The organism is Streptomyces sp. NPDC058663, assembly GCF_042716745.1.
Lineage (GTDB): Bacteria > Actinomycetota > Actinomycetes > Streptomycetales > Streptomycetaceae > Streptomyces.
Genome location: NZ_JBHXRV010000040.1, coordinates 1 through 56,762 on the forward strand (window position 1 = coordinate 1; position 56,762 = coordinate 56,762).

Annotated in this window: 46 protein-coding genes, 1 tRNA gene, 1 other RNA gene and 1 pseudogene (1 of these 49 running past the window's edge); 11 read left to right on the forward strand and 38 right to left on the reverse strand. The window is 72.5% G+C overall.

Going from position 1 to position 56,762, the window contains the following annotated elements; genetic code table 11:
* Positions 1-140: 140 nt before the first annotated feature.
* On the reverse strand, positions 141-839 hold the full coding sequence (locus ACFWVV_RS26650; RefSeq protein WP_384355142.1) for an RDD family protein: 699 nt from the start codon (positions 837-839) through the stop codon (positions 141-143).
* Positions 840-1,279: 440 nt separating this feature from the next.
* Positions 1,280-3,217 (reverse strand): RDD family protein, encoded by a 1,938-nt coding sequence (locus tag ACFWVV_RS26655; RefSeq protein WP_384355140.1) that lies wholly within the window; start codon positions 3,215-3,217, stop codon positions 1,280-1,282.
* A gap of 232 nt (positions 3,218-3,449) precedes the next feature.
* Here ACFWVV_RS26655 and ACFWVV_RS26660 point away from each other — a divergent pair, with 232 nt between their 5' ends.
* Positions 3,450-3,881 carry an SsgA family sporulation/cell division regulator gene (locus ACFWVV_RS26660; protein ID WP_384355138.1) on the forward strand — a complete coding sequence of 144 codons (432 nt, stop codon included), beginning with the start codon at positions 3,450-3,452 and terminating at the stop codon, positions 3,879-3,881.
* 177 nt (positions 3,882-4,058) lie between these two features.
* Here ACFWVV_RS26660 and ACFWVV_RS26665 read toward each other — a convergent pair whose 3' ends face one another.
* A complete protein-coding gene (locus tag ACFWVV_RS26665; protein ID WP_384355136.1) occupies positions 4,059-5,447 on the reverse strand; it encodes an FAD-binding oxidoreductase in 1,389 nt (462 codons plus the stop codon).
* Positions 5,448-5,807: 360 nt separating this feature from the next.
* On the opposite strand from ACFWVV_RS26665, the gene ACFWVV_RS26670 reads away from it, so the two are divergent.
* Positions 5,808-7,325 carry a tetratricopeptide repeat protein gene (locus ACFWVV_RS26670; protein WP_384355134.1) on the forward strand — a complete coding sequence of 506 codons (1,518 nt, stop codon included), beginning with the start codon at positions 5,808-5,810 and terminating at the stop codon, positions 7,323-7,325.
* Here the strand turns inward: ACFWVV_RS26670 and ACFWVV_RS26675 are convergent.
* Positions 7,288-9,087: a benzoate/H(+) symporter BenE family transporter gene (locus tag ACFWVV_RS26675; protein ID WP_384355132.1), complete on the reverse strand. Its 1,800-nt coding sequence runs from the start codon at positions 9,085-9,087 to the stop codon at positions 7,288-7,290. The genes ACFWVV_RS26670 and ACFWVV_RS26675 overlap by 38 nt on opposite strands.
* A gap of 90 nt (positions 9,088-9,177) precedes the next feature.
* Between ACFWVV_RS26675 and ACFWVV_RS26680 the strand changes: the two genes are divergently transcribed.
* The gene (locus tag ACFWVV_RS26680; RefSeq protein WP_384355130.1) at positions 9,178-9,738 is read left to right on the forward strand and encodes a helix-turn-helix domain-containing protein; all 561 of its coding nucleotides are present in this window, start codon (positions 9,178-9,180) and stop codon (positions 9,736-9,738) included.
* A 175-nt stretch (positions 9,739-9,913) separates the two neighbouring features.
* On the opposite strand, the gene hppD is transcribed toward ACFWVV_RS26680, so the two are convergent.
* On the reverse strand, positions 9,914-11,062 hold the full coding sequence (gene hppD, locus ACFWVV_RS26685) for a 4-hydroxyphenylpyruvate dioxygenase (RefSeq protein ID WP_384355128.1): 1,149 nt from the start codon (positions 11,060-11,062) through the stop codon (positions 9,914-9,916).
* A 125-nt stretch (positions 11,063-11,187) separates the two neighbouring features.
* Between hppD and ACFWVV_RS26690 the strand changes: the two genes are divergently transcribed.
* The 4 genes from ACFWVV_RS26690 to ACFWVV_RS26705 all read left to right on the forward strand — a co-directional run bounded on the left by ACFWVV_RS26690 (position 11,188) and on the right by ACFWVV_RS26705 (position 14,216).
* Positions 11,188-11,658, forward strand: coding sequence for an Lrp/AsnC family transcriptional regulator (locus tag ACFWVV_RS26690; protein WP_384355149.1), 471 nt, complete (start codon positions 11,188-11,190; stop codon positions 11,656-11,658).
* 101 nt (positions 11,659-11,759) lie between these two features.
* Positions 11,760-12,383, forward strand: coding sequence for an ArsR/SmtB family transcription factor (locus tag ACFWVV_RS26695; RefSeq protein ID WP_384355126.1), 624 nt, complete (start codon positions 11,760-11,762; stop codon positions 12,381-12,383).
* A gap of 214 nt (positions 12,384-12,597) precedes the next feature.
* Complete coding sequence (locus tag ACFWVV_RS26700; RefSeq protein WP_384355124.1) at positions 12,598-12,822, forward strand: hypothetical protein; 225 nt, start codon at positions 12,598-12,600, stop codon at positions 12,820-12,822.
* Entirely contained in the window at positions 12,819-14,216 is a 1,398-nt protein-coding gene (locus tag ACFWVV_RS26705) for an MFS transporter (protein WP_384355122.1), read from the forward strand. The genes ACFWVV_RS26700 and ACFWVV_RS26705 overlap by 4 nt, the downstream gene beginning before the upstream one ends.
* Here ACFWVV_RS26705 and ACFWVV_RS26710 read toward each other — a convergent pair.
* The 6 genes from ACFWVV_RS26710 to ACFWVV_RS26735 form a co-directional block, all read right to left on the reverse strand.
* On the reverse strand, positions 14,167-14,976 hold the full coding sequence (locus tag ACFWVV_RS26710; RefSeq protein ID WP_384355120.1) for a hypothetical protein: 810 nt from the start codon (positions 14,974-14,976) through the stop codon (positions 14,167-14,169). The two genes, ACFWVV_RS26705 and ACFWVV_RS26710, sit on opposite strands and share 50 nt — an antisense overlap.
* Before the next feature lie 177 nt (positions 14,977-15,153).
* The gene (locus tag ACFWVV_RS26715) at positions 15,154-15,795 is read right to left on the reverse strand and encodes an IclR family transcriptional regulator (protein WP_384355118.1); all 642 of its coding nucleotides are present in this window, start codon (positions 15,793-15,795) and stop codon (positions 15,154-15,156) included.
* 442 nt (positions 15,796-16,237) lie between these two features.
* Positions 16,238-18,019 (reverse strand): DEAD/DEAH box helicase, encoded by a 1,782-nt coding sequence (locus tag ACFWVV_RS26720; protein WP_384355116.1) that lies wholly within the window; start codon positions 18,017-18,019, stop codon positions 16,238-16,240.
* A 142-nt stretch (positions 18,020-18,161) separates the two neighbouring features.
* Complete coding sequence (locus ACFWVV_RS26725) at positions 18,162-18,548, reverse strand: type II toxin-antitoxin system death-on-curing family toxin (RefSeq protein ID WP_384355114.1); 387 nt, start codon at positions 18,546-18,548, stop codon at positions 18,162-18,164.
* Entirely contained in the window at positions 18,545-18,745 is a 201-nt protein-coding gene (locus ACFWVV_RS26730; protein ID WP_384355112.1) for a CopG family transcriptional regulator, read from the reverse strand. Before ACFWVV_RS26730 ends, ACFWVV_RS26725 begins: the two co-directional genes overlap by 4 nt.
* Positions 18,746-18,802: 57 nt before the next feature.
* Positions 18,803-20,353: an MFS transporter gene (locus ACFWVV_RS26735; protein ID WP_384355110.1), complete on the reverse strand. Its 1,551-nt coding sequence runs from the start codon at positions 20,351-20,353 to the stop codon at positions 18,803-18,805.
* 380 nt (positions 20,354-20,733) lie between these two features.
* Here ACFWVV_RS26735 and ACFWVV_RS26740 point away from each other — a divergent pair, with 380 nt between their 5' ends.
* Together ACFWVV_RS26740 and ACFWVV_RS26745 are read left to right on the forward strand one after the other, a co-directional pair.
* The gene (locus ACFWVV_RS26740) at positions 20,734-21,600 is read left to right on the forward strand and encodes an alpha/beta fold hydrolase (protein WP_384355147.1); all 867 of its coding nucleotides are present in this window, start codon (positions 20,734-20,736) and stop codon (positions 21,598-21,600) included.
* A 139-nt stretch (positions 21,601-21,739) separates the two neighbouring features.
* Positions 21,740-21,811 (forward strand) — tRNA-Cys (locus tag ACFWVV_RS26745).
* A gap of 46 nt (positions 21,812-21,857) precedes the next feature.
* On the opposite strand, the pseudogene ACFWVV_RS26750 reads toward ACFWVV_RS26745, so the two are convergent.
* The 10 genes and pseudogenes from ACFWVV_RS26750 to ACFWVV_RS26795 all read right to left on the reverse strand — a co-directional run.
* A pseudogene (locus tag ACFWVV_RS26750) lies at positions 21,858-22,079 on the reverse strand (AAA family ATPase); the annotation flags it as partial.
* Between the two features lie 70 nt (positions 22,080-22,149).
* On the reverse strand, positions 22,150-24,453 hold the full coding sequence (locus ACFWVV_RS26755) for a xanthine dehydrogenase family protein molybdopterin-binding subunit (RefSeq protein WP_384355108.1): 2,304 nt from the start codon (positions 24,451-24,453) through the stop codon (positions 22,150-22,152).
* Entirely contained in the window at positions 24,450-26,831 is a 2,382-nt protein-coding gene (locus tag ACFWVV_RS26760) for a 2Fe-2S iron-sulfur cluster-binding protein (protein WP_384355106.1), read from the reverse strand. The genes ACFWVV_RS26755 and ACFWVV_RS26760 overlap by 4 nt, the downstream gene beginning before the upstream one ends.
* Positions 26,828-27,721, reverse strand: a complete 894-nt coding sequence (locus ACFWVV_RS26765) for an FAD binding domain-containing protein (protein WP_384355104.1) — start codon at positions 27,719-27,721, stop codon at positions 26,828-26,830. Before ACFWVV_RS26765 ends, ACFWVV_RS26760 begins: the two co-directional genes overlap by 4 nt.
* A 376-nt stretch (positions 27,722-28,097) precedes the next feature.
* Positions 28,098-29,729, reverse strand: a complete 1,632-nt coding sequence (locus tag ACFWVV_RS26770; protein ID WP_384355102.1) for a beta-N-acetylhexosaminidase — start codon at positions 29,727-29,729, stop codon at positions 28,098-28,100.
* A 134-nt stretch (positions 29,730-29,863) separates the two neighbouring features.
* Positions 29,864-30,724, reverse strand: coding sequence for a carbohydrate ABC transporter permease (locus ACFWVV_RS26775; RefSeq protein WP_384355100.1), 861 nt, complete (start codon positions 30,722-30,724; stop codon positions 29,864-29,866).
* Positions 30,721-31,674 carry a carbohydrate ABC transporter permease gene (locus ACFWVV_RS26780; RefSeq protein WP_384355146.1) on the reverse strand — a complete coding sequence of 318 codons (954 nt, stop codon included), beginning with the start codon at positions 31,672-31,674 and terminating at the stop codon, positions 30,721-30,723. The genes ACFWVV_RS26775 and ACFWVV_RS26780 overlap by 4 nt, the downstream gene beginning before the upstream one ends.
* Before the next feature lie 8 nt (positions 31,675-31,682).
* Positions 31,683-32,993: an extracellular solute-binding protein gene (locus tag ACFWVV_RS26785; RefSeq protein WP_384355098.1), complete on the reverse strand. Its 1,311-nt coding sequence runs from the start codon at positions 32,991-32,993 to the stop codon at positions 31,683-31,685.
* A gap of 257 nt (positions 32,994-33,250) precedes the next feature.
* Positions 33,251-33,550 carry a DUF3039 domain-containing protein gene (locus ACFWVV_RS26790; protein WP_185031735.1) on the reverse strand — a complete coding sequence of 100 codons (300 nt, stop codon included), beginning with the start codon at positions 33,548-33,550 and terminating at the stop codon, positions 33,251-33,253.
* A gap of 125 nt (positions 33,551-33,675) precedes the next feature.
* Positions 33,676-34,305, reverse strand: coding sequence for a YqgE/AlgH family protein (locus ACFWVV_RS26795; RefSeq protein ID WP_384355095.1), 630 nt, complete (start codon positions 34,303-34,305; stop codon positions 33,676-33,678).
* A 255-nt stretch (positions 34,306-34,560) separates the two neighbouring features.
* Between ACFWVV_RS26795 and murA the strand changes: the two genes are divergently transcribed.
* Positions 34,561-35,901 (forward strand): UDP-N-acetylglucosamine 1-carboxyvinyltransferase, encoded by a 1,341-nt coding sequence (gene murA, locus ACFWVV_RS26800; RefSeq protein WP_384355093.1) that lies wholly within the window; start codon positions 34,561-34,563, stop codon positions 35,899-35,901.
* A 116-nt stretch (positions 35,902-36,017) separates the two neighbouring features.
* Here the strand turns inward: murA and ACFWVV_RS26805 are convergent, their stop codons facing one another.
* The 16 genes from ACFWVV_RS26805 to ftsE all read right to left on the reverse strand — a co-directional run bounded on the left by ACFWVV_RS26805 (position 36,018) and on the right by ftsE (position 55,992).
* Complete coding sequence (locus ACFWVV_RS26805; protein ID WP_384355091.1) at positions 36,018-37,496, reverse strand: hypothetical protein; 1,479 nt, start codon at positions 37,494-37,496, stop codon at positions 36,018-36,020.
* A 1,040-nt stretch (positions 37,497-38,536) separates the two neighbouring features.
* Positions 38,537-38,818 carry an HU family DNA-binding protein gene (locus tag ACFWVV_RS26810; protein WP_003954777.1) on the reverse strand — a complete coding sequence of 94 codons (282 nt, stop codon included), beginning with the start codon at positions 38,816-38,818 and terminating at the stop codon, positions 38,537-38,539.
* 366 nt (positions 38,819-39,184) lie between these two features.
* Entirely contained in the window at positions 39,185-40,618 is a 1,434-nt protein-coding gene (locus tag ACFWVV_RS26815) for an NAD-dependent malic enzyme (RefSeq protein ID WP_384355089.1), read from the reverse strand.
* Positions 40,619-41,034: 416 nt separating this feature from the next.
* On the reverse strand, positions 41,035-43,434 hold the full coding sequence (locus tag ACFWVV_RS26820; protein ID WP_384355087.1) for a HelD family protein: 2,400 nt from the start codon (positions 43,432-43,434) through the stop codon (positions 41,035-41,037).
* 61 nt (positions 43,435-43,495) lie between these two features.
* On the reverse strand, positions 43,496-44,284 hold the full coding sequence (locus ACFWVV_RS26825; RefSeq protein ID WP_384355085.1) for an anti-sigma factor family protein: 789 nt from the start codon (positions 44,282-44,284) through the stop codon (positions 43,496-43,498).
* Entirely contained in the window at positions 44,281-44,868 is a 588-nt protein-coding gene (locus ACFWVV_RS26830; RefSeq protein ID WP_384355083.1) for a sigma-70 family RNA polymerase sigma factor, read from the reverse strand. The genes ACFWVV_RS26825 and ACFWVV_RS26830 overlap by 4 nt, the downstream gene beginning before the upstream one ends.
* A 239-nt stretch (positions 44,869-45,107) precedes the next feature.
* Positions 45,108-45,692 carry a CGNR zinc finger domain-containing protein gene (locus ACFWVV_RS26835; protein WP_384355081.1) on the reverse strand — a complete coding sequence of 195 codons (585 nt, stop codon included), beginning with the start codon at positions 45,690-45,692 and terminating at the stop codon, positions 45,108-45,110.
* Between the two features lie 238 nt (positions 45,693-45,930).
* Entirely contained in the window at positions 45,931-46,470 is a 540-nt protein-coding gene (locus ACFWVV_RS26840; RefSeq protein ID WP_384355079.1) for a GNAT family N-acetyltransferase, read from the reverse strand.
* A 97-nt stretch (positions 46,471-46,567) separates the two neighbouring features.
* Positions 46,568-48,526, reverse strand: coding sequence for an acyltransferase family protein (locus ACFWVV_RS26845; protein WP_384355077.1), 1,959 nt, complete (start codon positions 48,524-48,526; stop codon positions 46,568-46,570).
* Positions 48,523-50,742: a bifunctional polysaccharide deacetylase/glycosyltransferase family 2 protein gene (locus ACFWVV_RS26850; RefSeq protein WP_384355075.1), complete on the reverse strand. Its 2,220-nt coding sequence runs from the start codon at positions 50,740-50,742 to the stop codon at positions 48,523-48,525. Before ACFWVV_RS26850 ends, ACFWVV_RS26845 begins: the two co-directional genes overlap by 4 nt.
* A gap of 16 nt (positions 50,743-50,758) precedes the next feature.
* Complete coding sequence (locus ACFWVV_RS26855; protein ID WP_384355073.1) at positions 50,759-51,634, reverse strand: hypothetical protein; 876 nt, start codon at positions 51,632-51,634, stop codon at positions 50,759-50,761.
* Between the two features lie 449 nt (positions 51,635-52,083).
* Positions 52,084-52,453: a transfer-messenger RNA gene (gene ssrA, locus ACFWVV_RS26860) on the reverse strand.
* A 123-nt stretch (positions 52,454-52,576) separates the two neighbouring features.
* Positions 52,577-53,068 (reverse strand): SsrA-binding protein SmpB, encoded by a 492-nt coding sequence (smpB, locus tag ACFWVV_RS26865; protein ID WP_384355071.1) that lies wholly within the window; start codon positions 53,066-53,068, stop codon positions 52,577-52,579.
* Between the two features lie 18 nt (positions 53,069-53,086).
* Entirely contained in the window at positions 53,087-54,274 is a 1,188-nt protein-coding gene (locus ACFWVV_RS26870; protein ID WP_384355069.1) for a S41 family peptidase, read from the reverse strand.
* Between the two features lie 97 nt (positions 54,275-54,371).
* Positions 54,372-55,292 (reverse strand): permease-like cell division protein FtsX, encoded by a 921-nt coding sequence (ftsX, locus tag ACFWVV_RS26875; RefSeq protein ID WP_384355067.1) that lies wholly within the window; start codon positions 55,290-55,292, stop codon positions 54,372-54,374.
* A 10-nt stretch (positions 55,293-55,302) separates the two neighbouring features.
* Positions 55,303-55,992, reverse strand: a complete 690-nt coding sequence (ftsE, locus tag ACFWVV_RS26880) for a cell division ATP-binding protein FtsE (RefSeq protein WP_384355065.1) — start codon at positions 55,990-55,992, stop codon at positions 55,303-55,305.
* 254 nt (positions 55,993-56,246) lie between these two features.
* On the opposite strand from ftsE, the gene ACFWVV_RS26885 reads away from it, so the two are divergent.
* On the forward strand, positions 56,247-56,441 hold the full coding sequence (locus ACFWVV_RS26885) for a hypothetical protein (RefSeq protein ID WP_384355063.1): 195 nt from the start codon (positions 56,247-56,249) through the stop codon (positions 56,439-56,441).
* A 211-nt stretch (positions 56,442-56,652) separates the two neighbouring features.
* Here the strand turns inward: ACFWVV_RS26885 and ACFWVV_RS26890 are convergent, their stop codons facing one another.
* A protein-coding gene (locus ACFWVV_RS26890; protein WP_384355061.1) for a hypothetical protein crosses the window boundary here: on the reverse strand, positions 56,653-56,762 show its 3' portion. The gene runs 706 nt beyond the window's last position; 110 of the gene's 816 nt are visible here — the last part of the coding sequence; the start codon falls outside the window, past its right edge; it ends in the stop codon at positions 56,653-56,655.

A 56,762-nucleotide genomic window follows, 5' to 3' on the forward strand; every position in this document is an offset into this window, starting at 1 on the left:
GTGGCGGAGTCCCCGGCCGCCCCCGCGCCCGCCCCGGGCGGGACGTACGACGCGGTCCGGGTGCCCGGACCGCGCGCACGCTCCTCGGTGGGCGAGCACTCGCTGCCCGGCTAGCCGGGCCCGGGGGCCCGGCCACGAGGTCAGGCCGTGACCACCACGGTCTTGGCCGCCTTGTCGTGGATGCCCTGCTTGTACGGCTTGTCGACGCCGATCATCACCAGGTTGATCAGCCACCACAGGCAGGGGCAGCACAGCAGCGCCGGCAGCATCAGCACCGCCGCCCGTGTCCAGGCCGCACCCGAGGCCGGGACGGTGCCGTCGTTGAGCATCGCCACCCTCAGGCCCATCACGCGCTTGCCAAGCGTCTGACCGTTCTTCTGGGTCAGCAGGGCGTCGTAGGCGAGGTAGGCGGCGAACGAGATCAACTGGAAGACCAGGCCGCTGCCGGAGCTCACCTCGGTGATGGTGTCGCCGAAGTCGTCGGTGGTCTCGGTGATCCGCTTGTACGTTCCGAACGGGATGCCGATGATCGCGAGCGGGATCATCACGATCAGCAGGTCGATGATCCGGGCCACCAGCCGCTTGCCGAACGAGGCCAGCGGCGGCATTCCGGCCAGCGGGTCGTTGCCGCCGTAGCCGCCGTCGAAGCCACCGCCGTAGCCGCCGCCGGAGTTGCCGTCGTACGGGCCACCGCCGTACGGGGGCAGCGGGGCTCCGCCGCTCCCCGGGGGGTTGTCGTAGGGGCTGCCGGCACCTCCCTGCGGAGGAGGGGGCGGCGGGTACTTCTGGAACGGGTCGTTCTCAGGCGGCACGCCGGGCGGCGGCTGGTCGGTGCTCATACGGGGAAGTCGACCGCGCCCCTGCGGGGCCCGCAACGCCTCGCACGCCGTTCGGGGGAAGGGCGCGCGCAGCGGGGGCCGGCCGGGTGACGGGGGCGCACCGGCGGCGTGCTGCACGTCGGCCGGGGCGGGCCGGCGGGGCCGTACCGGCGTGAGGACGCGCGTCGGCCCGGGGCCGGCCGGGACGCGTCGGCTCGGACCGGGCGTCGGTCGGGGCGGGGTGGGAGGCGCCCGCTCAGCCCTCGCGTCTACCGGGACCGGCCGGGAGGCGCCCGCTCAGACCCGGCGTCGGCCGGGGCGGGGTGGGAGGCGCCCGCGCAGACCCGGCGTCGACCGGGACCGGCCGGGAAGCGCCCGCGCAGACCCGGCGTCGACCGGGACCGGCCGGGAAGCGCCCGCGCAGACCCGGCGTCGACCGGGACCGGCCGGGAAGCGCCCGCTCAGCCCTTGGCCACGAAGGTGCGGCCCGCTTTGTCGTGCCAGCACTGCCGCCAGGGCCGGTCGACCAGGCACCACAGGACGCCCAGCACCCCGACGCCCAGCACCCCGAGCACCCCGTACACCAGCCAGCGGCGCAGTGCCCCGCCGAACCGGGGCGGCTCGTGCTCCTCGATGTCGCGGACCTGGAGCCCGCACACCTTCTTGCCGAGCGTGCGCCCCCACTTCGCTGTCGGCACCGCCTCGTAGAGGACGCCGAGGACGAGGAACGCGCCGACGACGGCCGCGAGGATGCCGACCGTGGTCGCGTCGAGCAGATAGACCGTCACCGTCGTGCCCGACAGGCGGGCGGCCCGGATCTTCTCGTCGATGTGGTCGAGGGCCCGCAGCACCAGCGGTACGGCGACGGCCGCGACCGCCGCCCCCAGGACGGCCGTGTCGATCAGCCGGGCCACCAGCCGGCGCCCGAGCCCCGCGGGACGGGCAGCCGCCTGCTCGCGCGCGGCCTTGGTGAAGTGGTCCTCGACGGGCGGCTTCCACGGCACCACGGGCGGGGCCTCGTCCTGACCGGAGGCCGGTCCCTTGCCGGGGGTCCGCCCGGCAGACTGCCCCGCGGCCTGTCCCTGGGCCGCCGGGGCGGCGAGCTCGTGGACCTGCTGGGCCCAGGAGGCCGGGACGGCTGCGGCAGGCTGCCCGCCCTGGGGCTGCGAGGGGCGCGCCGGTTCCTGGGCCTGCGCCCGGGACTGCTGCGCGGGCCTGGCCCGCTGCTGCGGGGGCTGCTGGTGGGGAGCTTGTTGCTGGAGGGCCTGCTGGTGGTGCGGGCTCCGCTGCTGCGCGGCCGGCTGGGCAGGGGCCTGCGAGGTCCTGGGCTGCGGCGGCGTGGTCTGCGGGGATCCGGGCTGCGGGGATCCGGGCTGCTGGGACCCGGGCTGCTGGGATCCGGTCTGCTGGGACGGGGGCTTGACCGTGCGGATGGCCATGGTGCCGTCGGCGACGGAGCCCTCGGCGGGGCGCGGAGTGCGGATCGACACCGTGCGGTCCGCGCGCGACGGGCTCCGGGGCTGCTCACCTTGCTGCTGCGGGAACTGCTGGGGCTGGTGGGGCTGGTGGGACTGGGAGGACTGCGGGTCCTGTGGGTGCGGTTGCCGGGTGTGCGGCTGCTGTTCCGGGCGGGCTTCCAGCGCGGGGCGTTCGGCGCGTGGGGGCAGTGCGGCCGAGTTGCCGGAGGGGCCGGAGGGGCCGGCGGTGCGGGGGTCCCGCGACGGGGCCCGCCCGTGTGCCGGTGCCGGGGTCAGGCCGGGCGGGGTCGCGGCAGGCGCACCGGGCGGACCGGCATGACCTGCCTGCCCGGACGGACCCGCGTGCCCGGAGGACGGCGTGCCGTCAACGGGGCGGGCCGGTACGGGGCTTGCGGCGGAGTCGTTCGGCGACCCCCACGAGACCCTGCGGTCGCGTTCGCCGCCGAAGCCGCTCTGCCGGGAGGTGTCGGCCTGCCAGGCCGGGGCGGGCTCGGCGCTCCGCCGTACCTCCAGCTCACCACCTGCCGGTAGGTAGCCCTCCCTTTCGTTGCCCGCCCGTTCGCCGCTCACCGGCTCGCCGGAGTGCTGCTCCCATTCGCCCGGCTGTTCCTCCTCGTCGAAGAAGAACGGCCCGGTCTCCTCCACAGCGGCGGGCGTGGCGGCGGGAAAGCGCGTCGGGCCTGGAGCGGGCGCGGGTACCGAAGCCAGGTTCGGCAGGCCCGAGTTCGCGGCGTAGGACACCGCCGGTGCGGCGCCCGGCGGCGGCAGCGGCATCGGCTCGCCGGGTGCGGGGGCGGGGCGGCTGGTGCCGGGCACCCAGGCGCTGCCGTTCCAGTACCGGACGTAACCGGGAATGGACGGATCGGGATAGAAGCCGTGGCTGGGGCTGCTGTCTCCGTTGGCCGGTGTGGGGGCGCTCATCACCGTGTCCCGTATCTGTTGGGGGCCGCGTGTGTCTGTCTGAAATTCCGGGGTCCACATCTACCAGACACCCGCCCGCCCACGGGCCCGTCCGCCCGGATGCACCACTTTCCGGTCATTGCCGGACCGCCGCGAAAAACTTTCTGCGGAAGTCGCGTAATGAACTGTGGCCGGTGTGCTCTCTCCAGGTACGGCCCGCCCGTGGGCCCCGTACCGGAAAGGAAGTGCACCCATGCAGCACGACGTCCTGGAGCGCGAGCTGGAGCTCAACCTCGTCCTGTCCCCCGAGCACGCCATCGCCGTCCCGGCACGGCTGGTGTACCGGACGAACGACCCGTTCGCCGTGCACATCACCTTCCACATCGGCTCGGAGTACCCGGTCAGCTGGACGTTCGCGCGGGAACTGCTGATCGACGGGGTGTTCCGTCCGTGTGGGCACGGAGATGTCCGGATCTGGCCGACCAAGCTCGAGGGGCGTTCGGCCGTGTGTGTGGCCCTGACGTCCCCGGAGGGTGACGCGCTGCTGGAGGCGTCGTCGCCGGTGGTCTCGGCGTGGCTGGAGCGGACGCTGACCATGGTGCCGCCGGGCACGGAGAGCAGCCATCTCGGCCTGGACGACGCCCTGGCCGAGCTGATGGCGACCTCGCAGGACGGAGAGAGCTAGCCGGCCCCGTAGGTGTGGGTGAGGAGTTCGAGTTCGAGGACGAGGACGAGGAAGCGGAAGAGGGCGAGGGCGAGGAAGAGGAAGAGGAAGAGGAAGTGGTCGTCCGGGTCGCGGACGCAGGAGCCGCGGCCCCGGTACCCCTGCCCGGGCTCGCGGCATGCCCCCGCCCGCGTCCGGTCAGAAGAGCTTGCCGGGGTTGAGGATGCCGAGCGGGTCGAAGGCGGCCTTGACGGAGCGCTGCATCTCCAGGCCCACCGGGCCGAGTTCGCGGGCGAGCCAGTCCTTCTTGAGCAGGCCGACGCCGTGTTCGCCGGTGATGGTGCCGCCGAGTTCCAGGCCGAGCGCCATGATCTCGTCGAAGGACTCGCGGGCACGCCGCGCCTCGTCCGCGTCGGCGGAGTCGAAGCAGACCACGGGGTGGGTGTTGCCGTCGCCCGCGTGCGCGCAGACGCCGATGGTCAGGTCGTACTTCTCGGCGACGGCGGCCGTTCCCTCGATCATCGCGGCGAGCTGCGAGCGGGGTACGCACACATCGTCGATCATCGTCGCGGACTTGATGGCCTCCAGCGCGGTGAGCGACAACCGCCTTGCCTGGAGCAGCATTTCGGATTCGGCGAAGTCCTCGGCGGGGACGACCTGGGTGGCTCCGTGAGCCGTGCACAGCTCCCCCACCGCGGCCAGGTCACCGGTGGGGTCGGGGGTGTCGAAGGCCGCCAGGAGGAGGGCCTCGGTGGATTCCGGGAGGCCCATCCGCGCCATGGCGTTGACGGCGCGCAGGGTGGTGCGGTCCATGAGTTCGAGCAGTGAGGGGGCGTGGCCGCGCTCCATGATCGCGCACACCGCCGCGCAGGCGGCCGCTGCGGACGGGAACTCGGCGGCCAGCGCGAGCTGCTGGGGCGGGGCGGGCCGCAGGGCGAGCACGGCCCGTACGACGATGCCGAGACTGCCCTCGGAGCCGACGAAGAGCCGGGTGAGGTCGTATCCGGCGACACCCTTGGCGGTGCGCCGACCGGTGCTCATCAGGCGCCCGTCGGCGAGTACGACGTCGAGGCCGAGCACGTACTCCGCCGTGACGCCGTACTTGACGCAGCACAGGCCGCCGGACGCGGTGCCGATGTTGCCGCCGATGGTGCAGGTCTCCCAGCTGGAGGGGTCCGGCGGGTAGAAGAGGCCCTGGTCGGCGACGGCGCGGGACAGGTCGGCGTTGACCACGCCGGGCTCGACCACGGCGATCCGGTCGACCGGGTTGATCTCCAGGATCCGGTCCATCCTCAGCAGGGACAGCACGATGCAGCCTTCGTCGGCGTTCGCGGCGCCGGAAAGACCGGTCCTGGCCCCCTGCGGGACGACCGGGATCCGCAGCTCGGTGGCGGTGCGCATGACGTGCTGGACCTGCTCGACGGTGCGGGGCAGGACGACCGCGGCGGGGGTTCCCGCCGGGCAGAAGCCGGCCATGTCGCGGGCGTAGGAGGCCATGACGTCGGGGTCAGTGATCAGTGCCTCGGCGGGCAGACCGGTGCGCAGGCGGTCGTGCAGGGCGGCACGGGAGGTCGCAAGATCGTCCATGCTCTCAGCGTGGCACTCGGGGCCATCGGTGTGAACCCGTCTGCGTTCCGGAACGCGGCACGCGGGTGTGCTCGTCGTACCGGTGCCGCCTGGCGCACAGTGAGCGCCATGGACGCCATGGATCCAGGATCCGCCCCCCAGCCGGCCGACCGGGCCGCGCCTGCCACGTCTGGCCCTTCCGGAGCTGGCCCTTCCGGAGCTGACTCTTCCGGAGCTGCTGGTTCTTCCGGTGCTGTTGGTTCTTCCGGTGCTGCTGCTTCTTCCGGTGCTGCTGCTTCTTCCGGTGCTGACACTCCCGCCGGAGCCGCCGGACCCGTTGCCGCCACCCGCCCCGTCGGCTCGTACGGCGGGCCGCCCGGCGTGGCGTCCGGCCTCGCAGGGCCGGCGGCGCTCGACGAGAAGCCTTCGTCGTGGGTGCGCCGGGCCGCCGTCGCCTCCGTCGCCGCGGCGCTGGCCGCCGGGGGCTTCGTACTGCTGACGCAGTCCGGGGAGGGTGAGGGGTCCGGGGATGGCCGCCGGTCCGCGGCCAGGCCGGCGGCAGGAGCTCCCGGCGCGGCGGTTTCGCTGGCGTCGCTGACCGCCCGGACGCGGGCGAACCCCCGCGACGACGGGGCGTGGACGGCGCTGGGCACGGCGCTGGTCGAGCGGGGTGCGCGGGTGGCGGACGCCACGTACTACCCGAAGGCGCAGGCGGCGCTCAAGCGGTCGCTGTCCCTGCGCCCTGCGGAACGGGGCAATGTCGCCGCCATGGCGGGCATGGCCCGGCTGAGTCACGCCCGTGAGGACTTCGCGGCGGCGCGGCGGTGGGGCGAGGCGGTTCAGCGGCTGGCTCCTGGGGAGTGGGCGACGTACCCGCTGCTGATCGACACCTATGGGCGGCTCGGGGACGCCAAGGCTGCGGCCCGGACCGCCGAGCAGCTGACGGAGCGGCGCGGCGGGGCGGCGGCGCTGGGCTGGACGGCGCAGACCTACCGGGACAAGGGGTGGCGGGAGGACGCGGCCGTACTGGCTGCCCAGGCGGCGGCGACGGCCGAGGCGGCCCCCGAGAAGGCGGAGCAGCTCCGGCGGGTCGCCGAACTCGCCTGGGAGCGGGGCGAGTTGACGGAGTCGCTGGGATACTTCGACGCCTCTCTGGCACTGGACCGCAGGCGCGGGGCCACGGTCGCCGGCCGGGCCAGGGTGCTGGCGGCGCTGGGCCGCACGACGGAGGCGGTCAAGGGCTACCGGGCGGCCCTGGCGCTGTCTCCGCGCCCCGAGTACTCCTTGGAGCTGGGCGAGCTGGTGGAGGCGACAGGCGGTGAGGGCGCGGGGGCCGCGCAGTTCGGGGTGGTGCGGGCGCAGGTCGCCCACAACCGGGCACAGGGCGTGCTCGGCGACCTCGTGCTGGGCCGCCTGGAGGCCGACCACGGCGACCCGGAGGAAGCCGTGCAGCTGCTGCGCGCGGAGTGGTCGCGGCGGCCGGGGGCCGAGGTGGCGGACGCGCTGGGCTGGGCACTGCACCGTACGGGGGACGACGAGGCGGCACTGGAGTACGCGCGGCGGGCGGTGAAGGAAGGGGTGCGCAGCGCCCTGTTCCTGTACCACCGGGGCGAGATCGAGCGCGGGCTCGGCGACTACGGGGCGGCGCGCCGTCATCTGTCCGAGGCGCTGCGGGTGAACCCGGCGTTCTCGCCGCTGTGGGTGCCGCGCGCCGAGGAGGCGCTGGAGCGGCTGGGCGAGCCGCCGGAGGGCGGCCCGCGCCAGGTGTGGCCGAAGGTGGTCAAGCCCAAGAGCTCCGCCGGAAGTGCGCGTGCGAGCGGCTCACGCGGCGAGTCGCGCAACACGGCGCCGGCACCGCGCGTCAGGAAGCCGGAGCCCGCCGCCCGGAAGCGTCAGTGACCTGCGGGGCGGAGTCGTCGCGGGGTGGCGGGACGGAGTGGTCGTGGGGCGGTGTGGCGGGGTGATCGCGGGGCGGTGAGGCGGGGTGGTCGCCGGGCGGTGAGGATGGATGGTCGCCGGGTGGCGGGACGGAGCGGTCGCCGGGCGGTGTGGCGGGGACGTCTCCGGAGTGCCGGGCGGGAGCGGGCGGCGCGGGAGTGGCCTCGGTGGGCCTGGCTGACGTGGGCGCGGGCGTGGCCGGCTTGGGCGCGGGCGGCGTGGCCGGAGTCACCGGAGCCGGCGCGGGCGTGGCCGGAGCAGTCGGCGTAGATGTGACAGGCGCGGGCGTGTCCGACGTGGGCGTGGTCGGAGCCGACGCAGACATGGCCGGCGTAGGCGCGGTCGACGCGGGCGTGGCCGGAGTGGGCGTGGTCGGTGTGGGCGTGGTCGGAGTCGACGCAGACATGGCCGGCGTAGGCGCGGTCGGCGCGGGCGTGGCCGGAGTGGGCGTGGCCGGAGCCGGTGCGGTCGGAGTCGGTGCGGACGCGGTCGGTGCAGGTGTTTTTCGTACGAGCGTGGGGGCGCGGGTCAGCAGCAGGTGCAGGGCGAGGCCGGCGAGCAGGCCCCAGAGGGCCGCGCCGATGCCGAACGGGGCGATGCCCGACGCGGTCACCACCAGGGTGAGGACGGCGGGCTCCCTGGCGGTGGTGTCCGAGACGGCCGTTTGCAGCGCGGCCGCCAGGGTGGACAGCAGCGCGAGCCCGGCGACGGTCTCGATGAGCAGCGGCGGGGCCCCGGCGATGAGGGAGAGGGTCAGCCCAGTGGTGAGGGCGAGCACGAGGTAGCCGGCGGCACCGGTGACGGAGGCGATCCAGCGGCGGTCCGGGTCGGGGTGTGCGTCGGGCCCCGCGGCGAGCGCGGTGGTGATCGCGGCCAGGTTGACGGCATGGGCGCCGAACGGGGCACCCGCCATCGTGGCGAGCCCGGTGGAGGTCAGGGCCGGGCGCAGGGGTGCCCGGTAGCCGTAGGTGGCGAGCATGCTCATGCCCGCGACGTTCTGGGAGACCATGGTGACGACGTAGAGCGGGATCGCGATGCCGATGAGGGCGCCGACGGTGAACGCAGGCGTGGCGAAGGTGAGGACCGGCAGCAGCGGGGCCCCGTTCCCTTCGCCGGGGTGTGCGAGGAGGATGACGGCCACGGTGACGGCGAGCGCCGCGGGCACGGCCCAGCGCCTGGCCCACCGCAGGAGCACCGCCCATACGGCGACCACGGGCAGTGCCTCGGCGGGGAACTCCACCACCGCGCGGACGGGCGCCAGGCACAGGGGCAGCAGTACGCCCGCCAGCATGGCACTGGCGAGGGGGGCGGGGATCGCCTGGAGCAGCCGTACCAGGTGCGGGGAGAGACCGGTCAGGAAGATCAGCGCACCGGTCACCAGGAAGGCCCCCAGCGCGGCCCGGTAGTCCGGGTGCTGGGTGCCGACCGCCGCGAGCAGCGCGGCACCCGGGGTGGACCAGGCGACGCTCATGGGCAGCCGGTACCGCAGCCCGAGCCAGATGCCGACGACGCCCATCGAGACGCACAGCACCAGAAGCCCGGAGGCGGCCTGCGCCTCGTTGGCGCCCACCGCGCGCAGCCCGGCGAGAACGACGGCGAAGGAGCTGGAGAAGCCGACGACCATGAGGACGATCCCGGCGAGCACGGGTTGCAGAGTGCCGCGCGGAGGGTCGGACCGCGTGCGGGCGGGCCGTGGGCGGGTGGCCCGTGTACGGGTGGTCATGAGGCGCCCCCGAGGTACGTTGTTCCGTTTACGGAACGAGGATAGGCAGGCCCGTTCCGTAAACGGAACCGCGTTTCGGATACTGGACCCATGGAAGACCACCCGGCCCCCGGCACCCCCCGTACGGCACCGCATTCGGCGGCCTTCACCGCGGGCATCGGCCACCGCATCCGCGAGCTGCGCACCGCGCGCGGGCTGACGCTCTCGGAGCTGGCGCTGCGGGCGGGCATCGGCAAGGCCACCCTGTCGGGGCTGGAGGCGGGCACCCGCAACCCGACGCTGGAGACGCTGTACGCGGTGACGGGCCGGCTCGGCGTACCGCTGGCCGAACTGCTGACGGAGGGGCCGCGCGAGCCGCTGCACGGTGACTCGGTGACCGGCGAGCTGCTGGAGGTGTTCGCGGACCCGGCAGCGACCACCGAGCTCTACCGGCTGCGCATCCGCCCCGGCCGCGTCCAGACCTCCCCCGCCCACCCGCCGGGCACGACGGAGTACCTGACGGTGTACGAGGGTGTGGCCAGGGTCGGGCCCAAGGACGCGCCCCTGCGGGTGGCGGCCGGTGAGCACGTGAGGTGGGCGGCGGACGTTCCGCACGTGTACGCGGCGGAGGGGGACACCGAGGTGGTGGCCTCGCTGGTCATCCGGTACTGACCGGGGCCCGTCCGTCCCCGGCGGCATCCCCGGGACGCACTGCGACCCCACGGGGCAGGTCCGTGGGGTCGCAGGGGCCGAGCGGGGTGCGGCAGGGGAAGTTGCCGCACCCGGCCGGACGGGTGGATGGCCGGACAGCCAGACGGCTGGGCGGCTGAACGGCCGGCCTGAAGGACTAGAGGTTGCCGCGCTTCTCCTGCTCGCGCTCGATCGCCTCGAAGAGGGCCTTGAAGTTGCCCTTGCCGAAGCCCATCGAGCCGTGCCGCTCGATCATCTCGAAGAAGACGGTCGGACGGTCCTGGACCGGCTTGGTGAAGATCTGCAGCAGGTAGCCGTCCTCGTCGCGGTCGACGAGGATCTTCAGCTCGCGCAGGGTCTCGACGGGGACGCGGGTCTCGCCCGCCCACTCGCCGAGGGTGTCGTAGTAGGAGTCGGGGGTGTCCAGGAAGGCCACGCCGGCCGCGCGCATGGAACGCACCGTCGCGACGATGTCGTTCGTGGCGAGCGCGATGTGCTGGACGCCGGCGCCGCCGTAGAACTCCAGGTACTCGTCGATCTGCGACTTCTTCTTCGCGATCGCGGGCTCGTTGATCGGGAACTTCACCTTGAGGGTGCCGTCCGCGACGACCTTCGACATGAGGGCGGAGTACTCGGTGGCGATGTCGTCGCCCACGAACTCCTTCATGTTGGTGAAGCCCATGACCTTGTTGTAGAAGCCGACCCAGTCGTTCATCTTGCCGAGCTCGACGTTGCCGACGCAGTGGTCGATGGCCTGGAAGGTGCGCTTGGCCGGGGGCTCGACGATCGGGGACGCCGCGACGAAGCCGGGAAGGTAGGGGCCCTCGTAGTCCTTGCGCTCGACCAGGGTGTGGCGGGTCTTGCCGTACGTGGCGATGGCGGCCAGCACCACGACGCCGTGCTCGTCCTTGACCTCGTGCGGCTCCGTGAGGCCGGTGGCCCCCTGCGCGGTGGCGTAGGCGTAGGCGGCGCGGGCGTCCGGCACCTCGATCGCCAGGTCGATGACTCCGTCGCCGTGCTCGGCGACGTGTGACTCGATGAAACGGCCCTGGTCGGTGGCGGAGCGGATGACGGAGGTGAACACGAAGCGGGCCGCGCCGTTGGTCAGGACGTAACTGGCGGTCTCGCGGCTGCCGTTCTCCGGTCCGGAGTAGGCGACGAGCTTCATGCCGAAGGCGGTCGAGTAGTAGTGGGCGGCCTGCTTGGCGTTGCCCACGGCGAAGACGACCGCGTCCATGCCCTTGACCGGGAAGGGGTCGGCCTCACGCGCGGTGGTGGGGGTGGCGTGCTCAGTGGTCTCAGTCATGTGTGGAGCGTCGCCCCACATCGCAAGGTGCGCAATAGTTCGCACAAATGCTGGTCAATGTGCTCAGTGGCGGGCGAGTATGGGCGGGCTATCTGTACAGGATGACCAGCGACCGGGGAGTGCACATGGCGGTGGACGAGCTGGACGGGCGGCTGATCGTGCTGCTGGCCCGCGAGCCCAGGATCGGGGTGCTGGAGGCATCCCGGCGGCTCGGTGTGGCGCGCGGGACCGTCCAGGCGCGGATGGACCGGCTTCAGTCGCACGGCGTCATCCGGGGATTCGGGCCCGAAGTGGATCCGGCGGCCCTCGGGTATCCGGTGACGGCGTTCGCGACGCTGGAGATCAAGCAGGGCCAGGGCGCGGACGTACGGGCCCACCTGACGGGCGTGCCCGAGGTACTGGAACTGCATACGACGACCGGGCACGGGGACATGCTCTGCCGGCTGGTCGCCAGGTCGAACGCAGACCTCCAACGGGTGATCGACCGGGTGGTGGGCTTCGAGGGCATCGTCCGGGCCTCCACGGCGATCGTCATGGAGAACCCCGTTCCGCTGCGCATCATCCCGCTGGTGGAGCAGGCCTCCGGGCTGACCTGACGGCGTGCGGGGCGGTGCGGTGCGACAAGCCGTCGGACGCGCAAAGGAAGACTTGCAAAAAAACCCTTGCAACGAAGTCTTTGCAACTCTACGGTGATGCCATGCCAGCAAGCGAGAACTCGAATACGGCGTCACCGGAGGGCCCGGACCGAAAGGCTCCCGAGCGGAGTGTCGAGAGGCTCGACGCCCGCTCGCTGCGCGGACTCGCCCATCCGCTGCGGATGAGCCTGCTGCGCGCCCTGCGGGACTTCGGCCCCGCGACCGCCTCCCAACTGGCGGACAGGCTGGGCGAGTCGAGCGGCGCCACCAGCTACCACCTGCGCCAGCTGGCGACGTACGGCTTCGTGGAGGACGCACCGGAGCGGGGCAAGGGGCGTGAGCGGTGGTGGCGGTCGGTCCATCAGGGGACGAGGCTGGATCACACGCTGTCCGAGTCCCCCGACCCTTCGGTGCGCGGTGCGGTCGACCTCTTCACCCACGAGATCGCCAGTGAGCACACCCGGGAACTCGCCACCTACCTCGGCACCTCGCGCGACTGGCCCGACGAGTGGCGGCGGGCCTCCGAACTGAGCGACTACACCTTGCAATTGGACGCGGAGCGCGCCAGGGAACTCAACGCCCGCATCACCGAGTTGATCGACAGCTACCGGGAGCCCGAGCAGGTGTCGGAGGGCTCCGCGAAGTACCGCATCCACGTCCACGGATTCCCCCTCAGCAAGGACTGACCCAGCCCCGGCACCGGCCGGTACCGCGCCCCACACCCCGCGCCCCACACCCCCGCGCCCCACACCGCCGCGCCCCACACCCCCACACCCCCGCACCTCAGGCACGCGTCCTCCGCCCCCGGACGACACGGCTCTCCCCGGCATGCCCCGGGCCGCCGCGCGCGCCTTCCCCGGCACGACTCCCAGGTACCACCGACCGAGAGGAAGCACTGCCATGCACCCCGAGACCTTCCGCCGGCTGCACGCCGCCCGCTCCACCGATCTCCGACGCGAGGCCGCCACCCACGCCCTGGCCCACGCCCCGTCCCGCCCCCGCTCCTCCCGCGGCACCGCGCGCGCTCAACTCGGCTGGACTCTGGTCGAGTTGGGGCTTCGCCTGGTCCGTACCGCAGGCCCCGGCGCGGACACGCCGCGGCTCCGTACGGCCGGTGCCCGGTGAGCGGGCGGACCGTCTCCCGTGCGGGTCACGGGCCCGCCTCCCCGTACGACCGGCGTCCGCTCGCCGCCGTCCTGGCCGCCCACACCGTCTCCACCATCGGCAACTCGCTCACCCTGATCGGCGTTCCGTGGTTCGTGCTGGTGACGACCGGCAGTCCGAGCCGGGCGGGGGTCGTCGCGTTCTGCGCGACGCTGCCCGTCGCGGTGTCCGCGCTGGTGGGAGGCCCGCTGATCGACCGGTTCGGCCGCCGCAGGACCAGCGTCGTCACCGACCTGATCTGCGCGGGCTCGGTCGCCGCGGTCCCGCTGCTGCACTTCGCGGGACTGCTGGAGTTCTGGATGCTGTGCGCCCTCATGGCGGTGGGCGGCCTGGTCTCCACCCCCGGTATGACCGCCCGTTCGGTGCTGATCCCCGACCTCGCGGAGCGGGCCGGCACGACGCTGGCCCGTGCGGCGAGCCTCACGGAAGCGGTGTCCAGCGGGGCCAGGATGGCCGGTGCCGCGCTGGCCGGCGTACTGGCCGCGCTGCTCGGCGCCGAGGCGGTACTGCTGCTCGACGCGGCGTCGTTCCTTCTCTCGGCGGCGCTGATCACGGCCGGCGTGCGCGGGGTGCGGGCGGCGGAGCCGATGAAGTCGAAGGCCCCGGTCTCCTTCGCCGCGTACCGCCGCGATCTGCGCGAGGGGTACACGTACGTGGCGGGTGGCGGGCTCCTGCTGGCCGTTGTCCTGATGATCACGTTCACCAACGGGCTGAACCAGTCCTGGAGCGCGGTGCTGCTGCCGGTGCACGCCCTTCAGAACCTGGGCGGGGCGGAGCAACTGGGCCTGCTCAGCGCCCTGTTCGGCGGGGCCTCTTTGCTGGGGGCGCTGCTCTACGGGGCGTTCGGTCACCACTTCTCGCGCTGGGCGGTCCTCACCACGGCGTTCGTCGTCGGCGAGGTGCCGCGCTTCGTGGTCGCCGCCCTCACGGACAGCACGCTCCCGCTGGCGGTCACCCTGGTGGTGGGCGGGCTGGCGATCGGCACCCTGAACCCGATCCTGACCACGGTCGTCTTCGAGCGCGTCCCGCTGGAGCTGCGCAGCCGGGTGTCGGGCATCCTCGCCGCGGGCTGCCAGATGACGATTCCGCTCGGCGGGCTCGCGGCCGGTTTCCTGGTCGACGGAGCGGGTCTGTACGCGGCCCTGCTCATCGTCGGCGCCCTCTACTTCCTGGCCACTCTGAGCCCGCTGGTCTTCTCGTCGTGGCGCAAGCTGGACGAGGTGGCGGAGAAACCGGAAAAAGGTGCGGAGGGTGGGGCGGAAGGCGGACCGGAAGGCGACCCGGACGCCCCGGGGCGTGGTCCGGTCAGCAGCTCGGGACCTTGCCCGGCCCGCCCTTCCTCCCCAGTTCGGTGAGGGAGGCCACGGCGTCGCTCAGAGTACTGACCGGCACCAGCCGCATCCCGGCGGGAAGCCCGGACTTCGCCTGGGAGCACTCCTCCTTCGGCACGAGGAACACGGTGGCCCCGTCCGCCCGCGCCCCCTTGATCTTCAGCGGGACGCCGCCGACCGGGCCCACCGACCCGTCGGCCTCGATCGTCCCCGTACCGGCGATGTCGAGGCCGCCGGTCAGATCGCCGCCCGCACCGTTGCCGTCGATCTTGTCGATGATGCCGAGGGTGAAGAGCAGCCCGGCGCTGGGGCCGCCGACGTCGGCGAGGTGGAGTTCGACCTTGGCGCCCTTGCCCTTGTCGCCGAGCTGGCGGAGGGCGGCGGAGACGGCGGCGTCCTGCGACTTGACCATGGCCTCCCGGTTGTACTCGGAGACCTCCTCGTCGTCGCCGCCGGACGGGTAGACCACGTCGTGCGGCATGACGGCCCGGTCTTCCCTGAACCAGGCGTCGGCCAGCTCACCGGCCCGGTGGTCGATGGAGGGGCCGGTGGCGACGATGGTGGTCATCCGCAGCTTCCCCGAGGTCGGCCGGGTCGGCACCCCGCTCACGCTGATGACGGGCCGGCCCTCCTTGTCCTTGCCCAGGACGTCGGTCGCCGTGCCGGGCTGGGCCACCGCGAAGGGCAGCGGCGCGAAGGCCGCCACCCCGAGCAGCGCGGCGACGGGAAGGGCCAGGACGGCGAGACGGCTGTTGCGGGAGAGCCGGGAGTAAAGAGGAAGCACGCCCCCAATCTAACGGCCCGGACCCTCGGCCGGCCGGGGCCACGGGGCAGAGCCCGGGAGCCGGCCCCGAAGCCGCTCGTCCGGGCCGGCCCGGAAGCCGCTCCTCCGGGCCGCCCAGAGGCCGGTCCCACGGACCCGTCCCGCAGGCCCGTCCCACACGCCGGTCGGGCACCCGGTTCACCGCAGTGCGTCGGCGACCTCCTTGGCCGCGTCGACCACGCGGGCTCCCACCCGGTCGGGGACCGAGTCGGACAGCATGACGACGCCCACGCTGCCCTCGACCCCGGTGACTCCGATCAGCGGTGCTGCCGCCCCGCTCGCCCCGGCCTCCAGCTCACCGTGGGTGAGGGTGTACCCGGGCTCGGTCAGTACGTTCTGCCGCGCGGCCAGGATCGCCCGCCCTGCGGCACCCCGGTCGAGCGGGTGACGGAAGCCCGCCCGGTAGGCGACGTGGTAGTCCGTCCAGGTCGGCTCGACCACGGCGACGGCGAGGGCCTCCGCCCCGTCGACGAGGGTGAGGTGGGCCGTCGCCCCGATGTCCTCGGCGAGGGACCTGAGCGCGGGCAGCGCCGCCTCCCGCACCAGGGGGTGGACCTGCCGCCCCAGCCTCAGCACCCCGAGCCCGACCCGGGCGCGACCGCCCAGGTCACGGCGGACGAGTGCGTGCTGTTCGAGGGTGGCGAGCAGCCGGTAGACCACCGTCCTGTTGACGCCGAGCTTGTTGGACAGCTCGGTGACGGTGAGGCCGTGGTCGGTATCGGCGAGCAGTTTGAGGACGCGCAGTCCTCTGTCGAGCGTCTGGGAAGTCTCCGCGGTCACGACGCCCACTCCTTGGTGGTGAGTGCGGACGGTCCTCCTGCGCATCGTGCACATCACCGGTCCCGTCGGCGACGCGCGCAGAGGCCGCCGGCATGTCCTAACACCGGCTGCGCTCCGAGGCGACGCTGCCACGGGGCGTATGCGTTGCCGGAAAGGTAGCGATCGACTCCGCTCAGCGGAAGACCTCGTCCAGAATCCGGGCGGCGGAAGGAGGTTGATCCCGCTACCTGCGGCTTGGCGCCCTTGGGCCGCCGAAGTCACGACGGGGCGGGACTTCGGGGCATATGCCCGCGTCGGCCAGCACGGCCGGGGCCCGTCCCGCCCTCGCGCGCGCCGACGGCCACGGCGGCACGCCCTCACGCCCACACAGCGTGACGTCACGGCACACCCTCACGCCGTGACGCCCTCACAGCGTGACGTCACGACTCACGCCGTCACGCCGTCAGCGCATCCGGGTGGCCCACTCCTGGACCTTCTTGATCCGCTCCTTGAGCTGCCCCGCGGTCGCCTCGGCGCTCGGCGGGCCGCCGCAGACCCGGCGCAGTTCGGTGTGGATGACGCCGTGCGGCTTGCCGCTCTGGTGGACGTACGCCCCGACCATCGTGTTCAGCGACTTGCGCAGCTCCAGCAGCTGCTTGTGGGTGACGACCGGCCTGGCCTCGGCGGCCTTCTCCAGCAGGTCGGCGTCGGCGGCCGGCTTCTGACGGCTGTGCGCGATCTGGCGGGTCTGCCGCTTCTGGAGGAGCAGCTGCACCTGGTCGGGTTCGAGGAGGCCCGGAATGCCCAGGTAGTCCTGCTCCTCCTCGCTGCCCGGGTGCGCCTGCATGCCGAATTCGGCACCGTCGTACAGCACCCGGTCGAAGACCGCGTCGGACTCCAGCGCCTCGAACGGGAGCTGGTCCTCGGTCTCCTCGTCCTCCAGCCGCTCGGCGTCCGCCAGCAGCTTGTCCTCCTCGGCGAAGGGGTTCTCCTCGTCGCTCCCCTTCTTGGGCTTGTCGAGGACGTGGTCGCGCTCGACCTCCATCTCGTTCGCGAAGTCGAGCAGCATCGGGATCGTCGGCACGAACACCGAGGCCGTCTCGCCCCGCCTGCGGGACCGCACGAAACGCCCCACGGCCTGCGCGAAGAACAGCGGCGTCGAGATGGTCGTCGCGTACACACCGACCGCCAGGCGCGGTACGTCGACGCCCTCCGACACCATGCGTACCGCGACCATCCAGCGTGAGCCGTCCTGGCTGAACTCGTCGATCCTCTTCGACGCGGCCTTCTCGTCGGAGAGGACCACGGTGGCCTTGTGCCCGGTGATCCGCTTGAGGATCTTGGCGTACTCGCGGGCGGACTCCTGGTCGGTCGCGATGACCAGGCCGCCCGCGTCCGGGATGCCCTTCCTGACCTCGGTCAGCCGCTTGTCGGCGGCGGCCAGCACGTTGGGGATCCACTCCCCCGTCGGCGACAGCGCGGTGCGCCAGGCCTGGCCGATGGCGTCCTTGGTCATCGGCTCGCCGAGCCGGGCGGCGATCTCGTCGCCGGCCTTGGTGCGCCAGCGCATGTTGCCGCTGTAGCTGAGGAAGATCACGGGGCGGACGACGCCGTCGGCCAGGGCGTTGCCGTAGCCGTAGGTGTAGTCGGCGGAGGAGCGCCGGATGCCGTCGTTGCCCTCCTCGTACGTGACGAAGGGGATGGGATTGGTGTCGGACCTGAAGGGCGTGCCGGTCAGCGCGAGCCGCCTGGTCGCCGGGTCGAACGCCTCCTGGCAGGCCTCGCCCCACGACTTGGAGTCTCCTGCGTGGTGGATCTCGTCCAGGATGACGAGCGTCTTGCGCTGCTCGCACCGGTTGCGGTGGAGCATCGGCCGCACGCCGACACCGGCGTACGTCACCGCGACGCCGTGGTACTCCCTGCTGAGCGGTCCCGCGCTGTAATCGGGGTCGAGCTTGATCCCTATCCGGGCGGCGGCCTCCGCCCACTGCTTCTTCAGGTGCTCGGTGGGGGCGACCACGGTGACCTGCTGCACCACGTGGTGGTGCAGCAGCCACGAGGCGAGCGTCAGCGCGAAGGTCGTCTTTCCTGCGCCGGGCGTCGCGACGGCCATGAAGTCACGGGGCTGGTCCTGGAGGTACTTCTCCAGCGCCCCCTGCTGCCAGGCGCGCAGCTTGCTGGCGGTGCCCCAGGGGGCACGGCCGGGAAAGGCGGGTGAGAGGTGGTGGGAAGCGGTGGTAGTCACGGTCTCCGGTCGCAGCGTCGGGTACGTGGCGGGATGTCTGCGGAGCGCGGGGGCGCCCCGTACGACAACCTGGCCACCTTACCGGCGCCGCGACCGGAACGCGTGGCGAGCAGGTCCGGGCCGCCCCCCGAGGGGACTCGGGTCACAGGTGCTCGGCCAGCTCGCGCAGGAGTTCCGCGATGGCCTTCACGTCTTCCAGCTCGCCCGTCGCCACGGCGATCACCAGTCGCTCGGCCGCATCGATGTCGGGACGCAGCTCCACGCCGTTGATGGCGAGGAAGACCATGCAGGACACCCAGGCCGTGCGCTTGTTGCCGTCGACGAAGGGGCGGTTGATGACGAGCGATTGCAGGAGCGCGGCCGCCTTGTCGAGCAGCTCGGCGTACGCCTCCTGCCCGAACATCGAAGCGGACGGGCGGTGCACCGCCGACTCCAGCAGGCCGGCGTCCCGCACCACGATCACCTGGTCGTCCACCGCGTCCTTCGCAATGGCCAGGACGTCCTCGGAGTCCAGGTAGATGAAGCTCACTTAAGGCGCTCCAGCAGCTCGGACCACTTGGCCACCTGATCCTTGGCGGACGTGCGCACCAGGTCCTGGTGAGCCGTCTTCGCCAGGTACTCGTCCACGGCCTTGAGCAGTATGGCGTGCATGCTGGTGCCTTCCTGCTCGGCTCGCTGCTTCAGTGCTTCGGTCTGGTCGTCGCGGAGACGCAGGTTCATGGCCATACCAAAACGGTACCACCCTGTGGGGTCAAAGTGGTACCGCACCTTCACTCCGTGCGATCAAACCGGCCGCTCCCGCAGCCGCGTAGCCACCCACGCCCCCACCAGCGCCACCCCCGCCATCGGCAGGAACACCGCGGCGAACGCGGTGGGGTGGGTGCCTGCCGTAGCGCCCGCCACGGTCGAGTGCGTGGCGACCGAGCCGCCACCGAGGGCCGCGAAGACCGCACCGCCTGCGGCGAGCAGCATCACGTTGGCGAGGCCGTCGGAGATCTGGAGGGCGGCGGAGTTGGAGCCCGCCTCCTCGGGGGCCGACAGTTTGAGCAGCAGGACGCTGGTCGAGGCGATGACCATGCCCATGCCGAAGCAGCCGAAGGCCCACGCGACGCCGACGATCCACACCGGCACCGCCGGGATCAGCACCGCGGGGACGAGCGCGATGGCCGCCGCGACCAACACCATGCCGACCGAGACCAGCCGCTCCCGGTACGGCTCCATCCGGGGCCGCGACTGCATGAACGAGCCGAACGCCCAGGTCGCACCGCCGACCGCGAGCGAGAGTCCCGCCATCGTCGGCGACAGCCCCCGCTCGGTGACCAGCATCAGCGGCACGAACGACTCCGCCGCCACGAACGACCCGGCCGCGACCCCGCGCAGCAGCACCACCGAGGGCAGCCCCCGGGCCGCCCGGTAGGTCCCGCTGGGCAGCAGCCCGCGCACCGCGGGCACCAGCAGCGCCACGCCGGCGGCCGCCGGCAGCAGGGACAGCCAGCGCAGGTCCTGGCCCGCGTACTGGAGGAGTCCCGCACCCAGCGAGATCCCGAGCGCGAGCCGGATCCGGCGGCGGTCGAAGGGCGGCACCGGCGCCCCGGGGTCGGCGGGCCCGGCGGCCATCCGCCGTATCGCGGGCAGGGCGAGCGCCAGCGGGAAGACCACCAGTGCCGGGATGCCGACGAACACCCAGCGCCAGCCGAGGTTCTCGGTGATCGCCCCGGAGGCGAGCGGCCCGACCACCGAGGGGATCACCCAGCTCGCGGCGAACGCGGCCAGGATCGCCGGCCGCAGCCGCTCCGGATAGGCCCGGCTGATCACCACGTACAGCGCGACGATCACCAGTCCGCCGCCGAGCCCCTGGACGGCCCGGCCGAGGATGAACAGCAGCATCGTGCCCGCCGTGCCCGACAGCACGAGACCGGCGGCGAAGGCCACGATGCCCGTGGTCAGCGGGGCCAGCGGGCCCCGCCGGTCCGCCCACTGCCCGGACAGCACCATCGCGAAGAGGCTGGTGGTGAAGTACGCGGAGAACGCGAACGCGTAGAGCGCGATGCCGTGCAGCTCGCGGGCGGCCACCGGCATCGCCGTACCGACGGCCGTCGCCTCGAAGGCGATCAGCAGCACCACGGAGACGATGCCGACACTCAGCGCCCGGTGGGTCCTGCCGAGCACGCCCTGCGCGGCGGGACCCGCATCCGGGGCCTGGGACTCCTGGGAGTCACGGGCGCCGCCGGGGTCCGCGACGTCCCCGCCGGGCCCGGAGTCCGCGGGCGGTGGAGGAGGCTCGGACGGGTCGGTCGGTGCGGCATCGGCGTCGCGGGGCTCCAGGGCGGTCATACGCCCCAGAGTAAGGGCCTAAACGGGCCTGGGCCCCTGTCTCTTGACGGGTTGGCCCTCGGTCCTTGGTCGTACGACCGGTGCGACCCTTGTCCGGTGGTACGGCCGCGGCGACCCCTGTCCGGTGGTACGTCCGGGGCGGCGCGGGGCCGGTGGTACGGCCGGGGCGGCGCGGGGCCGGTGGTACGGCCCGTGCGGCGCGGGCCCGGTGGTACGGCCGGGGCGGCGCGGGCCCGGTGGTACGGCCGGGGCGGCGCGGGCCCGGTGGTACGGCCGGGGCGATGCGGGCCCGGTGGTACGTCCGGGGCGATGCGGGCCCGGTGGTACGTCCGGTGCGGTGCGGGCCGGTGTCCCGGGCAGGACGGGGCATGCGTACCCCCATGCCCTTCTACCGCTCGTACGACGACGCCGCCCTCAGCTACCGGGTGGTGGGCCCCGCCAGCAGCACACCCCTGGTCTGCCTGGCCGGCGGCCCCGGCCGGGACGCCGCCTACCTCGGGGGGCTGGGCGGGCTCGACCGCACCTACCGGCTGCTGATCCCGGACTCCCGCGGCACCGGCCACTCACCGCCCGCCGACGACCCCGACCGCTACGCCTTCCCCGCGCTCGCCCAGGATCTCGAAGCGCTGCGCGCGGAGCTCGACGTGGAGCGCTTCGCCCTGCTCGCCCACGGAGCGGCCGCCGCCACCGCGCAGTGCTACGCCGCCGCGCACCCGGGCCGGCTGACCCACCTGGTTCTGGTCTGCCCGGAGGGCCGCATCCAGGCTGCGCGGGGGGAGCTCCCCGACGACGCCCGGGAGATCTTCGAGTCGCGCAGCGCCGAACCCTGGTGGCCTGAGGCCGCCGCGGCCGTCAAGGGTCTGGCCACGACCTCGGAACCCGAGCAGGTCCGGACGCTCCTGGCGCAGGCAGCCCCGATGGCCTACGCCCGGTGGGAGGCCCCGCAGCGCACGCACGCGGCCCAGGCGCCCGCGCAGGACAACCCGGTCCCCCGGGCGGGCTTTCCCCAGGGGGTGGACGACCTGACCCGGCTGGCCGTCCTCAGGGAGCTGGACGAGCTGCCCTGTCCGGCGCTCGTGGTGACGGGCGCTCTGGACACGATCACCGGGGAGCGGGTCGGGGAGACGGTCGCCGCCTCCTTCCCCCGCGGTGAGTGGCGGCGGCTCTCCGGAGTGGGCCACTACCCGTGGGTGGACGACCCCGCGCTGTTCCGGGCGGCGGTGGGCTCGTTCCTCGGGGCGCTGTGACGGTGCGCGCGCGGGGCACTGTGAACGGGGCGTGGCAGTCACGTTGCGGCACCGCCGGATGCCTTGAGCGGCCGGTCAACCCCGTTCTACCGTTCAGGGGTTGGCAAGGAACACGTGGCGGGGGCACGCCCCCGTACACGGCCGTGTGCCCGAGTGGCTCAGGGGCTCGCCTGCAAAGCGAGTTACGTCGGTTCGATTCCGATCACGGCCTCCCAGCGGTCTCCCGCGCGGGAGGGGCTCCCGGAGCCCCTCCTACCGCGCCGGCCCAGGCACAGTTGGGCCACCGCCTCGGGGCCCGCGCCCGGTGTCGTCTCCGCCCGCCCGGAGACGATCATCCGCCGGAAGACGTCCCCGCGCACATGGGCGGCGCGGGGCAGCCGTTCGGCGAGCGCCTGTGCCACGGTGGACTTCCCGGCCGCCATCACCCCCGTGACGAGCACGACGGCGGATTCCAGCTCTGCGACCGCGTTGCCGACCATGGAGCGCAGCCTGGGCACAACTGCCGTACCGGGCCCGGGATTTACGGCCCGGCGGGTGCCCGGGTGGTGCTCAGCCGGTACTGACCGCCGCCTGCGGCCTGATCGGCAGCCGGTTGACGGGGCGGCCGGTGGCGGCCCGTACCGCCGAGGCGATGGCCGCGGGTGAGGTGACGACCGGCACCGCGCTCGCCGCCTTGGCACCGAAGGGGGCGACCACGTCGCGCTCCTCGACCAGTTTGACGATGCGGATGTCCGGGGCGTCCAGGGCCGTCGGCAGGGCGTAGTGCGTCAGGTCGGGGTGGCGGATCAGGCCGCGCGGGGAGCGGAGGTTCTCGGTGAGGGCCGCCCCGACGCCCAGGGTGACGCCTGCTTCGATACGGGCGGCCAGCTGTGCGGGGTTGAGGATCCGCCCGACGTCCTGGGCGACCGCCATCTCCACCACCCGTACCGAACCCAGCTCGATGTCCACGTCCACGACCGCGCGGACGGCACAGAAGGCGAGCCCGACGAAGGCGTCGCCCTGGCCGGTCTCGTCCAGGGGCTCGGTCGGGTGCGGGCGGCACTGGGCGGTGGCCCACAGTTCCTTGCCGTCCAGGGCCTCGGCGACGGTGGTGCTCAGGACACCGTCGTACGAGGTGATCTTGCCGTCGGCGATGGACAGGAGTTCGGTGGACATGCCGAACTTGTGCGCCAGCGGCTGGAGGAGCTGGGTGCGGACCATCTTCGCGGCGCGTTCCACGGCACCGCCGGAGACCCAGGTGTGGCGGCCGTGGGTGGCGGCGCCCGCGGGCGGCTGGTCGGTGTCGACGGAGGCGACGTGCACCTCGTCGATGCCCAGGGTCTCCTGGACGATCTGCCGGGCGAGCGTGGTGAAGCCCTGCCCGGTCTCGACGGCCGCGCAGATGACGGTGGCGACCCCGTCGTGGACCTTCACCGTGGCGGTGGAGACCTCGTCGGTGCCCTCTGCGCCGAGCATGTGGACCATCCCCAGGGCGTAGCCGACGCCCCGGCGCACGGCGCTGGGCTCACCGGCCCCCTCCGGGCCGCCGGGCAGCAGCCAGCCCTCCTCCGGGGAGTCCTTGGGGAGGGTGGGCAGCGGGAAGTCCCGTACGGCGCGCAGGAGTTCGGCGACCGGGGCCGGGCAGGTGACGGTCTGGCCCGTGGGCAGCAGGTCACCGGTGGCCAGCACGTTGCGCATGCGCAACTCGGCGGGTTCCAGGCCGAGCCGGTCGGCCAGCTTGTCCATCTGGCCCTCGTACGCGGCGCACACCTGGAGGGCGCCCTCGCCCCGGACGTGCCCGGAGGGCGGGTTGTTGGTGCGCACGGCCCAGCCCTCGACGAACGCGTGCGGGACGACGTACGGGCCGCAGGCGAAGGAGACGGCGGCGGCCAGCGACTCGGAGGAGGCGTCCGCGTATGCGCCCGCGTCGAGCAGGATCTGCGCCTCGACCTTCACCAGCCGGCCCTCGGCGTCCGCGTGGTGGCGGTAGCGCAGCAGGGTCGGGTGGCGGTGGGCGTGCCCGAGGAAGGACTCCTCCCGGGTGGCGGCCAGCTTGACCGGGCAGCCGGTGCGCAACGCGAGCAGTCCGAGCGGGAGCTGGAAGCCGGCGTCCTCGCGGTCGCCGGTGGCGCCGGGCACCCCGGTGACGACGATCTTCACGCGTTCGCGTTCCAGGCCGAAGCTGGCGGCGGCCAGGTCGCGGTCGGTGTGCGGGTCGGTGGAGGCGGTGTAGATCTCGACGCCGCCGTCCGGGCGCGGCACGGCGAGGCCGGCTTCGGCGCCGATCGGGGCGGGGTCCTGGCGGCCGATCCGGTACACGCCCTCGACGACCACCTCGCCGGTGACCTCGGGGTCGCCGAAGCTGAGCGGGATGTGCCGGATCAGGTTGCCGTCGGGGTGGAGGGGCTCGGCCTCGAAGGCCTTCTCCGGGTCGGTGACCGGTTCGAGCACCTCGTACTCGACGGCGATCGCGGCAGCGGCCAGCCGTGCGGTGTCGGGGTGGTCGGCGGCGACGGCGGCGACCGGCTCGCCGTGGTGGCGGGCGACGGTGGAGGCGAACACAGGACGGTCGACGACCTTGCGTCCGTAGTTCGGGTCGCCGGGGACGTCGGCGTGGGTGACGACGGCACGTACGCCCGGCATCGCGGCGGCGGCGGAGGTGTCGACGGAGACGATACGGGCGTGCGCGTGCGGCGAACGCAGTATCGACGCCCACAGCAGGCCCTCGGCCCACAGGTCGGCCGCATAGGGGAAGGTGCCCTCGGTCTTGGCGCGGGCGTCCGCCGCGGGGAGCGACGCGCCGATGCCGTGGGCCGGGGGTTCCTGCTGCGTGCCGCCGACCGCTGCGGTCGCGGTGGCCGCGTCGTTGCTCACGGCATGCCTCCGTCGTGCGGGTGGTGAAGGGTGTGCTGGGCGCTGCCCGCACCGGGCGGTGCCTGGTGCGGGATGCGGGCCTCGTCGGCGGGGTGGCCGGTGGCGGCGGCCTCGGCGCTCGCCTCACGCTCGGTGACGACCTCGCGCACTGCTTGCAGAACGCCGCGGTAGCCGGAGCAGCGGCAGAGGTTGCCGCACAGGGCCTGGCGGGTCTCCAGGTCCGTCGGCGCGTGGTTGCCCTCGAGCAGGTCGTGGACGGTCATCGCCATGCCCGGGATGCAGAAGCCGCACTGCACGGCCCCGCAGTTGGCCAGGGCCCGCTGCACGTCGGAGGGTTCGCCGTCGGTGGCCAGACCTTCGACGGTACGGACCTCGGATCCGGCGGTGGTCGCGGCGGGCACCAGGCAGGAGGCGACGAGCCGGCCGTCCACCTGTACGGCGCAGGCCCCGCACTCGCCCTGCGAGCAGCCGTCCTTCGCCCCGGCGAGGCCGAGGCGCTCGCGCAGCACGTACAGGAGCGACTCGCCGATCCAGGCGTCGGCGACGGGCCGGTCGGCGCCGTTGACCCGCAGCACGTAGGAGGCGAGCGGGTGTTCGCTGGGCGCGTCGTGGAAGGGGGCGGGCTCGTGCGGGGCGGCGTAGGCCGGCTCGACGTCGATGGGGGTCTCGGGTGCGTGCCCGGGGTCGAGCGGGTGCGCGGGGGTGGGGACGTGGCCGGGGTCCGGGTCGGGCGCCCGGCCCGGGTCGGGCGTGTGGCCGGGGCCGGGTGCGTGGTCCTGGGCGGGGGTGTGCTCGGGGGCGGCGTCCGGGGGGCCGTCCGGGGCGGGGGTGCCGTCCGGGTCGGTGGCGGGAGCGTCCGCGCCGTTCGGCGCCGGGGCTGCGCCCTCTGCCGTGTCCGGGTCGGCTGCCGGGAGCGCGGACGGGTCCGGGGCAGGGTCTGACGTCGCGTCCGCAACCGTGGGCGGCTCCGCGTCCGGGCGAGAGGCCGGCGGAGCCGTCGCTTCGGCGCCCTGTGCCGGGGCCGTTCCGGGCGGCAGGTCCCCGTCCGGGGTCCGTTCCGCCGGTGCGGCCGTGTCGGCGGGGGCGTTCCCCGCGGCGGGGGCGCTTGCGTCGGCCGGGAGGGTCCCTGCGGCGGGGTCGTCCGCGTCGGTGGGGACGGTACCTGCGTCCGCACCGCCCTCGCCGGGCACAGCGCTTTCACCCGGAGCGGCCGTGCCCTCCGGGGCATGGTGGGCGGCGAAGTGCGTGCCGTCCGCCGGGGTGCCGGTGGGCGGAGCCGGGGGTACGTCGACGGGCAGGCCGCGCTGGGCGGGCACGCCGGGCTCTGCACGCACCGGCTCGGCGGGCTCCGCGCCCTCGGCGGGCCGGGCCGGCTGGTGGGGCTGCAGCGCCCATGGGGCCGGAGCGCCGCCCGGCAGGGTCGCCGGGGCTCCCGGGGAGTGCCAGGGGGCAGCCGGGGGGACGGGGAACTCGCCGGAGTCGTCCGGGGATTCGTCCTGAGCGGCCGGGAACGTCCACTGTCCGGTGGGCATGCCGGCGGTGGCATCGGGCGCGGCGGCATCGGGCGCGGCGGCAGGCGGGGCGGGAGGTGCCTGTGGGGCCTGGCCGAAGGCGTCGGTGAAGTTCCACTGGCTGGTGGTACCCGCGTCGTGGCCCGCCACGGGCCAGCCCGCCGACGGCTGGTGCGCGTGCGGGTCGTGGGACACCGGGGGCTGCCGGTGCGCCTGGGGGTCGTGACGCTGGGGGTCCTGGGGGTCGTGATGCTGCGGGTCGGGGTGCGCGTCGTGGTACTGCGCCCCCTGCCCCTGCCCGGACTCCTGGCCGAGTTGCTGCCCGAACTGCTGCCCGAGGTGCTGCCCGAGGTGCTGCTGCGACCCCAGTGTGTCGTGGGGCAGGTAGGGCGGCGGCGGGAAGGGCTGGGGGTCCTGGTGAAGGTGCACGTTCCAGGTCCCGGTCTCCAGCGGAGCCGTGATGTGCGGGGGTACGTAGTCGTGTCCCGGCGCGGCGAGCGGGTCGCCGGTGCCGGGGAGGTCGAAGCCCGCCGGCAGCTGGACGAACGCCGTGGCGTCGGCGTCGTACTCCCCGCCCTGCGGCGTCGGCTGCCAGCCGGCCGGCCCGAGTCCCGGCCCCGGCACGTGGGGGGCGTGTCCGGTGCCGCCCTGGCCGGGGAAGGCCGTGTGGTGGCCCCCGTCGCCCAGCAGGGAGGCGGGTACCGACTGGTCCTGCGGGGTGCCGGCGGGGCCGTGCGCGGGTCCGTGGCCGGTGCCCGGGGCGCCCGTGCGGCCGGCGTCGTCGGTGTTCCCGGGGTGGGCGGTGTGCGCCGCGGTGCCGGTTTCGTCGGTGGTGCCGTCGTTGTTGCCGTGCGTGTGGTCGGTCATGACAGCGCCCTCCCCAGTGCTCGTCGGGCCAGCGCGGCGACCGTGCGCCGCAGGTGCAGTACGGCGGGCGAGAGCACCGGGGCCTCTCCCCCGTCGGCGGGCCGGGGCGGGTCCGGGATGCAGGCCGCGGCGACGTACTCGCCGAAGGCCTCGCAGGCTTCCGGGGCGAGGCGGCGCTCGCCGTCCCAGTCGATCAGCGAGGCGATCCAGGCCTCGGCCTCCAGCGGGCGCAACGGCATCTGCGCGATGGCGCCCACCGCGCAGCGCACACCGCGCCTGGCCGGATCCAGGACGAGGGCGACGGAGGCGGTGGCGCGGCCCGGGCCGGTGCGGCCCGTGGCCTTGAGGAAGACCTGCGGGGCGTGCAGCAGCGGTGCGCGGACGAAGGCGACGAGCTCGCCGGTCTGCAGCATCGCGCGGCCCGCCAGGAGGTGGGAGACGGGGATCTCGCGCCGGCCTTCGGGGCCCGCGACGACGAGGGTCGCCTCCAGGGCCGCCAGGACGGGCAGCGAGTCACCCGTGGGGGCGGCGCTGACGATGTTGCCGCCGAGGGTTCCGGCGTTGCGGATCTGCGGTGGCCCCGCGGCGCGGGAGGCGGCCGCCAGGGCGGGGATGAGGGCCGCGAAGTCCGGGCGCCCCATCCGGGCGTGGGTGAGGCCGGCGCCGAGGAGGGCGTGGCCGTCCTGGTACTGCCAGCCGCGGATCTCGCTGATCCGGCCGAGTCCGACGAGTCCGGAGGGCCTGAGGTGGCCGGAGTTCACGGCGGCCATCAGGTCGGTGCCGCCCGCGACGGGCACGGCGGCGGGCATGGCGGTGAGTGCCGCCACTGCTTCGTCGAGCGAGGCAGGCAGCGTCACGGACTGCGCCGCCTGCGGTGCGTGCGTGGTCAACCCAGCTGCCCCTTCCCGGTGTCCCGCCTTGTTGCGCCGTACGGTACGTGCTCCCGGCCCGGACGTGGCAACTCTGGCACATCTTCGGATCCGCCCGACGCGAGGGTCCGCCATGGCACTTCTCGCCCCGCACCGAGGCATGAATCCGCTTTCGTCCCGGACCCCCGATAGACCCGCAATGACGGCATTGGGAACCTTTGACCGCTTCGGGGGATTCAGCACTTCAGGGGACCGCGCCCCCTCCGTACGGTAGTTCAACTCTGCACGGTTTCCGGTGGCGTTGCGGGGCACTCCGCCGCACCTGGCGCACGGACACGCCCCGGCCCCGGGAACGGTCCCGGGGCCGGGGCGGTGGCTCGCGCGTCTGCTCGTACGCTCACACGTGTGGGGGCGTCCCCTCGATCGGGCGTCCGAGCACCCCGGGTCGCCGCTGCCACGGCAGCGGGCCGCCGGGCCGCCGGTAGTCCACCCCGAGGGCGTCCAGCCGGCGGCAGTGCGTTTCCATCCGGGACTCGAAGCCGGTGAAGTCCCGTGCGGCCGGGGCGGGCAGGGCGGACCAGGCGACCTCGGCGAACGCGGCGAGCCGGGGGAAGACCTGGTAGTCGACGCGGGCGCGGTTCTCCATGACCTCGGTCCAGACGTTGGCCTGGGTGCCCAGGACGTGCCGGGCCTCCTCCGGCGTCAGCTCCAGGGGTACGGGCTCGAAGCGGTAGACGTCCTCCAAGGTACGGACGTAGCCGATGGGCACCGGTTCGTCGGGGCCGCCGTGCTGGCGGTGGTCCAAGTACACCTGCTGCTCGGGGCACATGACGACGTCGTGCCCGGCCCTGGCGGCGGCGATGCCGCCCGCGTAGCCCCGCCAGGAGGAGACGGCGGCCCCCGGGGCGAGACCGCCCTCCAGGATCTCGTCCCAGCCGATCAGCCTGCGGCCGCGCGCGGACAGCCAGGTGTCGAAGTGCCGGACGAACCAGGACTGGAGTTCGTCCTCGCCGGACAGGCCGAGTTCGGCGATGCGCGCCTGGGCCGTGGCGGACTCCTTCCACTGGTCCTTGGGCGCCTCGTCACCGCCGATGTGCACGAACTCGGAGGGGAACAGGGCGAGCACCTCCTCGAAGACCCCCTCGTAGAAGCGCAGCACGGTGTCGGTCGGCGCGAGGATGTTCGGGTTGACGCCCCAGGTGTCCCACACGCCGAGCGAGGCGGTGTCCACGACGTCGGTGTTGCCGAGCTCGGGGTACGCGGCGATGGCGGACTGGGAGTGGCCGGGGATGTCGATCTCGGGCACGACGGTGATGTGCCGGGCGGCGGCGTACGCGACGATCTCGCGGATGTCGTCCTGGGTGTAGTAACCGCCGTGCGGGGTGTCGTTCCACAGCGGGGACGCCCGGTGCCCCCACTTGGTGCGGGGCCGCCAGGATCCGGCCTCGGTGAGCCGGGGGTGGCGCTTGATCTCGATGCGCCAGCCCTGGTCGTCGGTGAGGTGGAAGTGGAAGACGTTCAGCTTGTGCGCGGCCAGCAGGTCGAGGTAGCGCAGCACGTCGTCCTTGGGCATGAAGTGCCGGGCCACGTCCAGCATCAGCCCGCGCCAGCCGAACCGGGGCGCGTCCTCGATCACCTGCGCCGGCACGCTCCACCCGGCGCCCTCTCCCCGGGTCACCGGTGCGCCGCGGAAGGCCTCGGTGCCGAGCAGCTGACGCAGGGTCTGGGCGGCCCAGAAGACTCCCGCCGCGCTGCCTCCCCTCAGTTCGATGCCCCGCGAGGCGTCCACGTCCAGCCGGTACGCCTCCGCCGCGAGCGTCCCGTCGCGCACCAGCCGCAGCGCACAGCCGTCGTCCGGGCCGCCCGGTGCCAGTGGCAGGCCGAGGGCGGTGCCGACGGTGGTGCGCAGCCAGTGGGCGGTGTCCTCGGTGCCCGGCGCCGCGTACAGGGTGGACGCCTCGTCGAGCCGGACCGCGCCACCGCCGGGCGGCGCCTCGACGGTGGCCGGAGCCGGAATCAGATCGCTCATGGTCCTCAAGTCCCTTCGGTTCTTCGGTCGTACCGGCCGCGGCACGGACGGCGGTACCGGCCGCGGCACGGGCAGTCGTACGGCCGCGGCACGGGCGGTCGTCCCGGCCGCGGCACGCACGGCCGTACTGGCTGTCAGTCCTTCACCGCGCCCGCCATGCCCGAGACCAGCCGCCGCTGCACCAGGACGAAGAAGACCAGCACCGGAAGGGTCATCACCGTCGACGCGGCCATGATCCCGCCCCAGTCGTTCTCGTCCGGCTTGAAGAAGACCAGCAGCGCCATCGGCAGGGTCGACTGTGTGGTGTCGCTGATCAGGAAGGTCTTCGCGAACAGGAAGTCGTTCCAGGTCGAGATGAACGAGAAGACGCTCGTGGCGACCAGCCCGGGGAAGACCAGCGGGAAGAGGATCTGCCACAGGAAGCGGGTGCGGCTCGCCCCGTCGATGTACGCCGCCTCCTCCAGCGCCTCCGGCACCGCCTTGACGAAGCCTCGCAGCATCCAGATCGCGAACGGCAGCGAGAAGGCGATGTGCGGCAGGATCAGCGAGCCCAGCGTGTTGAGCTGACCGAAGTCGCGCATCAGGAAGAACAGCGGGATGGTCAGCGCCTCGACCGGCACCATCTGCGCCACCAGGAACATGATCAGCAGCGTGGTGCGGAACTTGAACCGGAAGCGGCTCACGGCGGTCGCCGCGAGGAAGGCGATCAGCGCGGAGGCGAGCACGACCGTGCCCGCGACCAGCAGGCTGTTGACAAAGTACCGCCCGAAGTCCTGCTGCTCGAACACCCGCCGGAAGGAGTCCAGCGAGGGCGACAGCGTCCACGGTGTGGCGTCCGTCGACTGGATCTCCCCGGCCGGTTTCAGGGCGGAGAGCACCATCCAGTAGAGCGGGAACGCCACGAGTACCGCGACGAGCAGCGCGCAGGCCTCCGCGACGAGCCGCCCGGGACGCCTGATCCGCAGGGCGGCGCCGAGGGAACCGAGTGCACTCACAGTTCTTCTCCCTGACGTCGCATCAGCCGCAGGTAGACCAGGGTGACCGCGAGCAGGATGAGCAGCATCACGATCCCGATCGCCGAGCCGAGGCTGTACTGCGAGGACGCGAACGCCTTCTGGTACGCGTACACGTTGAGGACGAGGTTCTGGCCGGCGATGCCGCCGCCGTTGGTCATCACGAAGATCTGGGTGAACACCTTGAAGTCCCAGATGATCGACTGGATGGTCACCACGACCAGGATCGGCCGCAGCATCGGCGCCATGACCCTGCGCCAGATCTGCCACTGCGAGGCCCCGTCCAGTGCCGCCGCCTCCAGCACCTCGCCGGGGATGGCGCGGATACCGGCGTACACGGTGACCATCACGAACGGGAAGGAGCACCAGACCACTTCGAGCAGCACCAGCGCGAAGGCGCTGTACCTCTCGTACGTCCAGGAGAAGTCGCCCAGCCCCAGGATCCGGTTGACCGGCCCGTAGTCCGCGTCGAAGAGGAACACCCAGACCGTGGACCCGGTGATCGCGGGCGTCGCCCACGCCCCGAGCGCGGCCATCATCAGCACCAGCCGGGGCAGCGCCCGTATCCGGGTGAGCAGCACGGCGAGCGCGCACCCCACGCCGAGGGTCGCGGCCACACAGGCGGCCGCGAAGCCGACGGTGGCGCCTAGCACCTGCCAGAACTGCGGGTCGGCGAAGAGGTCCTGGTAGTTCCCGAGGCCGCGGAAGCGGGTCGGTTCGCCGCCGCTGACCTGTGCCTGCGTGTATTCCAGGAAGGAGATCAGGCCGAGCTGGTAGATCGGGTAGACGAGCAGGGCGGCGAGCACGACGAGCGCGGGGGCGAGGTAGAGCCAGGGTGTCCAGCCGCGCCCGCGGGTGGCCGGGCTGCCGCCCCGGGTGGCGGAGGGCCGGCGCGGGCCGCGCCGGGCGGACCCGGGCTCCCGCGCCGTCATCAGGGCGGTCACTTGTTGTACGTCCCGAATGCCGCGTCCATCTTCTTCGCCGCGTCGTCGGACGCCCGCGCGACGTCCTTGCGGCCGCTGACGATCTCCTGGAACATCGTCGGCAGCACCAGCGAGGCGTCGATCTGCGCCCAGCCGGGCGAGGCCGGGACGAACTTGGTCCCGGAGTCGAGCGTCTTGACGAAGGGCGCCACGAACGGCTCCTTCTTCGCGGCCGCCTCCCGCACGTCGGTGAAGGTCGGCATCAGGCCCATCGCGTCGAACAGCTCGCCCTGCGTCTGCTTGCCGGTGAGGGTTTTCATCAGCTCGACGGCCAGCGTCCTGCGCGGCGTGCTTTTGAGCACGCCGATGTTGTTGCCGCCCGCGAACGCCGGCGCCACCGACCCCTTCCCGACGCCCGGCAGCGGCACCACCGCGTACTTGCCCTTGGCCTGGCCGGCCTCGACGGCGGCGTGGCTGAAGTCGCCGCCCACCGCCATGGCGGCCTTGCCGGAGGCGAAGGCGGTGATGGTGGCGTTGCCGCCCATCTCGGCGCACTTGGCGGCCGGGCAGTTGTCGTCGCCGAAGAGCGAGGTGTACGCGGCGATGCCCTTGCGGGCGGCCGGGCTGTTGATGGCGGCCTTGTACGAGGTGCCGTGGCCGGTGGCGAGTTCTCCGCCGTGCGACCAGACGAAGGGCATCGCGCCGTAGGTGTAGGCGCCGCCGACCGCGAGCCCGTACATCTCGGGCTTCGCCTTGTGCAGCTTCTTCGCCGCGGCGATCAGTTCGGCCTGGCTGGTGGGCACCGCGACGCCGGCTTCCTTGAGCACGTCGGTGCGGTAGTAGAGGGCGCGCACGCCGACGAAGAGCGGCGAGCCGTACACCTTGCCGTCGACCGTGACGGACTGCTTGGCGGTGGCGTCCGCGTCCTTGGCCTCCGTCCAGGCCCCGAACTCGGCGCTCACGTCGGCGAGTCCGCCGTCCTTGACGTATCCGGCGGTGTCGGTGTTGCCGTACTCGATGAGGTCGGGGGCGCTCTTCGGGTCGTTGAAGGCGGCCTTGATCTTCTGCGCCCTGGTGTCGATCGGTATGTAGTCGACCTGCACCTTCGTCCCCGCGTGCGCCTTCTCGAAGGCGGCGACCGCCTTGTCGACGACCTGCTCCTTGGGCTTGTTGCCGACCTCCTGGAACAGCCACACCCGCAGCGTGCCGCTCTTCTCGTCCTTCTTGGGCCCCGCACCGTCGGAGGTCTGGGGGGCGCAGGCGGTGGCGGTCAGCCCGGCGAGGACAAGTGCCGCCAGGGGCAGGGACGTTCGGGCGCTGAGCCTCATGGAAGGGAACCCCTGTCGTATGAGCGTTGCAGCATGCGCAACGGGCGTTTCGTACTGCACAACACAACAGGCAGGAGACTAGAGGGCACCCCCGTCCCGGACAAGAGCTGAAGAGCAATCGAAAAAACCGGGACCTGGCGCGAGACCCCCGCCGGGAACACGCCGGGAACCCTCCGGGAACGCGAAAAGGCCCCCGCGGCACGCCGAAGCGCACCGCGGGGGCCTTCCCCGAAAAACCGCCAACCGGCGGCGAGGGCCTACTTCTTGTCGCCCTTGCCGTCCTTACCGCCCTTGCCACCCTTGTCGCCGAGAGACTCGAAGATCTCCTTGCACATCGGGCAGACCGGGTACTTCTTGGGGTCGCGCCCCGGCACCCACACCTTGCCGCAGAGCGCCACGACGGGAGTGCCCTCCAGGGCACTCGCCATGATCTTGTCCTTCTGGACGTAGTGGGCGTACCGCTCGTGGTCCCCGTCGCCGCGCGACGTCTGCGGAACCGGCTCTACAAGTGTCCCCGTACCTGCCCCGCGCTCGGGCTCGGGCTCAAGTGTGCTCATACGAGCCAAGGGTACAAGGCCCTGTTGCTCCTGGCCCGCCCCCACTTCGGTGCACTTGACCCGCCCCGTCGCGTTCCGGACAGACCCCGGTGACGGGCCCCAGTGACAGGCCCCGATGACTGGCGCTAGTTCATGGACGGATCGTCCGGGTACGTCGCGATCATCGCGAGAGTGCCGCGCTGGCGGCGCAGCACCTCCCGCCACAGCCCCTCCGGCCGCGGTGACGACACGTCGCCCGGTTCGGAGTCGACGACGTACCAGGCACCCTCGGTCAGCTCGTCCTCCAGCTGTCCAGGACCCCATCCGGCGTACCCGGCGAAGATCCGCAGCGAGCCGAGGGCCGCCGCGAGCAGCTCCGGCGGCGCGTCGAGGTCGACCAGACCGATCGCACCGTGCACCCGGCGCCACCCCACGGGACACCCCCCGTCCGGCGGCGCCCCGGAACCGGGGCCGGACGCCGGTGCCGTGGACGACGACGCGCCCGCGCCGGGCACCACCGCCACCCCCAGCGCCGAGTCCTGTCCCACGGGCCCGCCCCGGAAGACCACCCCGGGCGCGCCGGCCAGCTCCGCCCAGGGGGCGAGGATCTCATCGACGCCCACCGCGGTCGGCCGGTTCAGGACCACGCCGAGCGTGCCCGCCCCGTCGTGGTCGATGACCAGCACCACCGCGCGGTCGAAGTTCGGGTCCGCCAGCGCCGGGGTCGCCACCAGCAGTCGGCCTGTGAGCGAGGACACCTCCGTCATGGCCGACATGATCCCGCAGTTTCGCTCTCCGCGGGGAGTCCGTGACAGCCGGAAATGGTCCGCAGCTCAGGGCGCACGGCAGCAGCGGGAGCGCGCACGGGCCGACAAAAACGGACCGTAACCCTCCGCTGATGCACCCCGAGCAGAGCGTGTTGCCCCGCATCGCGGCGTACGTCCACCCGCTTCGCTCTTACGGAACCGGGGTACCGGCCCATTACCCTTTCCTCTTGGCCCCCTGTCCGACGATTCCGGAACGCGAGATACATGACCGGCACTGACGATGTACTGCTTGTCCACGGCGGCACCCCGCTGGAGGGCGAGATCCGCGTCCGCGGCGCCAAGAACCTCGTCCCCAAGGCGATGGTGGCGGCGCTCCTCGGCAGCGGTCCGAGCAGACTGCGCAATGTGCCCGACATCCGCGACGTACGCGTCGTACGCGGGCTCCTCCAGCTGCACGGGGTGACCGTCCGCCCCGGCGACGAGCCCGGCGAGCTGATCCTCGACCCGTCGCACGTCGAGTCCGCGAACGTCGCCGACATCGACGCCCACGCGGGTTCCTCCCGGATCCCGATCCTGTTCTGCGGCCCGCTGCTGCACCGCCTCGGCCACGCGTTCATCCCCGGCCTGGGCGGCTGCGACATCGGCGGCCGGCCGATCGACTTCCACTTCGAGGTGCTCCGTCAGTTCGGCGCGACCATCGAGAAGCGCGAGGACGGCCAGTACCTGGAGGCGCCGCAGCGCCTGCGCGGCTGCAAGATCCGTCTGCCGTACCCCTCGGTCGGCTCGACCGAACAGGTGCTGCTGACCGCCGTCCTCGCCGAGGGCGTCACCGAGCTGTCCAACGCGGCCGTCGAGCCGGAGATCGAAGACCTCATCTGCGTCCTGCAGAAGATGGGCGCGATCATCTCGATGGACACCGACCGGACGATCCGCGTCACCGGCGTGGACAGGCTGGACGGCTACAACCACCGGGCGCTCCCGGACCGCCTGGAGGCGGCCTCCTGGGCGTCGGCGGCCCTGGCCACCGAGGGCAACATCTACGTGCGCGGCGCCCAGCAGCGCTCGATGATGACCTTCCTCAACACCTACCGCAAGGTCGGCGGCGCCTTCGAGATCGACGACGAGGGCATCCGCTTCTGGCACCCGGGCGGCGCGCTCAAGTCCATCGCCCTGGAGACGGACGTGCACCCCGGCTTCCAGACCGACTGGCAGCAGCCGCTGGTGGTCGCGCTGACCCAGGCGACCGGCCTGTCCATCGTCCACGAGACGGTGTACGAGTCGCGCCTGGGCTTCACCTCAGCGCTCAACCAGATGGGTGCCCAGATCCAGCTCTACCGCGAGTGCCTGGGCGGTTCGAACTGCCGCTTCGGCCAGCGCAACTTCCTGCACTCGGCGGTCGTCTCCGGGCCCACCAAGCTGGAGGGTGCCGACCTGGTCATCCCCGACCTGCGCGGCGGCTTCTCGTACCTGATCGCGGCCCTCGCCGCCCAGGGCACGAGCCGCGTGCACGGCATCGACCTGATCAACCGCGGCTACGAGAACTTCATGGACAAGCTCGAGAAGCTCGGCGCGAAGGTAGAACTGCCGGGCGGCGCGCTCGTCTAGCTCCTGCCCGTACGCCGCAAGGGGGCGGCTGCCCGTCGGATGACGGGCGGCCGCCCCCTTGCGTCTGTCTGTCCGCCCCTTTTCCGCCTGCCGTCCCCTTCGCGCGGTGCGGGACCTCAGGGCCGGTGGCCCGTCCGGGTGCCCGGCGGCAGCGGCAGGTCGATCCCGAACGGGTTCACGCTGTACGTGCACTGGGTGTACGTGTAGCCCGGCCTGACCGTGCCCTCGATGTTGCCGTGCTGGGGGCGGACCCCCACACCGGACGGCTTCGACAGGAAGTAGTACGTCCCCGCCGGCAGCGACAGCCGGTGCTCGGGGTAGTCCTTGCGGCTGTCCTTGCAGGCCGTGCCCCGCGCCGCCGCCTCACTGCGGTAGGACCGGCAGCCCGCGCACGCCGGCAGGGTGAAACTGCCCGTGATCGGGCCGGTGAAGAGGATCACGGTCGGGCCGGGGGAGTCGTTGCTGATCACGTAGCTCATCCGGTCGCCGCCCGGCGCCGAGGTCCGCGGCAGGCCGGCCCCGGCCGCGGGGCGCGTGACGGCGATCTCCGCCGCGATGGCGATGGTGCGGGCCCGGTCCGCGTTCGGATTGTTCCGGTACGTGGTGGCGAAACCGGCCAGGGTGCCGCGGGCCTCGGCGAACCTCTTGTCCCGGTACTGGTCCAGGCCGCAGGACCAGACCCCGCTCTCGACCGCCCCGTCGGCGTCCGTGCGCAGCGTGGCGGCCGCGCTCCCCGGCAGCGCGGCGGCGGTGGTGCCGATGCGGCGCAGCTCCTCGGTGACCTGGCAGGGGTCGCTGCCGCCGAGCGCCTTCGTACGGTCGGCGATCCTGGCGCGCACCCCCGGCTCGACCTTGTCCGCCTGCTCGGTGCCGGGGAAGGTGCGCAGCAGTTCTGCGAGTTCGCCGCCGCCGGCCGCGGACCCGAGCCGCTGCATCCCGCACTCGTACAGCGAGGTGGCGAGCCGCCCGTCCGGCCAGCCTGCCAGCTCGCCCGCCGTCTCCCGGCCGATCGCGGCGGGCACGGTCCGCAGGTACGTCAGCGGCCCGACGGCCTCGCAGTGGGTGCCGCGCGCGTAGGGCGCGCCCACCGCCCTGTAGTAGGCGTCCAGCCGGCCGGGCACCTGCTGCGCGGCCCGTGAGTCCCCGTGCTCGCGCACCAGCCGCCCGTACTGGGCGAGGGCGGCCCGGTAGTCCGGCTCCGCCGCGGCGAAACCGGAGGCGGCCCCGGCCCGCGCCACCACCTTGTCTGTCTCCGCGAGCCGCCCGAGCAGCATCTTCTCGACCGCCTCGTCCCGCGCCCAGCCGTACCCGGCGGCCCCGCCCGCCGGGACCGCGAGCAGCACGACACCGAGCCCCACGGCCACGTACGACCGCATCGGCAGCGCCTTTCGCGTACGCAATCCACGCCGCGCCCCGTCGAGCGCCGCGAGCACCGTGACGGCGAGGAACCCGAGCACCGCCCAGCCCGGCACGCCGTCCACATCGGCGGGCAGCGCGAGGACCAGCAGCGCCGCGGTCACGGCCAGACAGACGGCCGCGCCCGCCCACTGCCGCAGCAGCACGTACCCGAGCCCGAGCCCGGACAGATTGAGCAACCCTGCCCCCACCGCCCGCGCGGCGTCGGCCTCGGGCGGCGGCCCCACGGTGGGCGGCCCGACGGGCTGCGGGGGCGGGGGCGGGGCGTGACCCGAGCCCTGGGCCCCTCCGGAGGACGGCCCGTCACCCGCACCGGGCGCAGGGCCCGGCGGACCGTAGGACGCGCCGTGGGGCGTACCGGGCGGGGGACCGTAGGGCGGCGGTCCCTGCGGCGGAGCCGGCGGACCCTGCGGCGAAGCCGACGGGGGCCCGTACGCCCCACCCGTCTGCGGCGGCGCCCCGAGCGACCCGGGCGCCCCGCCCGGCTGCGTCGGGCCCGGCGGAGGACCGTACGCCCCACCCGTCTGCGCCGGACCGGGCGCAGGCCCGTAGGTCCGACCCGTCTGCGGCGGCACCCCGAGCGACCCGGGCGCTCCGCTGCCCCCATCGGGCGCATGGGCCGGCTGTTCGCCGGTCCGGGCAGCCCCGGGGCGGGACCCCTCCGCCGGTGCGACGGCCGGAGGCGGTGCGTCCTGCGGCACCCGCGGGTCCGGCGGTCTCTTCGCGTCCGACGGTTCCCGCTCCCCCGCCGCTCCACGCGCGTCCTGTGGCTGCTCCGGGCCCCGCGGCCCGTCACGCCTGTCCTCTGCCCCCATGCCGACCCCCGTCGCTCGGCGGGTGCGGCACGGCGCGGTACGGCGGTGCCCCGTCCGGCGGGGCGTGCGAACCGTACGGCCGGGCAGGACGCACCCGCGGATGATGTACCGGACCGGGCGCGCCCGTCCGGCCGCTCCCGGGTCCCGGACCTCCCGCGCCCCGGACCCCGGCGGCCCGACCCGGCACGGCCCGGCCCCTTCCACGATCCGGCACCCCGCGAGGGGCGTCAACGTCCCCGACGCCCGTCACCGCGGCGTGGAGTCCGCCGCTGGTCCCAGCGCCCCCTCCGTCCCCGGCGGCCCCGCCCGTCACGCCCCCGGCATGCCGAAAGGGGCGCCCGCCCGGCGTGTTCCGGACGGCCGCCCCTTTCGGTCCAGCCTGGTACTGCTGTTGCCTTCGGGTGTTACTTACCCTTGGCGGCTTCCTTGAGCTTGGAGCCCGCGGAGACCTTCACGCTGTAACCGGCCGGGATCTGGATCGGGTCGCCGGTCTGCGGGTTCCGAGCGGTCCGAGCGGCACGGTGGGTGCGCTCGAAGGTCAGGAAGCCGGGGATGGTGACCTTCTCGTCGCCCTTGGCGACGATCTCGCCGACGGTCTCGGCGAGCGCGGCCAGCACGGCGTCGGCGTCCTTGCGGGTCACCTCGGCGCGGTCGGCCAGGGCGGCCACCAGCTCACTGCGGTTCATGTTGTTACTCCCGTGTTCTTCTTGCCTGTGAGGCGTGTGCCACGCGGCGGGGCCGCGTGTGGGGCACAGCGAAGCCGATGCTGCCAGGGCCCTAGGACGGTCCCCGGACCCGGGTCTGACTTCCAGACCCTCGCGCCCGATTACGCATCCTGCCCCCACCAGCGGCGGGAAAGCCAATCCGGCACCCGGCAGAGTCACCCGAAGGCCACTCAGGGAGCGTCACTGCCTCTTGTGGTGACGCTCCGTCGACCCCGCTGCTGCGGACTGTCTACGGGCCGCAGCGCTCCTTCACGGGGCGCTGCCAGGCTCTTTGCCCGCCACCCTAGAGGGGCACCGAGGGCGCGGAGACCCGCGACGCGCCGCGCGTCAGGCAGACGTGGGACCCGTCACAGTCGCCCCGGCGGCCTTCGCGGCCGTGCGGACGGCGCCCGCGACGGCTCCCGCGACCTTGTCGTTGAAGACGGAGGGGATGATGTAGTTCGGGTTCAGCTCGTCCTCGGAGACGACGTCGGCGAGGGCCGAGGCGGCGGCCAGCATCATCTCCGTGTTGACGGTGCGGGACTGCGCGTCGAGCAGACCGCGGAAGACGCCGGGGAAGACCAGCACGTTGTTGATCTGGTTCGGGAAGTCGGAGCGTCCCGTCGCCACGACCGCGGCCGTCCGGCGGGCGACGGCGGGCTCGACCTCGGGGTCCGGGTTCGCGAGCGCGAAGACGATGGAGCCCTCGGCCATGGCCGCCACGTCGTCCCCGTTCAGCACGTTGGGGGCCGACACGCCGATGAAGACGTCGGCGCCGACCACGGCCTCCTTGAGGGTGCCGGTCACCCCTTCGGGGTTGGTGTTGTCGGCGATCCAGCGCAGCGGCGACTCGGGGTCGGCGGAGACGAGGTCCTCGCGGCCCGCGTGCACCACGCCGTGGATGTCGGCGACGACCGCGTGCTTGACACCGGCCGCGATGAGCAGCTTCAGGATGGCCGTACCGGCCGCTCCCGCGCCCGACATGACGACGCGTACGTCACCGATGGACTTGCCGACCACCCGCAGCGCGTTGGTCAGCGAGGCGAGCACGACGATCGCCGTGCCGTGCTGGTCGTCGTGGAAGACCGGGATGTCCAGGGCCTCGCGCAGCCGGGCCTCGATCTCGAAGCAGCGCGGCGCGGAGATGTCCTCCAGGTTGATGCCCGCGAAGCCGGGGGCGATGGCCTTGACGATCTCGACGATGGCGTCGGTGTCCTGGGTGTCCAGGCAGATCGGCCAGGCGTCGATGTCGGCGAAGCGCTTGAAGAGGGCCGCCTTGCCCTCCATCACGGGCATGGCCGCCATCGGGCCGATGTTGCCCAGGCCCAGCACGGCGGAACCGTCGGTGACGACCGCGACGGTGTTGCGCTTGATGGTGAGGCGACGGGCGTCCTCGGGGTTCTCGGCGATGGCCATGCAGACCCGGGCGACACCCGGCGTGTAGATCATCGAGAGGTCGTCACGGTTGCGGATGGGGTGCTTGGACGCCATCTCGATCTTGCCGCCGAGGTGCATCAGGAACGTACGGTCGGAGACCTTCCCGAGCACCACGCCGTCGACGCCGCGCAGCTTCTCGACGATCTCGTCCGCGTGCGAGGTCGAGGAGGCGGCGATCGTGACGTCGATCCGCAGCTTCTCGTGACCGGACGCGGTGACGTCGAGGCCGGTCACGGAGCCGCCGGAGGCTTCGACGGCCGAGGTGAGCTGGCTGACCGAGGTCCCGCTGGCGGGTACCTCCAGTCGGACCGTCATCGAGTACGAGACGCTGGGCGCCGTTGCCATGGCCGACTTCCTCTGCTTTTCCTGGCTTCATTGCTGCGCCGACTGCCGGGAGGCCGGGCGGCGCAGTCCGATCGTCGCACCTACCGGCGGGTAGCAGTTAATGAGCGCTCCGCTTTCGGAAACTGTTTTCCACCATACGAGAAACCCCCGGCTCAGCGGAAGCCCCAAAAGCAACAGGTCCGGACCGTCGTTTCCGACGGTCCGGACCTGTTGTGTGCGAAGAAGGGCGACACCGGCCCGCCATGCTCGCCTCGCGGCAAGTGGTCGCTCTGAGCGACTAAGGTTGGGCCCGGGGGCTTGGATCGAGCCGGTGTCACCATCGAGACTAACAAACCCTCCTGGGGATTGCCCCTCCCCCTGGGAGTGAAGACCGCACAGCCGGTTGACTGCCCCTCAGGCCCGCGGGCAGCGCCCGCTCAGCCCCTCAGCAGTTCGGGAACACCGTCCTGGTCCGGGCTGTCCCGCTTCCCCGACACCAGCGTGAGCTGCTGCGTGGCGCGCGTCAGGGCCACGTACAGCACCCTGAGCCCGGCCGGGGACTCGTCCGCGATCTCCGCCGGGGACACCACGACCGTCGCGTCGTACTCGAGGCCCTTGGCCTCCAGGCTGCCGAGCGCGACCACCCGCTCGCCCAGGTCCGCGAGCCAGCGGCGTGCCTGGAGCCGGCGGTTCATGGCGACGACCACTCCGACGGTGCCGTCCACCTGCTCCAGGAGCCGCCGGGCCTCCTCCCGTACGGATGTCTCCAGGTCGTCCCCCGCGACGGCGAAGCGCGGGACCACGCCGGTCGAGCGCACCGCGCGCGGGGACTTCATGTCCGGGGCGGCCAGTGCGAGCACCTTCGCCGCGAGCTCGGCGATCTCGGCCGGGTTGCGGTAGTTGACGGTCAGCTCGAACGTGCGCCGGGGGCGCGAGCCCAGCGCCTCGTCGCGGGCCTGCGCGGCCTCGGCCGGGTCGGTCCAGGAGGACTGGGCCGCGTCGCCGACCACCGTCCAGGTGGCGGTGCGGCCCCGCCGGCCGACCATCCGCCACTGCATGGGCGTGAGGTCCTGCGCCTCGTCGACGATGACGTGCGCGTACTCGGTGCGCTCGGCTGCCAGCCGCTCGGCGCGCTCCCACTGGGTCTCCTCGCGCTGCGGCATGAGCTCCTCGAGGCCGGTGAGCGCGTCCAGCGGGTCGTACTCGCGCTTGCGCTTGGGCTTGGCCGGGGTGCCGAGCAGCAGCTGGAGTTCGTCGAGCAGGGCCACGTCGTGGACGGACAGTTCCTCGCGCCCCAGCGAGCGGGCCAGCTGGCGCACCTCGCGCGGGTTGAGGACGCGCCGCGCCCACCGGCCGAGCCGCTTCTCGTCGGCCATCGAGGCGAGCACCCCGCGCGGGGTCAGCTCGGGCCACCAGGCGTCCAGGAAGGCCAGGAAGGAGTCCTCCGACGAGACGTCGTCGTCGAACGAGGAACGCAGTTCGGCGGCCAGCTCGGGGTCGGTGTGCCGGCCGCGGCCGCCGGACTTGGACCAGAGGGCGTCCAGGAGCAGCTTGCGGGCGCGCGGACGCAGCAGGTTGACGGGGGCGGTGCCGCTGAGGACGTTGTTGCGGATGCGCTGGAGGTCGGCGGCCTCCAGTTCGAGGCGGGAACCGAAGGCGACCACCCGCAGGAGGTCGGTCCGCACGGCCGGTCTCTGCTCGGCGCCGTCGTCGTTGCCGTCGTCGGCGTCGTCGGCGAAGCCGCCGAAGGACAGCTGGCCGTCCTCCTCATCGGCTGCCCCGTGGGCGGGCGCGGCGGGGGTTTCCAGGGCCCCCCGGGCCGCCTTGTGCAGCACCTTCAGCATGCGGGACGAGCCCTTGATGCGGGCGACGTGCGGTTCGTCGTACGTGCTCGCCTCGGCCCCGTCGACCAGCGAGCCGAGCGCCCGGATCGCCACCTGGCCCTCCTCGCCGAGCGAGGGCAGCACGCCCTCGGTGTACGAGACCAGCAGCGGGGTCGGCGAGACGATCAGGATGCCGCCCGCGTAGCGGCGCCGGTCCTGGTAGAGGAGGTAGGCGGCCCGGTGCAGGGCGACGGCCGTCTTGCCGGTACCGGGGCCGCCCGCGACCTCGGTGACCGAGGCGGCGGGGGCCCTGATGACCATGTCCTGCTCCGCCTGGATGGAGGAGACGATGTCGCGCATGGTGTGACTGCGGGCCTGGCCGAGGGCGGCCATCAGCGCGCCGTCACCGAGCACGGCCAGCTTCTCGCCGTCCAGGAACGCGGTCAGCTCGGGCCGCATCAGGTCGTCCTCGACCCCCAGCACCCGGCGGCCCTTGGAGCGGATCACCCGGCGGCGGACCACCCGGCCCGGGTCCTTGGGGGTGGAGCGGTAGAACGGCGCGGCGGCCGGTGCCCGCCAGTCGATCACCAGCGGGGCGTAGTCGGAGTCCAGGACCCCGATGCGCCCGATGTGCAGGGTCTCGCCGATGTCGGCGCTCACCGCCCCGTGGGCGTCCTCCCGTACCGCGTCGTCGGCGGGCTCGACGGAGGTGAAGGCTCCGTCCTCGCCCTTCTTGCCGTCCTTGCCGTGGAGCAGGTCGATCCGGCCGAAGAGGAAGTCCTCGAACTCGTTGTTGAGACGGTTGAGGTGCACCCCCGCCCGGAAGACCTGCGCGTCACGCTCGGCGAGCGCGCCGGGCGTGCCCACCTGACCCCGCTTGGCGGCGTCGTTCATCAGGAACTCGGCCTCGTGGATCTTCTCCTCAAGACGGCGGTACACCCGATCCAGATGATCCTGCTCCGCGCCGATTTCCCGGTCACGGACCGAATCGACAGCGGCATCCTGCGCGGCCACCGAGGCCCCCTTCTGACGTGCATTGGGCAGCCGTCAACCGTACGCGAAGGGGACCGTTATGTCAGGCCTCGACTTTCACCAGAGACTTGCCGTCAAATGTCCGGACCTCGAACCTGTCGATGTCGCCCGCCGCCATGGCGGCGCCGCCGTGGATGTACAGCGGGCTTCTGGCGCTCTCCCGGGGGCTGCCGGGGATTCCGTATCCCCACTCGGGGACGGACCAGCTGGAGACGGTCTCCTCGTCGCCCTTCTTGGAGACGGCGATCAGGCGGCACTTGAGCGGGCCCCTGACGTTCCTCAGTTCCAGGACGGTGTGGGTGCCCCAGCCTTTGGCCTCGGTGCCGACGGTGGCGCCGACCCTGGTCACCGGGTCGGTGGCCTCGGTCTTCTTCGTCATGTGGTGGAAGAAGGCGTCCTCGGCGGGACTGGTGGGGTGCGGGTCGGGCAGCGCCCGTACGGCGGACCGGCCGCCGTCGTCGGCGCCCAGCACGACCGCGCCGGTGCCGCCGATGACGACCGCCGCGGCGGCCGCGGCCAGGTACAGTCCGCGCCGGGTGCGCCGCGCACGCCGGGCGGTGACCTCGCCGAGCAGGCCGGTCAGCAGGGCCGGACTCGGCGGCGTCAACTCCCTTGGCGGCCCCGGCGGTTCGCTCAGGGCGGCCAGTACGGGTTCCAGTCCGGCGAACTCCTCCAGCTGGGCGGCGCACAGGCCGCAGCCCGCGAGGTGCGCCTCGAAGGCGGCGCTCTCGCCCGCGTCCAGGATGCCGAGACAGTACGCGGCGACGGCGTCGTGATCAGGACCGGGGTCGACGCGCCGGCGCTCCGGCGGGGTGGTGTCCGGGGGAGTCATGCCGTCACTCCTCGTTCCTCGAGCGCCAGCTTCATCGAGCGGAGCGCGTAGAAGACCCGGGACCGCACGGTCCCGCTGGGTACGCCGAGGACTTCGGCGGCCTCGCCGACCGTACGGCCCTTGAAGTAGGTCTCGACGAGCGCCTCCCGGTGGGCCGGTGTCAGATCGTCGAGTGCGTCGCTGAGCGTCATCAACCACAGCGCCTTGTCGATCTCGTCCTCCGCGGGCATGACCTCCAGCGGCGACGGTTCGACCTCGCGCGGCCGGGCCTGCCGGCTGCGGTGGTTGTCGATGACGATGCGCCGTGCGACCGTCACCAGCCAGGGGCGGACGGAACCGGTCGCCCGGTTGAGCTGACCGGCGTTCTTCCAGGCACGGATGAGCGTCTCCTGCACGACGTCCTCGGCCCGCTGGCGGTCACCGGCGACGAGACGTGTGACGAAGGCGAGCAGGGCGCCGGCGTGTTCGCGGTACAGCGAACGCATCAACTCCTCTTCCGGGGAAGGGGAGTCGGCGCGCTTCCCGGCGCTGCGATGCCGCGCCCGCCTCGGACGGTCATCGGCCACGGCGGTATCCTCGCGCACCTTCGCCCTCCCGGTCGAGTCACTCCGGGAACCTCCCGGAATGCGTCGCCCTCCGGTACGCGGGAGCGGGTACGGACGACTCAACGGGGCCCATGATTCTTTCGCCGGGCCCTGCGGCACGGGGACGGCGGGGCCCGTGGGCGGGGCCGGCGGGAGCGTCCGCCGGTACGGACGGCGGGGCCCGTGGGCCCGGCCGTCGGGCGCGTCCGCCCGTACGGCTCACCCCCGCGCCGTGCCCCTCACGACTGGGCCGCCACCGCCGCCCTGCGCCGGTGGCGGGCGACGCGCTCCCGGTTGCCGCAGACCTCGCTGGAGCACCAGCGGCGGCGGTGTCCCCGCGACGTGTCGAGGTACAGGCGGGGGCAGTGGTCGCCCTCGCAGCGGCGCAGCGCGTTGCGGGCGGCGGGGTCGGTGAGGAGGGCGACGGCGTCCCTGGCCACGGCCGCCAGGAGCTGTTCGCAGCGGGGTTCGGCGGCCAGTGCGCGCACCAGCGAACCGTCGGGCGCGCGGACGGCCCGGGGCGCGGGCGGGGGCACCGCGGCAAGGGCGTTGACCTGCTCCAGCGCGGCCTCGGAGCTTCGCCCTGTTGCCAGTAACTCCCTTATGCATTCCCGTAGTTGGCAAACCCGCAGCACCCACTCGTCGTCGGCGCCCCGCAGCCGGGTACCGGCGGGCAGCAGGCCGCTGCCGGCCAGCCACTCCCCCAGCCTGCCGGGGGAGCTCAGCAGTTCCTCGCTGCGGGTCCGGGTCGCGAGCAGGTCCAGACAGACCCGCCCGGAGTCGAACCACCATGCGTACGTGCCGCCCACACCACCCGCGCCCATGCCGATGCCCTCCGGGATCGCCGTACTCCCAGAGTGCCCGCAGCCGCCCCGCACCGGAACCCCCGGTGCCGCGCGCGTACGGTGCCGGTGTGGGGGCGCCGGACCCACCGTGGCCGTCGAGGGCCTGCTGCGGCTCCGTACGCCCCGCCCCCGCTCTCCCGGCTCCGCATGCCGGTCCCCGCTCTCCCGGCTCCGCATGGCCGCCCCCGCTCCCCCGGCTCCGTACGCCCCGCTCCGCCTACTCCGGCGGCCCGTCGTGCAGGATGCGCTGGAACAGCCGGTGGTCCCGCCACTCCCCGTCGATGTGCAGGTACTTCCCCGCCACTCCGATGTCCTCGAAGCCGCTCTTCTCCAGCACCCGCTGGGAGGCCGCGTTGGTCAGCAGCGTGGCCGCCTCGATGCGGTGCAGCCCCAGCTCGGTCCTGGCCAGGTCGCACACCCGTGCCACGGCGGCCGTGGCCAGGCCCCGGCCGCCGCACCCGGCATCGATCCAGTAGCCCAGCTGAGCGCTGCGGAACGGCCCGTACGCCACATTGGTCAGGGTGATCCCGCCGGCCACCCGCTCCCCGTCCACCAGCAGCCACGGCACGGCGCGCCCGGCGTCCCGGTCGGCGAGCAGCCCCGTCAGCCGGGCGCGCTGCCCCTGCGGCGTGTAGAAGGACTCGGGGCGCCGCGGCTCCCAGGGCCGCATGTGCGCACGGTTGAGCCGGATCGCCTCGGCCAGGGCCGGGGCGTCGTCGAGGGTCGCGGGGCGGAGTTCCATGCCGTCGAGGATCATCCCCGTACCGTACGGAAGGAACGGCGTGCGACGCACGAACGCCCGTCCGCCCCGGTGCGGGGGCGGACGGGCGTCGTGTGTGACGCGGGTGCGCGGATCAGCGCGCGTCGGTGCTCTTCTTCTTTGCGCCCTTCGCGTTCTTCGCGCCGTTCGGCCAGAGACGTGGCTTGCGTTTCGCCGCGACGTCCTCCGCCCAGCCGAACGAGGCGATCGCCACCGCGATCAGCGGCCACGCGAGGATGAACATCAGGACCTGGTACAGCTTCCCCAGGTACGGGCTGATCAGCTCGCCCACCACGGGAAGGCCCCACATCTGGTCGATGACCGGGATGGCCAGCATGATCGCCATCTCGTGCCAGAGGTAGATCGTCACGGCCCGGTTGTTGGCCAGGGTGATCGGGGTGTCGAACCCCTTGAGCTTGCCCGGGAGTTCCTGCCAGGACGGCGAGTAGTGCAGCAGGACCGCGCAGAAGCCGAGCGACCACAGGGCGTTGGCCACCGCGATCTCGTCGAAGTTCCAGGGCACTTCACCGGGGTGCGTACCCGCCCACCACAGGCCCAGGCCCATCAGCACCGCCGCGAACGACGGGATCATGTACGCCTTGAGCTTCTTCAGCGTGCCCTCGTTGTGGGCGAAGCCGAGGATCCAGCAGGACGCGAAGGTCGAGAAGTCCTTGATCGCGTTGCCGGTCTCGCCGGGGATCTGGACCAGTTCCAGGCCGATGACCACGGAGATGCCGAGCGGGGCCAGCATCGTCACCCACGGCAGCTTCTTGAACGCCTTGAGCATCAGCGGCGACAGCACCACGAACCACAGGTACGCCCGGATGTACCAGAGCGGCCCCGAGGTCTGCTCCGCCCAGCCGAGGCCCAGCAGGCCGCCCTCGGAGCCGGCCTCGGCCGGTCCCGTCGGGGCGCCCACCGGCACGAACCACCAGGCGAGCTTGATCCACCACCAGATGATGGAGTCGCCGTCCTCGCCGGCGGTGGGCTTCCACCCGCCGTTGAAGATCAGCGCGAGGGTGACGATCGAGAACACCCACACCGGCACCATCAGTCGCCGGATGCGGCTCTTGATGACCTGCGCGCCGGACCTGGCGCCGAGCGAGCGCGCCATCAGCGAGCCGGCGAGCGCGAACATCACGCCCATGGACGGGAAGACGACGGTCATCCACGCCTGGTTGTAGACGTGGAAGAGCACCACGCGGACGAGCGCGATGGAACGCAGCAGGTCGAGGTAGCGGTCGCGGCCCGGCTTCTTCGGGGCCGCCTCGGGGGCGTCCTTGTCCGGCGCTTCGGCTCCCGGAGCACCGGAGTCCGCCTCCGGCGCCGAGGCCGGATCGGCCGCTTCCGGCCACGCGGACGTACCGGGCCCGTACGGGTCGTCCACCGCGCCGCCGGCCTCGGGTGCGCGGCCCCAGGCCGGCTGCTGCCGGGTCTGCGCACCGACCGCGCTCCGGGCGAACGCGGGGGTCTCCTCCTGCTGCGGGAACGTCGTGGTGGGGCCTTCGCCGTACGCGGGACCCGCGGGGGAAGGGCCCGCACGGCCCGGCTCCGCGTAACCCGGCTCCGCAAAGCCCGGTTCCGCGAAGCCCGGCTCCGCGTGTCCCGGTTCCGCGTATCCCGGCTCCGGGTAGCCCGGTTCCGCATAGCCCGGGTTGGCGTAACTGGCGTCCGGGTACGCGGCGCCCGGGGAGCGGGCCCCCTCCTGCGGGGCGTAACCGCCCTGCTGCTGCGGGATCCCGGCCTGCGGGATCCCGCCCTGGGCGCGCCGGTTGCCCGGCAGCTGCGGCCAGCCGCCGCCCTGCGTCTGCTGCGGGGGGTTCCCGTTCTGCGGGTACGCCTGCGGGTAGCCGTTGCCCTGCTGGCCCTGGCCGTTTCCCTGGGCGTACATGGAGGGGCCGGGATTGTTGCGCACCTGCGGCCAGCCACCGCCGCCGCCCTGCTGGGGCGGCTGCGCGTGCGGCCCGTCCAGCCGGCGCGGGAAGCCGTCCTCGTCGTACTCCGTGTCGTCGGGGTAGCCGTTGCCGTCCGCCCCCGGATATCCGTGGCTCATCCGACCGGCCACCTCTCCTGATCGGCGTCGCGCCGCTGGCCCGGCAGGGCCCCCGGCGCCTCGACCACACCGGTCCTGCGCAGCTTCTGCCAGCGGAGCCGGCCGCCGGTGAGGGCGGTGATCCAGGACTGGAGCAGGACGACGTACATGATCTGGCGGTACAGGATCTGCTGGAGCGGGAAGGAGAGCAGATGCGTCATCTTCTCCTTGTCCAGCCGGAACGCGTAGGCCGCGCAGACCACCTGGAGCATCAGCACGCCGAACCACGCGATGACGGTCTTGCCGGTCGGGCCGAAGACCAGGCCGTAGACCAGGAAGATGTCGATCAGCGGGGCGAGCAGCGGGAAGACGATCATGAAGAGCGAGACGATCGGCAGGCCGATCCGCCCGAAGCGGCCCGAGGGGCCCTTCTCGATGAACGCCCTGCGGTGCTTCCAGATCGCCTGCATGGTGCCGTACGACCAGCGGTAGCGCTGCGACCACAGCTGCTGCACGGACTCCGGCGCCTCGGTCCAGGCGCGCGCGTCCTCCGCGTACACGACCTTCCAGCCGTCGCGGTGGAACGCCATGGTGATGTCGGTGTCCTCGGCGAGGGTGTCCTCGCTCATGCCGCCGACCCGGTGCAGGGCGTCCGCGCGGAACGCGCCGATCGCGCCGGGGATGGTCGGCATGATGCCGAGCATGTCGTAGAGGCGGCGGTCGAGGTTGAAGCCCATCACGTACTCGATGTGCTGCCAGGCACCGATGAGCGAGTCCCGGTTGCCGACCTTGGCGTTGCCGGCGACCGCGCCGACGCGCGGGTCGCCGAACGGCTGGACCAGCTCGCGGACGGTGGACGGCTCGAAGACGGTGTCGCCGTCCATCATCACGATGATGTCGTAACGGGCGTGCCGGATGCCGTTGTTGAGCGCGGCGGGCTTGCCGGAGTTCAGCTGGCGCACGACGCGGACGTTGGGCAGCCGCATCTGCTCGACGATGTCGGCGGTGCCGTCGTTAGAGCCGTCGTCGATGACGATGACCTCGATCGGATGGTCACTGGACATCAGCGAGCGCACGGTGTTGGCGATGCACTCGCGCTCGTTGTACGCGGGCACCAGCACGGTGACCGGTCTGGTGATCTGCGGCCCCCAGCGGAAGCCGCGTTTGCGCACCTTGCGGGCGTGCGCGAAGGAGAGGATCAGCATCAGCCCGAAGCGGGCGATGACCAGCGAACCGACGATCGCCAGACCCCACGTCAGGGTGTCGGTGATGCCGTCGGAGACGGTGATCGCGGCGAGGAACGCCTTCGACTTCCACAGCTCGAGCCCCGTCACCGGGGTGTGCGCGCTGGGGGCGCCGAGCGCCTGGGTGAGGGTGGTGAACTGGAAGCCGCGCTTCTGCATGTCCGGCAGGAACTGGTCCAGCGCCTTCAGCGTCCGCGAGCGGTCACCGCCCGAGTCGTGCATCAGCACGACCGTGCCCTTGGTGGTCTTGGGCGTGGCGCGCTTGATGATCTCCTGGACGCTGTGTTCGGCCTTCCAGTCCTCGGAGTCGGTGTCGTTGACGACGGTGAGGTAGCCGAGCTTGCCGACGTACTCGGCGACCGGCCAGTTGGCGTTGTCGAAGGCGTACGAGAAGGAGGAGTACGGCGGCCGGAACAGCGAGGTGTGCACCCCGGCCGCGCCGGCTATCGCGAGCTGGTTCTGCGAGAACTGCCAGTCGATGCCGTTCTTGGTCTTGTACGACAGGTCGGGGTGGTTCCAGGTGTGCAGCCCGATCTCGTGGCCCTCGTCGACGATGCGCTTGACGAGGTCCGGGTAGCGGGTGGCGTTGGAACCGACGACGAAGAAGACGCCGTGGGCGTTGTACTCCTTGAGCTTGTCCAGGACCTTGGGGGTCCACTTGGGGTCCGGACCGTCGTCGAAGGTGATGACGACGTGCTTGTCCTGTACGTGCCGCGCCTCGAGCTTCTCGGGGTTCCGGGTGTCGATGACCGGACCGCCCTTGCGGATGCTGTCCGGCACCAGGTTCTGGTCGGTGGCTTCGCGGGCACCGCGCTGGTCGGACTCGATCTCGTTGTGTACGTAGCCGCGCAGCATCAGCATCGCCATCAGGGCGACGAGCACCAGCGACGGCAACAGGTACCGCATCGGGAGCCGGCGCCGCCGGGTGCGCGTGCGTGAGCGCGTGGCTGAGCGGCGGGCGCCCTGGGAGGAACGCCTGCGAGGGTTGGACATCTACGTGCCGTGCCTTCTACTGAGCCGGGGTGACGGGATCCACGGGAGTTTCGGGGTCTGAGGTCGGGGGTTCGCCCGCACCACCGGGAGCTGCACCGCCGTCTGCCACGTTGCCGTCGGCCGCACCACCGGGAGCTGCACCGCCGTCCGCGACGTTGCCGTCGGCCGCGCCGCCGGGAGCAGCGCCGCCCGGGGCCGCGCCACCGCCGGGAGCTGCCCCGCCGGGAGCGGCCCCACCGCCGGGAGCAGCGCCGCCAGGCGCTGCTCCGCCACCGGGAGCAGCGCCGCCGCCGGGAGCTGCCCCGCCGCCGGCCGCGGCCGCCGCGGCGTTACCGGGCTTGTCGGCCGGGTCGGCGGGCGGCTTGGTGCCCGCCGGGGGGTTCTTGGTGTCCGGCGCCTTGGTGCCGCCGGCGGGCACCTTGCCGTTGGTGCCGGGGGTCTGGCTGCCCTGGTTGCCGGGGAGCTGGTTGCCGCCGACCGGGGGGAGGTCACCGGCCTTGGGAACAGAGGGGGCGGGGCTGGGCTCGGACTTGACCTTCTCGGCCTTCTCCTCGGACTTGGCGCCGGGGAGGAACAGGCCGGGAGCGAGGGAGGTGCCGCCGATGAGGGAGGCGATCAGCATGGCCGCGTACACGGCGCAGACGGCGCCGACCACCCAGCCCAGCCTGCGGAACTTCTTTCCGCGGCGTCCGCTCTCGTCGACGAACACCGGGCCGTCGCTGCTCTCCACGGACAGCTCGGGCAGTACGGGTCCCTGGTCGTCGCGGCGAGCGAACCCGGGCCCGACGGAGTCGAGCTGCATGGTCCGGTCGTCCACGTCGCGTATCTGGCGTATCTGTCGGGTCTGCCCGGTGTCGGCACCCTTGCGCATGTTGTTCACAGCTGTCCGCATCCCCCACTGACTGATTCATCGGTGGGCGCGCGCGACTCTCTGGACGACCTCTTGGGACCGGGCCCCCACCCGTCCAAGCGCCCCTATCACACTGCACCCGGAGGATGAATGTAGCGCACCCGGGTGATGCTGCTTATCGCGAGTGCACAGTTGTCACACATCAATGACATATCAAGGTCCGGAACGGGTCATTCCGTGCCCGATTTGACCTGCTTGACCCACATTTATGGGGTGGATAAGACATCACGTGACGCATATGACAGTCAAGCCCTACAACCCTCGGGCTCCTCAGTTGTCACAGGTCACGACACGCCCCCGAACATCCTTGCCAGGCGGCCAGGCGGCCAGGCGGCCCGGCGGCCGCGGGCCGAAGCAGGGCCGGCAGCTCGTCCGGACACGACGAAGGCCCGGCCGCCAGTGGCGGCCGGGCCTTCGCTCAACCATGGGAATTGTGGAGATGGCGGGAATCGAACCCGCGTCCAACGGTGCAGAATCAGGGCTTCTCCGTGTGCAGTCTGCTGCGATTTTCTCGGCCCCGGAGATCACGCAGACAAGTCTCCGACGGGCTCAGTCACTGTTTGATTTCCTCACCGTCCCCGTGACCGGGACGGTGAGTTTAGATCCCTTGATGATGCCAGGATCCGGGTCGGGATCACCCCCGGGCTGACACTTCGCAAGTCGCTACTTAGGCAGCGAGGGCGAAGGAATCGCGCTTGGTATTGGCGATTATTGGTTGCGACATATGGTTTACGAGATCATTGCCGCTTCCTCGACACGCTTCCCCTGCTTCGACATCCGCTGTCGAAACCGATCATCCCCATGTTGATTTTTCAAGCTGCGCCCCACCAGGTGGGGTGCAGTAGCCATCGTACGGGACGGGTGCCCGACGATGCCAACCCTATTTCCGCCGGAGCCCGCAGCTGCCCGCGTTTCCGGCGGAGCCTACAGCTGGCCGCGCTCCTTGCGCTTGACCGCCGCGATCGCGCGGTTGGTCTCCCTGGTGTCCTGCTTCTCGCGGAGCGTCTGGCGCTTGTCGTACTCCTTCTTGCCCTTGGCGAGCGCGATCTCGCACTTGACCCGGCCGTCCTTGAAGTAGAGCGCGAGCGGCACGATGGTGTGGCCGCTCTCGTTCGACTTGGACTCCAGCTTGTCGATCTCCGCCCGGTGCATCAGCAGCTTGCGCTTGCGCCTGGCCGCGTGGTTGGTCCAGGTGCCCTGCGAGTACAGCGGTACGTGGATGTTGTGCAGCCACGCCTCGCCGCCGTCGATCTGCACGAAGCCGTCCACCAGCGACGCCCTGCCGAGCCGCAGGGACTTCACCTCGGTACCCATCAGCACCACACCGCACTCGATGGTGTCGATGATGGTGTAGTCGTGCCGGGCCTTCTTGTTCTGCGCGATGATCTTGCGCTGGGGGTCCTTTTCCTTAGCCATAGTGCGGTCATTTTCGCACTACGAGCCCCCCTGAAGGCCACTCAATACTGTCCGGGCCCGTTCCTCGGCCCGCGCGGTGACCACCAGGTCGGGGGTGATGCCCCGGCCGTCGAGACTGTGGCCCGCGGGAGTGCGGTAGTGGCCGACCGTCAGCTCGGCCACCGAGCCGTCCGCCAGCCTGCTCGGTTTCTGCACCGAGCCCTTGCCGAAGGTGCGCGAGCCGACCGTCAGCGCCCGGCCGCGGTCCTGGAGGGCGCCCACCGCGAGCTCGGCGGCGCTCATGGTCCCGCCGTCGACGAGCGCGACCACCGGCCTGTCGGTGTCCCCGCCCGGCCGCGCGTGCAGCGCCCGCTGTCTTCCCCGGTCGTCGTAGGTCGCCACCAGACCGCCGTCGAGGAAGGCGGAGACCGCGGTGACCGCCTCACTCACCAGGCCGCCCGGGTTGCCGCGCAGATCGAGCAGCACGCCCTTGCCCCGGGGCGCGCGGCGCACCGCGTCCCGTACCCGCTCGCCGGAGCCCTTGGTGAAGGAGGCGATTCTGATCAGTACGGCGCCGTCGGGGAGGTCCTCGACGGTGACCGCCTCGGTGGCCAGGGTGGCCCGGTGCAGTCTCTCGGTCCACGCGCGCGTGCCGCGCACCAGACCGAGGGCCACCGGGGTACCCGCCCGAGCCCGTCGGCCGCTCTCCGTCTCGCCGCGCAGCAGCGAGACGACCTCGGTGACGGGCCGGCCCTCGACCCGGTGTCCGTCGACGCTGCGCAGCCGGTCGCCCCGCCGTACACCTGCCTTCGCGGCCGGCGATCCCGGCCGCACCCCGGCCACCCGGACCCGGCCGTCGGCGCCGCGCTTGGCCACCAGGCCGACGCCGGTGTACTCGCCGCCCAGGGACTGCTCGAACTCCCGGTACTCCGAAGGGTCGTAGACCGCACCCCACCGGTCGCCGCTGCGGCTGACGGCCTCCTCGGCCGCCTCCTTGCCGGACTTGCCGTCGGCGACCGCCTCGGCGGCGGCCCTGGCGACCGCGTCCGCGGTGGCCCCGGCCCGCTGGGCGGAGACGGGCCCGGCGGCCGGAGCGGGCTCCCTCGCCTCTTCGTACGACCAGGAACCGGTCGCCGAGACGGTGGCCAGCGCGCCCGCCAGGACCAATGACAGGGCCGCCCCACGGCAGAGTCCGCGGGGCCGGACACCGAATTCCGGTCCAGGCATGGCGAGAAGTCTAGGACAAACGCCGTGCCCCGTACGGCGTGTTGCCTTACGGGGCACGGGGGAGTGCGGGATGAGGGCCGCTCCGGGGCGGCCCGGTTCACACCTTCAGGTACTTGCGCAGCGCGAAGAACGCGGCCAGCGCGGGCATCAGCAGACTGATCGCGAGCACCAGCGGCAGCTTGGTGAGGACGGAGTCCCAGCCGATGAACTGGATCAGTTCCATCTTGTCGGCGAGCGCCAGACCGTGGTCGATCAGGAAGTACCTGCCGACGGCCAGCAGGACGCAGGCGAGGACGCCGCCGATGAGGCCGGCGACCGCGGCCTCCATGATGAACGGCGCCTGGATGTAGAAGCTGGACGCGCCGACCAGCCGCATGATGCCGGTCTCCCGCCGTCTGCTGAACGCCGAGACGCGCACCGTATTGATGATCAGCATCAACGCGATGACGAGCATCAGGAACATCAGACCGAGCGCGGCGACGTTCATGCTGTTCATCAGGGCGAAGAGCTGGTCGAGGATGGAGCGCTGGTCCTCGACGGACTGCACGCCGTCCCGTCCTGCGAAGGCGGTGGCCACCACCTTGTACTTCTGCGGGTCCTTGAGCTTGACCCGGAAGGACTCCTGCATCTGGTCCGGCGTGATGACGTTGGCCATCGGGGTGTCGCCGAACTGCTCCTTGTAGTGCTTGAACGCCTGGTCCGCGTTCTCGTAGAAGACGCTCTCGACGACGTCCATCTTCTCCAGGTCGGTCTTGACCTGCTTCTTCTGGTCGGCGGTGACCGCGCCCTTGCCGCACTGCGGGACGCCGGTCTCCGCGTCGTTCTTGTTGCAGAAGTAGATCGAGATGTTGACCTTGTCGTACCAGTAGCTCTTCATGTCGCTGACCTGGTCGCGCATCAGCAGCGTGGCACCGAACAGGGCCAGGGAGAGAGCCACGGAGACGATGACGGCAAAGGTCATCGTGAGATTCCGGCGGAGACCGACACCGATCTCCGACAGGACGAACTGGGCGCGCATCGGCGTCCTTTCAGTGCTGGTAGCCGTAGACGCCGCGAGACTGGTCGCGTACGAGACGGCCCTTCTCGAGTTCGATGACGCGCTTGCGCATCTGGTCGACGATCTGCTGGTCGTGGGTCGCCATCACCACAGTGGTGCCGGTGCGGTTGATGCGGTCCAGCAGCTTCATGATGCCGACGGAGGTCTGCGGGTCGAGGTTGCCGGTCGGCTCGTCCGCGATCAGCAGCATGGGGCGGTTGACGAAGGCCCGTGCGATGGCCACGCGCTGCTGCTCACCACCGGAGAGCTCACCGGGCATCCGGTCCTCCTTGCCGCCGAGGCCGACCAGGTCGAGCACCTGGGGGACGGCCTTGCGGATCTCGCCCTTCGGCCTGCCGATGACCTCTTGCGCGAAGGCGACGTTCTCGGCGACCGTCTTGTTGGGCAGCAGCCGGAAGTCCTGGAAGACACAGCCGAGCTGGCGGCGCATCTGCGGCACCTTGAAGTTGGACAGGCGCGCGAGGTCCTTGCCCAGGACGTGCACCTGGCCCTGGCTGGCGCGCTCCTCGCGCAGCAGCAGCCGCAGGAAGGTGGACTTGCCGGAGCCCGAGGACCCGACCAGGAAGACGAACTCGCCCTTCTCGACCTCCAGGGAGACGTCCCGCAGTGCGGGACGGTTCTGCTTCGGGTAGGACTTGGACACGTTGTCGAATCGGATCACAGGTGCACCACGGTCGCCGGGAGTAGGTGAGCGTGACCATACGCGACCCGGCCGCGCGCCCGCAGGCTGCTGCCCGCCGGTGAGGGGTTTGCTCCGGTTTGCCGGGGGCCGTGTGCCCCGGACCGCGCGGATGTGGCGACCGGCTGGCACAGTGGAGGGGAACGGATGTGTTTCTCCGGGCGTTGTCAGGGAGAGAACGCGGGGAAAACGCGGGAGAACGATTCCGTACGGCCGGTAGCCGAGGAGGAGAGCGCATGACCTATGACCGGTTGGTGTGCGCGAACTGCGCGGGGCCGGTGGCCGAGGGCCGATGCCCGACGTGCCGGGCGAGCAGGCAGCGTCTGGAGCAGCAGGAGAGCCCCTTCGCACAGCTGAGCCCGGCGGCGCTGGTGTCCCTGCTGGTGATACTGGTCGCTGCGATGGCACTGGTGGCACACCAGGCCGCGTAACCGCCCCAGGGGCGCGCGGAGCCCTGGGGTACTCGGAACCGAGGAAGCACGGAGGGGCCCGGAGCGCTGATACGCGCTCCGGGCCCCTCCTTCTTCATGGCCGCGTGCGGTGCGGACTGCCCTGCCGGGGTGCCCGGACGGCACCCCCGTACGGGGGTGCCCGTACCGGTGTGCCCGTACCGGTACGGGCACACCGGACTCCGGCGTTGCGTCAGGCCGCGTTGCTGCCGTTGCCGCTCAGGCGGGGCAGGAAGCGGAAGGCGATGCCGCCCGCGATCATCGTCGCGGCGCCCACCAGCAGGAGCGTGGTGTCACCCGCAC

What these genes read in the sequence shown, in the direction of transcription:
- ftsX (WP_384355067.1), bottom strand. Translation starts at nt 55,292, where the DNA reads ATGCGCGCCCAGTTCGTCCTGTCGGAGATCGGTGTCGGTCTCCGCCGG.
- ACFWVV_RS26660 (WP_384355138.1), top strand. Translation starts at nt 3,450, where the DNA reads ATGCAGCACGACGTCCTGGAGCGCGAGCTGGAGCTCAACCTCGTCCTG.
- ACFWVV_RS26680 (WP_384355130.1), top strand. Translation starts at nt 9,178, where the DNA reads ATGGAAGACCACCCGGCCCCCGGCACCCCCCGTACGGCACCGCATTCG.
- ACFWVV_RS26690 (WP_384355149.1), top strand. Translation starts at nt 11,188, where the DNA reads ATGGCGGTGGACGAGCTGGACGGGCGGCTGATCGTGCTGCTGGCCCGC.
- ACFWVV_RS26810 (WP_003954777.1), bottom strand. Translation starts at nt 38,818, where the DNA reads ATGAACCGCAGTGAGCTGGTGGCCGCCCTGGCCGACCGCGCCGAGGTG.
- ACFWVV_RS26695 (WP_384355126.1), top strand. Translation starts at nt 11,760, where the DNA reads ATGCCAGCAAGCGAGAACTCGAATACGGCGTCACCGGAGGGCCCGGAC.
- ACFWVV_RS26885 (WP_384355063.1), top strand. Translation starts at nt 56,247, where the DNA reads ATGACCTATGACCGGTTGGTGTGCGCGAACTGCGCGGGGCCGGTGGCC.
- hppD (WP_384355128.1), bottom strand. Translation starts at nt 11,062, where the DNA reads ATGACTGAGACCACTGAGCACGCCACCCCCACCACCGCGCGTGAGGCC.
- ACFWVV_RS26675 (WP_384355132.1), bottom strand. Translation starts at nt 9,087, where the DNA reads ATGACCACCCGTACACGGGCCACCCGCCCACGGCCCGCCCGCACGCGG.
- ACFWVV_RS26770 (WP_384355102.1), bottom strand. Translation starts at nt 29,729, where the DNA reads ATGAGCGATCTGATTCCGGCTCCGGCCACCGTCGAGGCGCCGCCCGGC.
- ACFWVV_RS26795 (WP_384355095.1), bottom strand. Translation starts at nt 34,305, where the DNA reads ATGTCGGCCATGACGGAGGTGTCCTCGCTCACAGGCCGACTGCTGGTG.
- ACFWVV_RS26845 (WP_384355077.1), bottom strand. Translation starts at nt 48,526, where the DNA reads ATGAGCCACGGATATCCGGGGGCGGACGGCAACGGCTACCCCGACGAC.
- ACFWVV_RS26665 (WP_384355136.1), bottom strand. Translation starts at nt 5,447, where the DNA reads ATGGACGATCTTGCGACCTCCCGTGCCGCCCTGCACGACCGCCTGCGC.
- ACFWVV_RS26790 (WP_185031735.1), bottom strand. Translation starts at nt 33,550, where the DNA reads ATGAGCACACTTGAGCCCGAGCCCGAGCGCGGGGCAGGTACGGGGACA.
- ACFWVV_RS26650 (WP_384355142.1), bottom strand. Translation starts at nt 839, where the DNA reads ATGAGCACCGACCAGCCGCCGCCCGGCGTGCCGCCTGAGAACGACCCG.
- ACFWVV_RS26870 (WP_384355069.1), bottom strand. Translation starts at nt 54,274, where the DNA reads ATGCCTGGACCGGAATTCGGTGTCCGGCCCCGCGGACTCTGCCGTGGG.
- ACFWVV_RS26835 (WP_384355081.1), bottom strand. Translation starts at nt 45,692, where the DNA reads ATGGGCGCGGGTGGTGTGGGCGGCACGTACGCATGGTGGTTCGACTCC.
- ACFWVV_RS26850 (WP_384355075.1), bottom strand. Translation starts at nt 50,742, where the DNA reads ATGTCCAACCCTCGCAGGCGTTCCTCCCAGGGCGCCCGCCGCTCAGCC.
- murA (WP_384355093.1), top strand. Translation starts at nt 34,561, where the DNA reads ATGACCGGCACTGACGATGTACTGCTTGTCCACGGCGGCACCCCGCTG.
- ACFWVV_RS26760 (WP_384355106.1), bottom strand. Translation starts at nt 26,831, where the DNA reads ATGACCGACCACACGCACGGCAACAACGACGGCACCACCGACGAAACC.
- ACFWVV_RS26730 (WP_384355112.1), bottom strand. Translation starts at nt 18,745, where the DNA reads ATGGCCATGAACCTGCGTCTCCGCGACGACCAGACCGAAGCACTGAAG.
- ACFWVV_RS26780 (WP_384355146.1), bottom strand. Translation starts at nt 31,674, where the DNA reads ATGACGGCGCGGGAGCCCGGGTCCGCCCGGCGCGGCCCGCGCCGGCCC.
- ACFWVV_RS26855 (WP_384355073.1), bottom strand. Translation starts at nt 51,634, where the DNA reads ATGCGGACAGCTGTGAACAACATGCGCAAGGGTGCCGACACCGGGCAG.
- ACFWVV_RS26840 (WP_384355079.1), bottom strand. Translation starts at nt 46,470, where the DNA reads ATGATCCTCGACGGCATGGAACTCCGCCCCGCGACCCTCGACGACGCC.
- ACFWVV_RS26655 (WP_384355140.1), bottom strand. Translation starts at nt 3,217, where the DNA reads ATGAGCGCCCCCACACCGGCCAACGGAGACAGCAGCCCCAGCCACGGC.
- ACFWVV_RS26825 (WP_384355085.1), bottom strand. Translation starts at nt 44,284, where the DNA reads ATGACTCCCCCGGACACCACCCCGCCGGAGCGCCGGCGCGTCGACCCC.
- ACFWVV_RS26815 (WP_384355089.1), bottom strand. Translation starts at nt 40,618, where the DNA reads ATGGCAACGGCGCCCAGCGTCTCGTACTCGATGACGGTCCGACTGGAG.
- smpB (WP_384355071.1), bottom strand. Translation starts at nt 53,068, where the DNA reads ATGGCTAAGGAAAAGGACCCCCAGCGCAAGATCATCGCGCAGAACAAG.
- ACFWVV_RS26785 (WP_384355098.1), bottom strand. Translation starts at nt 32,993, where the DNA reads ATGAGGCTCAGCGCCCGAACGTCCCTGCCCCTGGCGGCACTTGTCCTC.
- ACFWVV_RS26735 (WP_384355110.1), bottom strand. Translation starts at nt 20,353, where the DNA reads ATGACCGCCCTGGAGCCCCGCGACGCCGATGCCGCACCGACCGACCCG.
- ACFWVV_RS26700 (WP_384355124.1), top strand. Translation starts at nt 12,598, where the DNA reads ATGCACCCCGAGACCTTCCGCCGGCTGCACGCCGCCCGCTCCACCGAT.
- ACFWVV_RS26740 (WP_384355147.1), top strand. Translation starts at nt 20,734, where the DNA reads ATGCCCTTCTACCGCTCGTACGACGACGCCGCCCTCAGCTACCGGGTG.